This is a genomic window from Streptomyces sp. NPDC029014 (genome assembly GCF_055564695.1).
This window is the reverse complement of sequence record NZ_JBVHVT010000001.1, coordinates 109,529-162,031: the sequence shown is the minus strand read 5'-3', so window position 1 is coordinate 162,031 and position 52,503 is coordinate 109,529. Positions and strand designations below refer to the sequence as shown.

65 protein-coding genes, 1 other RNA gene and 1 pseudogene (2 of these 67 only partly in view) are annotated in these 52,503 nt (G+C 72.1%); 15 read left to right on the top strand and 52 right to left on the bottom strand.

What is annotated here, in order from left to right; all coding sequences use genetic code 11:
- From ACZ4VL_RS00915 to ACZ4VL_RS00900, 4 genes are all read right to left on the bottom strand, one after another.
- Positions 1-1,224, bottom strand: partial view of a cytochrome P450 gene (locus ACZ4VL_RS00915; protein ID WP_468193942.1) — the 5' portion only. 129 nt of this gene lie to the left of the window's left edge; 1,224 of the gene's 1,353 nt are visible here — the first part of the coding sequence; the start codon lies at positions 1,222-1,224; its stop codon lies beyond the left edge, outside the window.
- Positions 1,225-1,470: 246 nt separating this feature from the next.
- Positions 1,471-2,514, bottom strand: coding sequence for a hypothetical protein (locus ACZ4VL_RS00910; protein WP_468193939.1), 1,044 nt, complete (start codon positions 2,512-2,514; stop codon positions 1,471-1,473).
- A gap of 447 nt (positions 2,515-2,961) precedes the next feature.
- Positions 2,962-3,501, bottom strand: coding sequence for an NACHT domain-containing protein (locus ACZ4VL_RS00905; RefSeq protein ID WP_468193937.1), 540 nt, complete (start codon positions 3,499-3,501; stop codon positions 2,962-2,964).
- Between the two features lie 231 nt (positions 3,502-3,732).
- Positions 3,733-5,097, bottom strand: a complete 1,365-nt coding sequence (locus tag ACZ4VL_RS00900; RefSeq protein WP_468194222.1) for an MFS transporter — start codon at positions 5,095-5,097, stop codon at positions 3,733-3,735.
- Positions 5,098-5,333: 236 nt separating this feature from the next.
- On the opposite strand from ACZ4VL_RS00900, the gene ACZ4VL_RS00895 reads away from it, so the two are divergent.
- Positions 5,334-6,266: a helix-turn-helix transcriptional regulator gene (locus ACZ4VL_RS00895; RefSeq protein ID WP_468193935.1), complete on the top strand. Its 933-nt coding sequence runs from the start codon at positions 5,334-5,336 to the stop codon at positions 6,264-6,266.
- Between the two features lie 27 nt (positions 6,267-6,293).
- Here ACZ4VL_RS00895 and ACZ4VL_RS00890 read toward each other — a convergent pair whose 3' ends face one another.
- The gene (locus ACZ4VL_RS00890; protein WP_468193932.1) at positions 6,294-8,579 is read right to left on the bottom strand and encodes a HelD family protein; all 2,286 of its coding nucleotides are present in this window, start codon (positions 8,577-8,579) and stop codon (positions 6,294-6,296) included.
- A 245-nt stretch (positions 8,580-8,824) separates the two neighbouring features.
- On the opposite strand from ACZ4VL_RS00890, the gene ACZ4VL_RS00885 reads away from it, so the two are divergent.
- The 4 genes from ACZ4VL_RS00885 (at position 8,825) to ACZ4VL_RS00870 (ending at position 10,906) form a co-directional block, all read left to right on the top strand.
- Entirely contained in the window at positions 8,825-9,016 is a 192-nt protein-coding gene (locus ACZ4VL_RS00885) for a hypothetical protein (protein ID WP_404232618.1), read from the top strand.
- Positions 9,017-9,114: 98 nt separating this feature from the next.
- Entirely contained in the window at positions 9,115-9,288 is a 174-nt protein-coding gene (locus tag ACZ4VL_RS00880) for a CsbD family protein (protein WP_468193929.1), read from the top strand.
- Positions 9,278-9,805, top strand: a complete 528-nt coding sequence (locus ACZ4VL_RS00875; protein ID WP_468193925.1) for a DUF6328 family protein — start codon at positions 9,278-9,280, stop codon at positions 9,803-9,805. The genes ACZ4VL_RS00880 and ACZ4VL_RS00875 overlap by 11 nt, the downstream gene beginning before the upstream one ends.
- A gap of 204 nt (positions 9,806-10,009) precedes the next feature.
- Complete coding sequence (locus ACZ4VL_RS00870) at positions 10,010-10,906, top strand: ATP-grasp domain-containing protein (protein WP_468193923.1); 897 nt, start codon at positions 10,010-10,012, stop codon at positions 10,904-10,906.
- Here ACZ4VL_RS00870 and ACZ4VL_RS00865 read toward each other — a convergent pair.
- Both ACZ4VL_RS00865 and ACZ4VL_RS00860 read right to left on the bottom strand, forming a co-directional pair.
- Entirely contained in the window at positions 10,896-11,849 is a 954-nt protein-coding gene (locus ACZ4VL_RS00865; protein ID WP_468193920.1) for an endonuclease/exonuclease/phosphatase family protein, read from the bottom strand. The two genes, ACZ4VL_RS00870 and ACZ4VL_RS00865, sit on opposite strands and share 11 nt — an antisense overlap.
- 111 nt (positions 11,850-11,960) lie before the next feature.
- Positions 11,961-14,066: a SpoIIE family protein phosphatase gene (locus ACZ4VL_RS00860; protein WP_468193917.1), complete on the bottom strand. Its 2,106-nt coding sequence runs from the start codon at positions 14,064-14,066 to the stop codon at positions 11,961-11,963.
- A 356-nt stretch (positions 14,067-14,422) separates the two neighbouring features.
- Between ACZ4VL_RS00860 and ACZ4VL_RS00855 the strand changes: the two genes are divergently transcribed.
- From ACZ4VL_RS00855 to ACZ4VL_RS00845, 3 genes are all read left to right on the top strand, one after another.
- Positions 14,423-18,493, top strand: a complete 4,071-nt coding sequence (locus ACZ4VL_RS00855; protein WP_468193915.1) for an nSTAND1 domain-containing NTPase — start codon at positions 14,423-14,425, stop codon at positions 18,491-18,493.
- 151 nt (positions 18,494-18,644) lie between these two features.
- Positions 18,645-19,490, top strand: a complete 846-nt coding sequence (locus ACZ4VL_RS00850) for a C40 family peptidase (RefSeq protein ID WP_468193912.1) — start codon at positions 18,645-18,647, stop codon at positions 19,488-19,490.
- 135 nt (positions 19,491-19,625) lie between these two features.
- Entirely contained in the window at positions 19,626-20,915 is a 1,290-nt protein-coding gene (locus ACZ4VL_RS00845; protein WP_468193910.1) for a serine hydrolase domain-containing protein, read from the top strand.
- A 54-nt stretch (positions 20,916-20,969) separates the two neighbouring features.
- Here the strand turns inward: ACZ4VL_RS00845 and ACZ4VL_RS00840 are convergent, their stop codons facing one another.
- From ACZ4VL_RS00840 to ACZ4VL_RS00805, 8 genes are all read right to left on the bottom strand, one after another.
- Positions 20,970-21,920 carry a transporter gene (locus ACZ4VL_RS00840; RefSeq protein WP_468193908.1) on the bottom strand — a complete coding sequence of 317 codons (951 nt, stop codon included), beginning with the start codon at positions 21,918-21,920 and terminating at the stop codon, positions 20,970-20,972.
- Entirely contained in the window at positions 21,917-22,876 is a 960-nt protein-coding gene (locus ACZ4VL_RS00835) for an ABC transporter ATP-binding protein (protein ID WP_468193905.1), read from the bottom strand. Before ACZ4VL_RS00835 ends, ACZ4VL_RS00840 begins: the two co-directional genes overlap by 4 nt.
- A gap of 14 nt (positions 22,877-22,890) precedes the next feature.
- On the bottom strand, positions 22,891-23,307 hold the full coding sequence (locus ACZ4VL_RS00830; RefSeq protein ID WP_361086328.1) for a GntR family transcriptional regulator: 417 nt from the start codon (positions 23,305-23,307) through the stop codon (positions 22,891-22,893).
- A 65-nt stretch (positions 23,308-23,372) separates the two neighbouring features.
- Positions 23,373-24,092, bottom strand: a complete 720-nt coding sequence (locus tag ACZ4VL_RS00825) for a hypothetical protein (protein ID WP_468193903.1) — start codon at positions 24,090-24,092, stop codon at positions 23,373-23,375.
- Positions 24,076-25,008, bottom strand: coding sequence for a sigma factor-like helix-turn-helix DNA-binding protein (locus ACZ4VL_RS00820; RefSeq protein ID WP_468193900.1), 933 nt, complete (start codon positions 25,006-25,008; stop codon positions 24,076-24,078). Before ACZ4VL_RS00820 ends, ACZ4VL_RS00825 begins: the two co-directional genes overlap by 17 nt.
- Positions 25,005-25,232: a hypothetical protein gene (locus ACZ4VL_RS00815; RefSeq protein WP_468193898.1), complete on the bottom strand. Its 228-nt coding sequence runs from the start codon at positions 25,230-25,232 to the stop codon at positions 25,005-25,007. The genes ACZ4VL_RS00820 and ACZ4VL_RS00815 overlap by 4 nt, the downstream gene beginning before the upstream one ends.
- A 233-nt stretch (positions 25,233-25,465) precedes the next feature.
- Positions 25,466-26,845: a sensor histidine kinase gene (locus ACZ4VL_RS00810; RefSeq protein WP_468194220.1), complete on the bottom strand. Its 1,380-nt coding sequence runs from the start codon at positions 26,843-26,845 to the stop codon at positions 25,466-25,468.
- A 109-nt stretch (positions 26,846-26,954) separates the two neighbouring features.
- On the bottom strand, positions 26,955-27,632 hold the full coding sequence (locus ACZ4VL_RS00805; protein WP_468194218.1) for a response regulator transcription factor: 678 nt from the start codon (positions 27,630-27,632) through the stop codon (positions 26,955-26,957).
- A 133-nt stretch (positions 27,633-27,765) separates the two neighbouring features.
- On the opposite strand from ACZ4VL_RS00805, the gene ACZ4VL_RS00800 reads away from it, so the two are divergent.
- Positions 27,766-28,383, top strand: a complete 618-nt coding sequence (locus ACZ4VL_RS00800; RefSeq protein ID WP_468193895.1) for a hypothetical protein — start codon at positions 27,766-27,768, stop codon at positions 28,381-28,383.
- Between the two features lie 63 nt (positions 28,384-28,446).
- On the opposite strand, the gene ACZ4VL_RS00795 is transcribed toward ACZ4VL_RS00800, so the two are convergent.
- On the bottom strand, positions 28,447-29,175 hold the full coding sequence (locus tag ACZ4VL_RS00795; RefSeq protein ID WP_468193892.1) for a GntR family transcriptional regulator: 729 nt from the start codon (positions 29,173-29,175) through the stop codon (positions 28,447-28,449).
- Positions 29,176-29,334: 159 nt separating this feature from the next.
- On the opposite strand from ACZ4VL_RS00795, the gene ACZ4VL_RS00790 reads away from it, so the two are divergent.
- Positions 29,335-30,087 carry an SDR family NAD(P)-dependent oxidoreductase gene (locus tag ACZ4VL_RS00790; protein WP_468193890.1) on the top strand — a complete coding sequence of 251 codons (753 nt, stop codon included), beginning with the start codon at positions 29,335-29,337 and terminating at the stop codon, positions 30,085-30,087.
- A 26-nt stretch (positions 30,088-30,113) separates the two neighbouring features.
- Here ACZ4VL_RS00790 and ACZ4VL_RS00785 read toward each other — a convergent pair whose 3' ends face one another.
- Positions 30,114-30,692 carry a hemerythrin domain-containing protein gene (locus ACZ4VL_RS00785; protein ID WP_468193888.1) on the bottom strand — a complete coding sequence of 193 codons (579 nt, stop codon included), beginning with the start codon at positions 30,690-30,692 and terminating at the stop codon, positions 30,114-30,116.
- Positions 30,693-30,813: 121 nt separating this feature from the next.
- Between ACZ4VL_RS00785 and ACZ4VL_RS00780 the strand changes: the two genes are divergently transcribed.
- Positions 30,814-31,626: an IclR family transcriptional regulator gene (locus ACZ4VL_RS00780; protein ID WP_468193885.1), complete on the top strand. Its 813-nt coding sequence runs from the start codon at positions 30,814-30,816 to the stop codon at positions 31,624-31,626.
- A gap of 85 nt (positions 31,627-31,711) precedes the next feature.
- Positions 31,712-32,038: a putative quinol monooxygenase gene (locus tag ACZ4VL_RS00775; RefSeq protein WP_468193883.1), complete on the top strand. Its 327-nt coding sequence runs from the start codon at positions 31,712-31,714 to the stop codon at positions 32,036-32,038.
- Between the two features lie 41 nt (positions 32,039-32,079).
- Here the strand turns inward: ACZ4VL_RS00775 and ACZ4VL_RS00770 are convergent.
- The 3 genes and pseudogenes from ACZ4VL_RS00770 to ACZ4VL_RS00760 all read right to left on the bottom strand — a co-directional run.
- Positions 32,080-33,000: pseudogene (locus ACZ4VL_RS00770) on the bottom strand (AMP-binding protein); the annotation flags it as partial.
- 281 nt (positions 33,001-33,281) lie between these two features.
- Positions 33,282-33,491 carry a DUF397 domain-containing protein gene (locus tag ACZ4VL_RS00765; protein WP_468193881.1) on the bottom strand — a complete coding sequence of 70 codons (210 nt, stop codon included), beginning with the start codon at positions 33,489-33,491 and terminating at the stop codon, positions 33,282-33,284.
- Between the two features lie 143 nt (positions 33,492-33,634).
- Positions 33,635-33,823, bottom strand: a complete 189-nt coding sequence (locus ACZ4VL_RS00760) for a hypothetical protein (RefSeq protein ID WP_468193879.1) — start codon at positions 33,821-33,823, stop codon at positions 33,635-33,637.
- Between the two features lie 402 nt (positions 33,824-34,225).
- On the opposite strand from ACZ4VL_RS00760, the gene ACZ4VL_RS00755 reads away from it, so the two are divergent.
- From ACZ4VL_RS00755 to ACZ4VL_RS00745, 3 genes are all read left to right on the top strand, one after another.
- Positions 34,226-35,083, top strand: a complete 858-nt coding sequence (locus ACZ4VL_RS00755; RefSeq protein WP_468193876.1) for a helix-turn-helix domain-containing protein — start codon at positions 34,226-34,228, stop codon at positions 35,081-35,083.
- Positions 35,080-35,292 carry a DUF397 domain-containing protein gene (locus ACZ4VL_RS00750; RefSeq protein WP_468193873.1) on the top strand — a complete coding sequence of 71 codons (213 nt, stop codon included), beginning with the start codon at positions 35,080-35,082 and terminating at the stop codon, positions 35,290-35,292. Before ACZ4VL_RS00755 ends, ACZ4VL_RS00750 begins: the two co-directional genes overlap by 4 nt.
- Positions 35,293-35,447: 155 nt before the next feature.
- Complete coding sequence (locus ACZ4VL_RS00745; protein WP_468193871.1) at positions 35,448-36,002, top strand: hypothetical protein; 555 nt, start codon at positions 35,448-35,450, stop codon at positions 36,000-36,002.
- Positions 36,003-36,974: 972 nt separating this feature from the next.
- Here ACZ4VL_RS00745 and ACZ4VL_RS00740 read toward each other — a convergent pair.
- The 32 genes from ACZ4VL_RS00740 to ACZ4VL_RS00585 form a co-directional block, all read right to left on the bottom strand.
- Entirely contained in the window at positions 36,975-37,529 is a 555-nt protein-coding gene (locus tag ACZ4VL_RS00740) for a hypothetical protein (protein WP_468193869.1), read from the bottom strand.
- 5 nt (positions 37,530-37,534) lie between these two features.
- Positions 37,535-37,669 carry a hypothetical protein gene (locus ACZ4VL_RS00735; protein ID WP_468193866.1) on the bottom strand — a complete coding sequence of 45 codons (135 nt, stop codon included), beginning with the start codon at positions 37,667-37,669 and terminating at the stop codon, positions 37,535-37,537.
- An 8-nt stretch (positions 37,670-37,677) separates the two neighbouring features.
- Positions 37,678-38,364, bottom strand: coding sequence for a DUF2637 domain-containing protein (locus tag ACZ4VL_RS00730; protein ID WP_468193864.1), 687 nt, complete (start codon positions 38,362-38,364; stop codon positions 37,678-37,680).
- Positions 38,365-38,439: 75 nt separating this feature from the next.
- Positions 38,440-38,775, bottom strand: coding sequence for a hypothetical protein (locus tag ACZ4VL_RS00725; RefSeq protein ID WP_468193861.1), 336 nt, complete (start codon positions 38,773-38,775; stop codon positions 38,440-38,442).
- 93 nt (positions 38,776-38,868) lie between these two features.
- Entirely contained in the window at positions 38,869-39,045 is a 177-nt protein-coding gene (locus tag ACZ4VL_RS00720; RefSeq protein ID WP_468193859.1) for a hypothetical protein, read from the bottom strand.
- A gap of 4 nt (positions 39,046-39,049) precedes the next feature.
- Positions 39,050-39,238 carry a hypothetical protein gene (locus ACZ4VL_RS00715; protein ID WP_468193856.1) on the bottom strand — a complete coding sequence of 63 codons (189 nt, stop codon included), beginning with the start codon at positions 39,236-39,238 and terminating at the stop codon, positions 39,050-39,052.
- A gap of 76 nt (positions 39,239-39,314) precedes the next feature.
- Positions 39,315-39,740: a hypothetical protein gene (locus ACZ4VL_RS00710; RefSeq protein WP_468193853.1), complete on the bottom strand. Its 426-nt coding sequence runs from the start codon at positions 39,738-39,740 to the stop codon at positions 39,315-39,317.
- Positions 39,741-39,803: 63 nt separating this feature from the next.
- Positions 39,804-40,220, bottom strand: a complete 417-nt coding sequence (locus ACZ4VL_RS00705; RefSeq protein WP_468193850.1) for a hypothetical protein — start codon at positions 40,218-40,220, stop codon at positions 39,804-39,806.
- Positions 40,221-40,228: 8 nt separating this feature from the next.
- On the bottom strand, positions 40,229-40,420 hold the full coding sequence (locus ACZ4VL_RS00700; RefSeq protein ID WP_468193847.1) for a hypothetical protein: 192 nt from the start codon (positions 40,418-40,420) through the stop codon (positions 40,229-40,231).
- Positions 40,417-40,617, bottom strand: coding sequence for a hypothetical protein (locus tag ACZ4VL_RS00695; protein WP_468193844.1), 201 nt, complete (start codon positions 40,615-40,617; stop codon positions 40,417-40,419). The genes ACZ4VL_RS00700 and ACZ4VL_RS00695 overlap by 4 nt, the downstream gene beginning before the upstream one ends.
- 98 nt (positions 40,618-40,715) lie before the next feature.
- A complete protein-coding gene (locus ACZ4VL_RS00690) occupies positions 40,716-40,913 on the bottom strand; it encodes a hypothetical protein (protein ID WP_468193842.1) in 198 nt (65 codons plus the stop codon).
- 10 nt (positions 40,914-40,923) lie between these two features.
- Positions 40,924-41,172 (bottom strand): hypothetical protein, encoded by a 249-nt coding sequence (locus ACZ4VL_RS00685; RefSeq protein WP_468193838.1) that lies wholly within the window; start codon positions 41,170-41,172, stop codon positions 40,924-40,926.
- A gap of 271 nt (positions 41,173-41,443) precedes the next feature.
- Positions 41,444-41,507: hammerhead ribozyme type II (locus ACZ4VL_RS00680), an RNA gene on the bottom strand.
- A gap of 3 nt (positions 41,508-41,510) precedes the next feature.
- Positions 41,511-41,843 (bottom strand): hypothetical protein, encoded by a 333-nt coding sequence (locus ACZ4VL_RS00675; RefSeq protein WP_468193836.1) that lies wholly within the window; start codon positions 41,841-41,843, stop codon positions 41,511-41,513.
- Positions 41,843-42,040 (bottom strand): hypothetical protein, encoded by a 198-nt coding sequence (locus ACZ4VL_RS00670; RefSeq protein WP_468193835.1) that lies wholly within the window; start codon positions 42,038-42,040, stop codon positions 41,843-41,845. The genes ACZ4VL_RS00675 and ACZ4VL_RS00670 overlap by 1 nt, the downstream gene beginning before the upstream one ends.
- Before the next feature lie 404 nt (positions 42,041-42,444).
- Positions 42,445-42,579: a hypothetical protein gene (locus ACZ4VL_RS00665; protein WP_468193832.1), complete on the bottom strand. Its 135-nt coding sequence runs from the start codon at positions 42,577-42,579 to the stop codon at positions 42,445-42,447.
- Positions 42,580-42,608: 29 nt separating this feature from the next.
- The gene (locus tag ACZ4VL_RS00660) at positions 42,609-43,382 is read right to left on the bottom strand and encodes a sigma-70 family RNA polymerase sigma factor (RefSeq protein WP_468193828.1); all 774 of its coding nucleotides are present in this window, start codon (positions 43,380-43,382) and stop codon (positions 42,609-42,611) included.
- Between the two features lie 172 nt (positions 43,383-43,554).
- Positions 43,555-43,764 (bottom strand): hypothetical protein, encoded by a 210-nt coding sequence (locus ACZ4VL_RS00655; protein ID WP_468193825.1) that lies wholly within the window; start codon positions 43,762-43,764, stop codon positions 43,555-43,557.
- A 5-nt stretch (positions 43,765-43,769) separates the two neighbouring features.
- Positions 43,770-44,189 (bottom strand): DUF7169 domain-containing protein, encoded by a 420-nt coding sequence (locus ACZ4VL_RS00650; protein ID WP_468193822.1) that lies wholly within the window; start codon positions 44,187-44,189, stop codon positions 43,770-43,772.
- 198 nt (positions 44,190-44,387) lie between these two features.
- Positions 44,388-44,660, bottom strand: coding sequence for an HNH endonuclease (locus ACZ4VL_RS00645; protein WP_468194216.1), 273 nt, complete (start codon positions 44,658-44,660; stop codon positions 44,388-44,390).
- A gap of 95 nt (positions 44,661-44,755) precedes the next feature.
- On the bottom strand, positions 44,756-46,684 hold the full coding sequence (locus ACZ4VL_RS00640) for a DNA polymerase (RefSeq protein ID WP_468193819.1): 1,929 nt from the start codon (positions 46,682-46,684) through the stop codon (positions 44,756-44,758).
- Positions 46,681-49,155 (bottom strand): phage/plasmid primase, P4 family, encoded by a 2,475-nt coding sequence (locus ACZ4VL_RS00635; protein WP_468193817.1) that lies wholly within the window; start codon positions 49,153-49,155, stop codon positions 46,681-46,683. The genes ACZ4VL_RS00640 and ACZ4VL_RS00635 overlap by 4 nt, the downstream gene beginning before the upstream one ends.
- A 71-nt stretch (positions 49,156-49,226) precedes the next feature.
- Positions 49,227-49,712 (bottom strand): hypothetical protein, encoded by a 486-nt coding sequence (locus ACZ4VL_RS00630; protein WP_468193815.1) that lies wholly within the window; start codon positions 49,710-49,712, stop codon positions 49,227-49,229.
- On the bottom strand, positions 49,709-50,083 hold the full coding sequence (locus ACZ4VL_RS00625; protein ID WP_468193812.1) for a DUF6915 family protein: 375 nt from the start codon (positions 50,081-50,083) through the stop codon (positions 49,709-49,711). Before ACZ4VL_RS00625 ends, ACZ4VL_RS00630 begins: the two co-directional genes overlap by 4 nt.
- Positions 50,080-50,490: a hypothetical protein gene (locus tag ACZ4VL_RS00620; RefSeq protein WP_468193809.1), complete on the bottom strand. Its 411-nt coding sequence runs from the start codon at positions 50,488-50,490 to the stop codon at positions 50,080-50,082. The genes ACZ4VL_RS00625 and ACZ4VL_RS00620 overlap by 4 nt, the downstream gene beginning before the upstream one ends.
- Positions 50,483-50,719: a hypothetical protein gene (locus ACZ4VL_RS00615; protein ID WP_468193806.1), complete on the bottom strand. Its 237-nt coding sequence runs from the start codon at positions 50,717-50,719 to the stop codon at positions 50,483-50,485. The genes ACZ4VL_RS00620 and ACZ4VL_RS00615 overlap by 8 nt, the downstream gene beginning before the upstream one ends.
- Positions 50,712-50,969, bottom strand: a complete 258-nt coding sequence (locus ACZ4VL_RS00610; protein ID WP_468193804.1) for a hypothetical protein — start codon at positions 50,967-50,969, stop codon at positions 50,712-50,714. The genes ACZ4VL_RS00615 and ACZ4VL_RS00610 overlap by 8 nt, the downstream gene beginning before the upstream one ends.
- A gap of 14 nt (positions 50,970-50,983) precedes the next feature.
- The gene (locus tag ACZ4VL_RS00605) at positions 50,984-51,196 is read right to left on the bottom strand and encodes a hypothetical protein (protein WP_468193802.1); all 213 of its coding nucleotides are present in this window, start codon (positions 51,194-51,196) and stop codon (positions 50,984-50,986) included.
- Entirely contained in the window at positions 51,196-51,486 is a 291-nt protein-coding gene (locus ACZ4VL_RS00600; protein WP_468193800.1) for a hypothetical protein, read from the bottom strand. The genes ACZ4VL_RS00605 and ACZ4VL_RS00600 overlap by 1 nt, the downstream gene beginning before the upstream one ends.
- Complete coding sequence (locus tag ACZ4VL_RS00595) at positions 51,486-51,689, bottom strand: hypothetical protein (protein WP_468193798.1); 204 nt, start codon at positions 51,687-51,689, stop codon at positions 51,486-51,488. The genes ACZ4VL_RS00600 and ACZ4VL_RS00595 overlap by 1 nt, the downstream gene beginning before the upstream one ends.
- Positions 51,686-51,928: a hypothetical protein gene (locus ACZ4VL_RS00590; RefSeq protein ID WP_468193796.1), complete on the bottom strand. Its 243-nt coding sequence runs from the start codon at positions 51,926-51,928 to the stop codon at positions 51,686-51,688. Before ACZ4VL_RS00590 ends, ACZ4VL_RS00595 begins: the two co-directional genes overlap by 4 nt.
- A 79-nt stretch (positions 51,929-52,007) precedes the next feature.
- A protein-coding gene (locus tag ACZ4VL_RS00585) for a phiSA1p31-related protein (RefSeq protein WP_468193794.1) crosses the window boundary here: on the bottom strand, positions 52,008-52,503 show its 3' portion. It continues 218 nt past the right edge of the window; the window shows 496 of its 714 coding nt (coding positions 219-714); its start codon lies beyond the right edge, outside the window — the gene reads right to left on this strand; its stop codon occupies positions 52,008-52,010.

The window sequence follows — 52,503 nt, the reverse complement described above, 5'->3', positions numbered from 1 at the left end:
GGTGGACTCGCGCAGGGCGAACCGCAGGCCGAGGCAGGCGCGCGGGCCCAGCCCGAAGGGCAGGTAGCCGCCCGGGTCGGCCGGACGGCCCCGGGGCGCGGTGAACCTCCGGGGGTCGAAGCGCTCCGGGTCCGGCCACAGCTCCGGATCGCGGTGCGTCAGGTACGGGCACACCAGCAGGTCGGTGCCGGCGGCGACCGCATGCCCGACCAGAACGTCGTCCTCGGCCGCGTGGCGGGGCAGCATCCAGGCCGACGGGTACAACCGCAGCGTCTCGTGGACCAGCGCCTGGACCGCCTGCCGACGCTCCGCGGAGCCCGGGCCGCCGGCCGCGAGGGCCTGCCCGCGGGCCCCCGGGTTCCGGTCCAGCAGCAGGTACAACCAGGTCAGGGTGGTCGCAGTGGTCTCGTGCCCGGCGAAGAGCAGGGTGACGAGCTCGTCGCGGATCAGGCGGTCGGTGTACTCGGGCCGCTCGGCGGCCGCGTCGATCAGGACGTGCAGCAGCCCGGGCCCGTCGGGTCCTGCGGGACCGGTGCGGGCGGCGTCGATGGCGTACCGGGCGACGGCGTCGATCCGGGCGACGTCCGCGGCGACAGCGTCCCGGGCTCCGGCGTCGTCGGCGGGCAGGGTGGGCAGCGCCGCCGCCAGGTCCTCCACGGCGCCCAGCTCGCCCTCGGTCCGGACGTCGAGGGGGCGCCCGGTCAGGGAGCGCCAGATGGTGTCGAGGGCGAAGCGGCGCATCTCCCGTCCGACGTCGAGGGGCTCACCGGTGGCGGCGTACCGCGCCCAGCGCGCGGCGGCGGTGTCGGCGGCCCGCTCGATCCGCCGCTCGTAGCGGCGCATGCCGGTGCCGGTGAACTGCGACTGCAGCAGCCGGCGTTGCCGCTTCCAGGCCTCCCCGGTGGCGGCGAGGACCCCGTCGCCGATCAGCAGACGGGCCCGGTGGGAACGCTTGACGTACCGGTCGGGGTGGAGGGCGAGCACGTGCCGGACGGCCGCGGGGTCGGTGACGAGGACCGTGGGCGGGGTGCCCGCGTCCACCGGCCCGAGGTGCAACGCTGCGACACCGCCGAGCCGCTCCCGCGCGAGGGCGAGCAGATCGACGAGCTCGCCGCCCTCCGCGCGCCACCGCCGTACGTGGACGGGGTCCAGCTCGGGGACCGGACGGCCCGGTCGGGGGGACCGCGGGAGCGGGTCCCGGTCGACACCGGCTTCGGTGGCCACGGTTCTCCTCCTGCTTCCTGGCGCTGTCGCCTACCCGGCAGCGCTCCCTGACGGAGCGTCGGCACCACATCACGGACTGTACGGGAGGTGGGGCGCCCGGTGACACCCCCGCCGCGGCCGGTGGCGCGTGCGCCGCGATCACATCTGCCCGCCGGACGACCTGTCGGGCCCCGAGGCCGTGGGGCCCGGCTCGTCGCGCCGGTCGGGGCATGGGGCCTCGTAAGATCGTCAGGGTCTCCTGCAGTCTCAGTCGCCTGCCGCCAGCCGACGCTGCAGTTCAGCATGACGAAACTGGTAGACCGCTCCCACTTGGCGCAGAACCCCTCGTTGTTCGTGAGCGTCGGCCAGGAAGCTCATGAGCCGCCATGGCAGTTTGCCCCGCAGGGCCAGCCAGCAGCGCACGATGCCGAAGGCACCCCAGGCGGCCTGGGCAAGTCCGAGCGCGAGGCCGGAAACGAGCCCCATCCAAACGCCGGGAACGATTCCGGCCGTGAGCAACACAGCTGAACTCGTGGCCAGTTGCCGTTCCGTGGTGACCGCAAGTCCGGTCACCAACTCGACGACGATTCCGACAGCAAGGGCTGTTGCCAGGGCAATGACTGCGAAAGTGCGAAAGTCCCGGATCAGTACGGCGTTCGGATCACCTGCTGCAGTCAGGTTCGTCGGTGCCCCTGCCAGCCCGGCGATCAGTGTGCCGACGACTCCGGTGACGAGGCCGACGGTGATCCCGGCAGCGAGCCCGGCAACGAGCGCGGCTGCCAGTCCGAGCGCCAGCCCGACCGCGAGGCCGCCGGCGATGCCGACCGGGGACCAGTGCAGCCTCTGCGCCGGTTCGTTCCTCCCTGTGAGCACAGCCGTCAGTCCAGCCGCCAGCCCGATTCCGATGCCGTTGACGATGCCCGAAGTAACTCCCGTACCGAGTCCGGACATCAGGCCGGCTGCAGCTCCTCCGACGAAACCGCCGACCAGGCCTCCTCTCGGACCGCTTGCGGGCCCGACTGCGAGCCCGACGCCGAGGCCGGCCGCGCTTCCTCCGGCAGGCCCGACGGCGAGTCCGACGCCGATCTGGCTCGCCAGCCCGGCCACCAGACCGCCGCCGAGCCCACCGGCCAAGCCGCCTGCCAGCCCGCTCAGGGGGCCTCGGCCGGTCTGGCTCACCCGCCGGATCGGCAGTCCGACGCCGAAGCCCAGGAGGATGCCCGTGCCCAAACCTGAGCCGAACCCGATGCCGATGCCAGCTCCGAGTCCGGCCACGAGCCCGCCTGCCACGCCGCTCGCGAGACCGACCACGATGCCGACGAGGGGCAGCGGGGCGGCGTGCCGCAGTTGCCACCAGGCCGCGGCGCAGATGGGCGACCACAGGGTCCCAGCGTGCCGCTGCCGCGGTCGCCTCGCCGCCGGAGTCTCGCCTGAGATAGTCGGCGGCCACTTCGGTCTCGACCGGCTGCAGTTCGACCCCCGCCGCCCCGGCGAGCTTCGAGGGGATGGAGGAAGCAGGAGAAAGCGCCTGTCGGTATTCCTGAACCCTGCTCGACAGAACCACGCCTTGACCCAGGGGCAATGCCGCGTTGATCTGGTCCAACGCGGCTGGACGCACAGATGGGGGTATCTCGTCGAAGCCGTCCAGAACAGGGAGGACCAGTCGGTGTGCCAGCAGCGCCTGGGCGCAGTTCATCCGTTCCAAAGAGCCCGGAGCCGGCTCCCGCAGCCCTTCGTAGTCCTGGACGAGTTGCTCGCTCAACCAGGCATCCAACTCCTGCTCGACCGGATTCCACGACGACAGGGAGAACAGCACCGGGACGGCGACAGGGAGAACAGCACCGGGACGGCGCTGCCGGAAGAACGTTGCTCGGCCAGCGTCAGCAGCAGACGGACCAGCAGCATGGTCTTGCCCGAGCCCGGGGCACCGAGGACCACCAGCCGGCCGGTAGGGACTCTCTGCAGCAGCACTTCGGCGATCTGCCCGGCAGTCCCGGCGAGTTCTGCGGGGCCGGTGGACCATCCGCCCCGGTCGGGCTGCGACTGGCCGGGCCAGCTCACGGCAATGGATTCCAGCCGTGCCCAATCCTCCACCAGGCCCGCGTCCACCGGCACCCAAGAGACCGGCAAGGGATAGGGGTCATTGAGCCGCCGTACGCGTGCTTCCGCCTCCCACTGACGGCGCACGGCGAGGGCCAGGTGGTCGGCGATCTGCCCCAGTCCGCCCTCCGCAGCGGCCTCGGAACGATCAGATCGGAACGCCGCCCAGGCGAGATACGACGAAGCGATCGTCGGCAACAGGGGCGCCGCTATTGCCGCTACCCCCAGTCCACGCTCGTGAGCGATCCACAGGGATCCGATCGGCCCCGCCAGTGCAAGTAACAGGTAGACCAGGCCAGCACGCCGGGTTCGCAACCTGAGACCCCAATCGCCCGCAGGAGCAACGCATTTGCCGCCCACCCCGTCGAAGTCTGCCAGCAGCGCGGCGGCGCCGTCTGCCTGGCGAGGAAAAATGGCGACCGGGGCCGCTCATTGCATGGTGCGGGGGAGGCGGAGGCTGAGGGCGGTCGTGAGGGCGATCAGGGCCAGCTGGACCAGCAGGGCCGTGGTGAGCGCCGTCCGCATGCCGTGCGCGGCGGTCAGGGCGAGGAACAGGCTGCCGAGGGTGGCGACGCCGAGGGCGAGCGCGGACTGCTGGGTGGTGGTCACGACGCCGCCGCCCACCCCGGCCCGCTCGGCCGGCACGTCCGCGAGCATCAGCCGGATCAGCACAGGGAGTTGGAAGCCCTGGCCGAGGCCGGCGACGGCCACGCCCGGGGCCAGCTCGACGACGCCGGGCTGCGGCCCGCCGTACCGGAGCGTGAGCAGCACCACGGTGATGCCGACGGCCTGGAGGACCGCGCCCGCGGTGACGACGCGGCTGCCGAACCGGCCGGTCAGCCGCGGCCCGGCCAGCGAGGCCCCGAAGAAGGCGACGGCCATGGGCGCGAGGGCGAGCCCGGCGGCCACCGGCCCCTTGTGCAGGCCTTCTTGCAGGACCACGGCCATCACGAACATGAAGCCGCTGAACCCGATCGAGAACGGCACCAGCAGGACCAGCCCCCGTCGCAGCGACGGCAGCCGCAGCAGGCTCGGCGGCACCAGCGGGGTCCGCCCCAGCCGGTCGGCGCGGCGCTCCACGGCGACGAAGCCGACGGCCGCAACGGGGAACGTGCCCAGCAGCAGCCAGGTCCACAGCGGCCAACCGGTGGCCCGCCCTTCGGTCAGCGGCAGCAGCAGCGAGACCAGCGACAGGGCCAGCAGCAGCGTTCCCGGTACGTCGACCGAAGCGGGCCGGTCCGAGCGGGTCTGCGGCACGGTCCGGGCGGCGAGCACCAGCCCGACGAGGGCCGCCGGCACGTTCACCAGGAACACCGAGCGCCAGCCGAGGCCCGCCACGTCGGCGGCCACCAGGACGCCGCCCAGGACCTGCCCGGCCACCATGGACAGCCCGCCCGTGGCCCCGTACAGGCTCATCGCCCGGGCCCTACGCGGGCCCTGGGTGGTGGCCTGGATGGTGGCGAGCACCTGCGGCAGCATCAGCGCGGCCGCGGCGCCCTGGGCCACCCGGGCCGCGACGAGGGTCCACGCGGTGGGGGCGAGGCCGCAGGCGAGGGAGGTGAGGCCGAAGGCGGCCATGCCGGCGAGGAAGAGCCGGCGCCGCCCGGCGGTGTCACCGAGGCGGCCGCCGAGGACGAGGAGCACGGCGTAGGCGACGCCGTAGCCGCCGACGATCAGTTCGAGCACGGCGGGGCCGGCGGCGAGGTCGTGGTCGATGGCGGGCAGTGCCACGTTGACGATGAAGAAGTCGACCATCGGCAGGGCGGCGCCGAGCAGCACGGTGAAGAGCCCCATCGGGCTCAGCGCGGCCGGGGCGGGGGCGGGAGGGGGTGCAGGGGCGGTGGCGCGGGCCGCGGCGGGCGCCACGCGCGCGGCGGCGGCCGCGTCCGGGGCGGCGGCAGCGATGGTTCGTACGGTCGTCTCACTCACACCACCGACGATCGCGCCCCGCCCAGCCTGGTACCAGAGTCTCCTTATCCTGGTACCCGCAGTACCTGGCAACCGGATCTGCGGTGCGGCACCCTGGTGGCATGACCACTGTGGCACCCCGGAGCGACGTGCGCCGGCACGAGCTGGCCGAGTTCCTGCGCAGCCGCCGCGAGCGCATCACCCCCGAACAGGTCGGACTGCCGCGCGGGCGCCGGCGGCGCACGCCGGGGCTGCGCCGGGAGGAGGTCGCCCAGCTCTCCGCGGTCGGCGTCACCTGGTACACCTGGCTGGAGCAGGCCCGCGAGATCCAGGTGTCCGCGCAGGTCCTCGATGCCGTGGCGCGCGCCCTGCTGCTCGACGCGAGCGAGCGCACGCACCTGTTCGCCCTGGCCGGCACGGCCGACCCGGCGCCGAACACGCCGTGCCCGAGCGTGACCCCGGCGCTGCGGGAGATGCTGGACCAGCTGGCGCCGCTGCCGGCCTGCGTGCAGAACAGCCGGTACGACATCCTCGCGTACAACAGCACGTACGGGCGGCTGCTGTGCGATCTGGACGCACTGCCGGCGGAGGACCGCAACTGCCTGTGGCTGGCCTTCACCGACCCCGACTGGCGGGAGGCCGTCGTCGACCACGCGGAGATGCTGCGGATCCTCGCGGCCAAGTTCCGCGCGTCGATGGCCGAGCACCTGGCCGAGCCCGCCTGGAAGGCGCTGGTGGCCCGGCTGGATGCGCACTCCCCGGAGTTCCGCGAGGTGTGGGCCCGGCGCGAGGTGGTCGACCAGGGCGCCAGGACGAAGAACATCCTCAACCGGCACGTCGGGCTGCTGCACCTGGAGCACACCAGCCTGTGGCTCGGCCCGGCGCCGGGACCGCGTCTCGTCACGTACGCGCCCCGGGACGAGGAGACCCGCGCGCGCCTGGAGCAGCTCCGGGCACTCGCGGAGACGGAGACCCGGGACGGAGAACAGAGCCCGGCCCGCGACTCGGCCGGCGACTCGGACCGCGGCCCGGGCCGGACCCCGGTCGCGGCCTGACGACCCGGCAGCGGGTCCGGTCCGCCGCTACACCGCCACCGCCTCCGCCAACCCCTCGGGCAGGCGGCCGGTGTGGACCACGCCGAGGCTCTGGGTGGCCCGGGTCAGGGCCACGTACAGGTCGCTCGGGGCGAAGTCCGCGGGCTCGACGACGATCACCGAGTCGAACTCCAGGCCCTTGGCCTGCCGCGGCTCCAGCAGCACCACGGTCCGGGTGAGATCGGGCTCCGCACCGGCGTGCGCGCCGGGCAGCACCCGGACCAGCAGCTCGTGCACCGCCCGCGGCGCGATCACCGCGAGCCGGCCCTCCGCGGGCGTGCCCCGGCGCACGGCGTCGGCCACCGCCGCGGCCAGGTCGTCCTCGGCCCGCACCCAGGGCCGCCGGCCGGTCGAGCGCACCGACCGCGGCGGCTCGAAGCCGGGGTGGCGGGCCCGCAGCACGGCGGCGGCGACGTCCATGATCTCGGCGGGCGTGCGGTAGTTGACGCCGAGGCGGACGAGCTCCCAGCGGTCGCCGACGTACGGGTCCAGGACCTGGCCCCAGGAACCGCAGCCGGCCTCGTCGGCCGTCTGGGCCGGGTCGCCGACCAGCGTCATGGAACGGGTCGGGCAGCGCCGCATCAGCAGCCGCCAGGCCATCGCGGACAGCTCCTGCGCCTCGTCGACGATGACGTGTCCGAAGGCCCAGGTACGGTCGGCGGCGGCCCGCTCGGCCGTACTGCGGTGGTCGTCCTCCTCGTGGCGCTCGGCCATCCGCTCGGCGTCGATGATGTCGTGCGCGGCGAGGAACTCGTTCTCCATGTCCTCGAACTCGTACGACTCCGACCCGGCGGACAGGTCGAGCACGCCCTGCGCGTACGCGATGCGCTCCTGCCGGGCGCGTTCCTCGGCGGCCCGCTGGGCGCTGTCGTCGATGCCGAGGAGCTCGGCGGCCTCGTCGAGCAGCGGGACGTCGGCCGGCGTCCAGTCGCCGGGCGCGGACGTCGCCCGGCGGATCAGCTCGGCCTCGCCGTCCGGCAGGTGGGTGGGGTCGGCGAGGAAGTCCGCGACCAGCCGGCGCGGGGTGAGCGGCGGCCACAGCACGTCGATCGCGGCGTGCACCGCGCTGCTCGTCGCGATCTCCTTGCCGAGCTGTGCGATGTCGTCCGGGCCCAGCAGGTTGGGGCCGCCGAACGGGTCCGCGCCGAGCCGGTCGGCGAGCTGCTCGGTGAGCGCGTCGATCACGGAGAACGCGAAGTAGGGGCGGGCCAGGTTGTGCGGCAGTCCGGTGCCGCGCGCCCGGTCCCGGGCCTCGTACGCCATGGTCCGGTCCAGCAGCAGCGTGCCGTACTCGTCGTGGTCGATCTCCAGGGCCGGCTCGGGGACGACGGCGCTGTCCTCGCCGCTGCCGGCGGGCACGGTCTCCGGCAGGGTCTGCCGGTCCTGCACGACGCGGGCCAGGACCCCGGCCATCCTGGCGTGGCCCTTGACCGCGGCCGCGCCGGGCCGGTCGGTGCCCGTCGCGCGGACGCCGGGGAAGAGCTCGCCCATCGTGGCGAGCAGGACGCCCGTCTCGCCGAGTGCCGGGAGCACCTCGCCGATGTAGCCGAGGAACGCCGGGTTCGGGCCGACGATCAGCACGCCGCGCTTGGCGAGCAGTTCGCGGTACGCGTACAGCAGGTAGGCGGCCCGGTGCAGGGCGACCGCCGTCTTGCCGGTGCCCGGGCCGCCCTCGACGACCAGCACCCCGCGGTGCGGGGAGCGGATGATCCGGTCCTGCTCGGCCTGGATGGTCTCGACGATGTCGTGCATGCGGCCGGTGCGGGCGGCGTCGAGCGCGGCGAGCAGCACGGCGTCCGCGTCGGCGCCCTCGTGTCCGGTGCGCTCGGTGTCGGTGAGGTCGAGGATCTCGTCGTGCAGGGCGGTGACGCGGCGGCCCTGGGTGGTGAGGTGGCGGCGCCGGCGCAGGCCCATGGGGTGGTGGCCGGTGGCGAGGTAGAACGGGCGGGCGACCTCGGCCCGCCAGTCGAGGACGAGGGGGGTGCGCTCGGCGTCGTCGCGGCGGATTCCGATCCTGCCGATGTGGTGGTCGCGCCCGTCGGAGAACTCCAGACGGCCGAAGCAGAGTCCGCTCTCGCCCGAGTTCAGCGCGGAAAGCAGCCCGGATTGTTCGGCGACCAGGATGTCGCGTTCCAGGCGCGCCTGTCCGCTGTTTCCCGCGCCGGCCGCCAACGCGCCGTGCACGGCGCGTTCGGCCTGATCGCGCAGGTCATCGAGGCGCGCGTAGAGCGCGTCGATGAATTGCTGCTCTTTACGGAATTCCTCGGTTGACAATTCCACTCCCGACCCGATACAGTGTCCTCGTAAAGCTTCTTCACGCCTACCTTCACCGGGGGGCGTGAACTCTCCAATATACGCGGATGAAAACCCTGGACGCCAATTCGGTCCAGGGTTTTTTCGTATCCCCGGACGTGCCCGCGCGGCGCCCCGGCGTCACCCGGACGGCCCACTCGTCGGGCCGTCCGGGCCGGGCCCTGGTGTGGTGGATGCACGAGCTGTCGAGCACACGGGGAAGTCTCATGTACGAAATGCACCTCGGCGAGGCGGCCACCGGGCAGGACCCGGTCTGGCACGTCGTCGCCCGCGACCGCTCCGCCACCCTGTGCGGCCGCCCCCTCCTCCCGTCCGGATACACCGAGACCGATGCGCATTGCGTGCCCTGCATGGCCGCCTTCCGCGACGTCATGGGCGGGGAGACCTCGAAGCCCTGACGGGCCCCGCCCGGCCCGGGACTTCCGGTCGGGCGCGTTTGCGGCCCGTACCACGGGTCAGACGCATGCGTGTTCACCGTTCCCAGGAGGGAGTCACCATGTCAGGCCAGGAGAAGGCCAAGGCCAAGGCCGCGCAGCTCAAGGGCAAGGCCAAGGAAGCCACCGGCCGCATCGTGGACGACGAGCGCATGACCACCGAAGGCCGCGCGGAACGGATCAAGGGCGACATCCGCGAGGCCGAGGAGAAGACGAAGGACACCCTTGAAACCTGACGCCGATCGCGCCGCACGCGGCCGGGACGAAACCGAGGAGGAGCGGGCCGACCGGCAGTGGCAGGAACTCGTCCAGGAAATCCGGGTCGCCCAGACGGGCGTCCAGATCCTGTTCGGGTTCCTGCTGACCGTGGCGTTCACTCAGCACTTCCAACAACTGTCCCAGACGGACCGGGCGATCTACACCGTCACGGTCGTCCTCGGTTCCCTGGCCACCGGCGCGCTGATCGGGCCCGTCTCCCTGCACCGCATCGTCGCGGGGCGGCGGGTCAAACCCCAGGCGGTGGTGTGGGCCTCCCGGCTCACGATGGTCGGCATCGTGCTGCTGCTGGCCACGCTCGTCGCCGCCCTGTTCCTGATCCTGCGCGTGGCCACGGACGCCGCCGCGGTGCCGTGGATCGTGGCCGGGGTGCTGCTCTGGTACCTGGTGTGCTGGTACGCGCTGCCCCTGTGGGTGCGCGTCCGGCACACCGCCGGGTCCGCGGCCCGGGGCGCATCCCGCCCCGGTAGCCGCTGACCTGCCGCCTTCCTCCGGCCGCCGCCCGCCTCCTCCCTCCGCCCCCTCGGGCGGGCCCCGGGCCGCGCACCTCCCTCCCCTCCCCCGCAGCGGTCCGCGGGTGCGCGAGAAAAGGCCGTCGCGCGCCCGCCCGCAGGCACCTAGCCTGATGCGGCCGCGCCGGGGCGCACTCCGGCGCACGAGCTTGCTGCGAAGGAGATGCGGATGACCGTCACCACCCGGGTGGCCCTGGCCACCTCGACCCCGGGCCTGGACGAGGACTCGGACATGCCGGCCCTGCTGGAGGCCCTGCGGGCGCGGGGCGTCGACGCCGTGGCCGTGGCCTGGGACGACGCCGACTTCGACTGGTCGGCGTGCGACACGGTGGTGATCAGGTCCACCTGGGACTACCCGCTGCGCCGCAGCGAGTTCCTGGCCTGGGCCGATGCCGTCCAGGCCGTGTCACGGCTGGACAATCCGGCCGGGGTCGTGCGGTGGAACACCGACAAGGTCTACCTGCAGGACCTCGCCCGGCTCGGTGTGCCCGTGGTCCCGACCCGGTTCATCGCGCCCGGCGAGGAGGTGGTCCTGCCGGACGGCGGTCAGTTCGTGGTGAAGCCCTCCGTGTCGGCGGGCGCGTACGGCACCGCCCGCTACACGCAGGCGCAGCACGACCTGGCGGCCGGGCACGTGGCCGAACTGCACGGCGCCGGGGCCACGGTGATGGTGCAGCCGTACCTGTCCCGGATCGACGAGGGCGAGCGGGCGCTGGTCTTCCTCGGCGGCGCGTTCAGCCATGCGATACGCAAGGACCCGTTGCTCACCGAGACCGGCGTCGTCGACAACGAGCGGGTCCCCCACCCGAACCTGCGGCCGCACCGGCCGTCGGCCGCCGAACTCGCGCTGGCCGGGGCGGCGCTGGCCGCCGTACCGGGACGGCAGGACGCACTGCTGTACGCGCGGGTGGACATCGCCGAAGCCGACGACGGGTCGCCGGTGGTGATGGAGCTGGAGCTGGTGGAGCCGAACCTGTTCATGGACCACGAGGCGGAAGGGCCCGCCCGGTTCGCGGACCTCGTGCTCGCGCGGGCGGCCGCGGCGCGGGCCGGCGTCAGAACCTGATGTCGGCCGCGACCGGGAGGTGGTCGCTCCCGGTCGCGGGCAGGTTCCGGATCCGTACCACGGTCGCCGAGCGGGTGAGGACCTGGTCGATCCGGGCCACGGGCAGGGCGGCGGGCCAGCTGAAGGCGAAGTCCCGGCCGGGCCGGGTCGTGCGTGCGGTGACGGGGGCGAGCCCGCGGTCGTCGACGGTGCCGTTGAGGTCGCCGAGCAGGATCACCCGGTGCAGCGGCTCGGCGGCGAGCGCCCGGCCGAGCAGCACCGCACTCTCGTCCCGGCGGGCGGATCCGAAGCCGTGGGCCCCGAGGCGGAGCGAGGGCAGGTGCGCCACGTACACGGCCGCCTCCCCGCGCGGTGTCCGGGCGGTGGCCCGCAGCCCGCGGTTCCAGTCCTCCCCCAGGCCCGCCGGCCGGATGTCCACGGGCCGGGCGTCGGCGAGGGGATGCCGCGACCACAACCCGACGGTGCCGACGGCCGCGTGGTACGGGTACTGCGGGGCCAGGGCGGCCGCGTAGGCCGGCAGCGCGGCGGGGGTCAGCTCCTCCAGGGCGATCAGGTCGGCGCCGGTGGCGGCCAGCGCCCGTGCGGTGCCGGCGGGGTCGGGGTTGTCGTCGCCGACGTTGTGCTGGACGGCGACGATGCCGGCGGCGTCCGGCGCCCCGTCCGCGCCGTCCGGGCCGGGGAGCAGGAAGCCGCCGAAGAGCCAGAGCCAGGCGGCCGCGGGCAGCGCGGCAGCGTACGCGGCCGGGGCCGACCGGCGCAGCAGGGCCCCGCCGAGGAGGGCCGGGACGATCAGGCCGAGCCAGGGCAGGAAGGTCTCCAGCAGCCCGGCGGGCCGGCCGGGCAGGTCCGGCAGCGCACGGTGGAACGCGAGCAGACCGCCGGCCAGCGCTCCCCACCCGAGGACGGCCGCCCCGCGCGGCAGCCCGTACTTCCCCTGCGCCATGTTCCGACCCGGCCCCCTCGCACGTCCCGGAACGAAGACGGGAGGGGCGGGGATCCGGTTCCGCCCGGGCCCGGCTGCGCGACCGGGTCGGAGCGGGCCGGTAGGCGGGGGTCATCGTGGCGCGGCGCCGGGGGGCGGGGGCGGGCGGCGGACGCGGGCCAGGATGAGGACCGTGTCGTCCGTGGCGCCCGCGTCGGGCAGGAGTTCGGCGAGGATCCGGTCCGCGGCCTCCTCCAGGGAGTCGACGGGCCCGGCGAGACGGCTGCGGAGGGCGTCGACACCGGTGTCGATGTCGTGGCCGCGGGCCTCGACGAGGCCGTCGGTGTACAGGGCGAGGACGGCGCCCTCGGGGACGTCGACCGTGATCGCGCGGTACGCCACGCCGCCCACTCCCAGCGGGACGCCGAGGCTCTCGCCGAGGTTCTCGCCGAGGGTGCGCACGGTGCCGTCCGGGGTGCGCAGCAGCGGCGGCGGGTGGCCGGCGTTGGCGATGCGGGCGCTGCCCGTGTTCGGGTCGTAGTCGAGGAACAGGCAGGTCGCCCATTCGATGCCCGCCTCCTGGGCGCACTCGTCGAGTTCGGCGAGCAGGGCCGCCGGGTCGTCGGAGGTGTGCCGGGCCAGGGTCTTGGCGGTGATCCGCAGGCGGCCCATGGACGCGGCGGCGAGGACCCCGTGCCCCATGACGTCGCCGACGACGAGGGCCACCCGGCCGCCGGGCAGGGCGATGGAGTCGTACCAGTCGCCGCCGACCTCGGTGACGCGGCTGCCCGGCAGGTAGCGGTGGGCGATGTCGACGTACGGGCCGGCGTCCGGGGCGCTGGGCAGCAGCGCCCGCTGGAGGGTGAGCGCGATGTCCTGGATCCGGCCGTACAGGCGGGCGTTGTCCAGGCAGAGGGCGGCGCGGGAGGCGAGTTCGCCGGCGAGGCTGAGGTCCTCCGGGGCGAAGGCGGGCCGGCGGGCGGACCGGCCGAACATGGTGATGCCCTGTACGGTGCCGCGGGCGATGAGCGGGGCGATGAGAATGTCGGCGAAGCCGCTCTCCAGCAGCAGCCGGGCGCGTTGCGCGTGGGCGACGTTCCGGGCCAGGAACTCCGCGTCGACCGGGAAGGACAGCGGGCGGCCCGTGCTGAGCATCTCGTGGATGTGGGAGCCGGGCGGGTAGACGACCCGCTCGGCTCCGCGGACGAGTTCGCCGGCGGGCGCGTCGAGGACGGTGCCCCAGGCGATCCGCCGGGTGAGGAGCGGCAGCTGCGGGTCGAAGTCCTCGGTCTCGTCCATCCATTCCACGAGTTCCACGACGCAGCCGTCCGCGAAGTCGGGCACGGCCGCCCGGACCAGTTCGTCCGCGGTGACGTCGAGGTCGAGGGTGGTGCCGATGCGGGCGGCGGCCCGGTCGAGCAGGGCGAGGCGCTGGCGGGCGGCGCTGGCTTCGAGGATGGCCCGTTCCCGGTCGGTGACGTCGACGATCAGGCCGCCGACGCCGCGCCGGGTGTCGCCGGCTCCGCTCAGCGGGAAGAAGCTGACGGAGCGGACCTGGTCGCGGTCCGGGCGGCCCGGGGTGCGCAGTCCGACGAGGGCGCCGACGACGGTCCGGCCGCCACGGGCCACGGTCTGCAGCATCCGCTGGTACTCGCCGCCGTCCGAGGTGATCATGATGTCGCCGACGGGCCGCCCGAGGTGGTCGGCGAGGGGGATGCCGTCCATGTCGGCCAGGGCCTGGTTGAGGTGGACGTAACGCAGTTCCTCGTCGAGCATGACCAGGCCGATCGGGCAGGTCTTGAAGAGCGCGTCGAGGAAGACGAGGTTGCTCTTGACCCGGTTGAGCTCGTCGCCCCGGGCCGCCAGCGCCAGGACGACGGAGGAGCCCGTGGGGCCGGCCAGCGGGAAGCCCCGGAACCCGCAGTCGATGACGGCGCCGTCCCGGTTCAGGGCGGGCATCCGCACCCGCCAGTAGCCGAGGGTGCGGGCCCGTTCGACGAGGCGTGCGGCGCCGCCCGGCTCCCCGGGGTCCGGCGGCGGGAAGAGGTCCGCGGCGGGCCGACCCAGCGCGGCTTCGGCCGGGTGGCCGAAGAGGCTCTGCGCGCCGGGGCCCCAGTAGCAGACCCGCTCCTGCGCGTCGATGCCGAAGACGGCGACGGCCACGTCCTCCAGCAGAGCCCCCGGTTCGGAGCGGAGCGGGCTGGGCTCGTGCTCGCCCCCCGGCCGGGCCGCTGGCATACCGTGCCCCCTTCCGCGCACGGCCCGCCCGGTGCGCGCAGGCCCGCGCGGGTGGCTGTCCGGGCCCGCACGGCAGGTCGCGGGCCGCCTCCTCAATTCTGCGCGCCCTGTGGTCCGGGGACACCACCGGCGGCGGACCGTGGCCGCCGCACGACGGAGGGTGACCGCCGGGGACGGGCATGACCGGGCACGTGTTCGGGCGGTGGTGCCGATCCGACGCCCGCGGCCCCGCAGGACCGCCCCCGTCGTACGGTTTTCCGCCACGCCGGAAGCGGTGCGCGCCGGACCGCCCGGCCCCCGCTGTAGCCTGGGGCCGCCATCTCACGACCTGGGCGCGCACTGCCATGGGGGACGCCGTGGGGGATCCGGACCCGGACCGCGGACGGAACACCACCGACCGCCCCGACCCGTCCGCAGCAGAGCAGACGCCCGTGCCGGCGGCCGACCGCGGCGGCGGTGCGGCAGCGGAGTTCCCGGCGCAACTGCGCCGGCTGCGGGTGGAACGGGGGCTGTCGCTGGCGGGTCTGGCCCGTCAGACGCACTACAGCAAGGGCTACCTGAGCAAGATCGAGACCGGCGCCAAGCGGGTCACCGTGGACGTGGCCCTGCGCTGCGACCGGGTGCTCCAGGCCGACGGCACGCTGCTGCGGCTGGCCCGGGAGGCGGAGGCGGCCGCGGCCCGTGCGGCCGCCCCCACCCGTACGCCCGTCCCGGTGCCGGGCCCCGTCCCGGTCCCGGGCGCCGCCACGGTCGGGGCGGCGGCCGTCCCGCAGTCGGACGGGGAGTGCCCGTACCGGGGCCTGGCGGCCTTCACCGACCGGGACGCGGACCGGTTCTTCGGCCGGGAGCGGGCGACGGCCGCGCTCGTCGAGCGGGTCTTCGAGCGGATGGACCGCGGCCCGCTGCTGCTCGTGGGCCGGTCGGGCGCGGGCAAGTCGTCGCTGCTGAGCGCCGGTCTGGTGGCTGCGCTGCGGCGCCGCGGCGGCTTCCCGGCCGCAGGCGCCGAGTCGTGGCCGGTCGTCCGGTTCACCCCGACCCCGCATCCCCTCCAGGAGCTGCTGGACTGCACCGCGAAGGTGCTCGGCGGCGACCTGGGCGTCACCCCGCAGCAGCTGGCCGAGCGGCCCGGGCGACTGCTGGAGGCGGTGGGGCGGCGGGGGTGGCGGGGGCGCACGGTGCGGCCGGTACTGCTCGTCGACCAGTTCGAGGAGGTTTTCACCCTCTGCGGTGACGAGGAGGAACGGCAGGCCTTCGTCCGCGTGCTGTGCGCCGTGGCCACGGCCCGCCCGGACCCGACGCCGCCACCGGACCCGGGCGCGGAGCCGGAGCCGGGCGCGGAGCCGGAGCCGGGCGCGGAGCCGGAGCCGGGCGCCGGGGAGCAGGTGGCCGCCGTCGTGGTCCTCGGCCTGCGGGCCGACTTCTCCGGCAACTGCCTGGACCTCCCCGAACTCGCCGCGGTCTTCACCGACGGCCTGTTCGTCCTGCCGCCCATGTCCGTGGCCGAGCTGAAGGAGGCCGTCACCCGCCCGGCCGAGCACGCCGGGCTGGCCCTCGAACCCGGCCTGGTGCCGCTGCTGCTGCGGGACGCCGGCGTACGCGACGGCCTCGCCGACGCGGAGGGGGCCGGGCGGGCGGCGGCGCCCTCCGGTGCGCTGCCGCTGGTGTCGCACGCGCTGCTGGCGACGTGGCAGCGGCGCGAGGGAGCGGTGCTGACCGTCGCGGGGTACGAGCACACCGGCGGCATCCAGGGGGCGGTCGCGCAGACGGCCGAGAGCGTGTTCGCCCGGCTGTACCCGGCGGAGCAGCGGATGGTGCGCCGGATCCTGCCGGCCCTCGTCCACGTCGCCGAGGACGTCGGTGCGACCCGCCGCAGAACGGGCCGGGACGCGCTGCTCGGGCAGTTCGCGGACGGGGCGGCGCCGGCCGCGCGGGTGCTGGACGCGTTCGTACGGGCCCGGCTCGTCACGGCGGACCGGGACACGGTGGAGATCACCCACGAGGCCCTGCTGCACGCCTGGCCACGGCTGCACGGCTGGATCCACGCCGACCGGGACGGGCTGCTGGTCCACCGCCAGCTCGCCGCGGCCGCCGCCGAATGGGAGCGCGAGGGCCGCGACCCGTCCGTCCTGCACCGCGGGACCCGGCTGGAGACCGCCCGGGCCTGGGCCGAGGAGCTCGACGGCGGCAGCCGGCTCACCCCGCTGGAGGCGGAGTTCCTGCGCGCGAGCACGGCCGCCGAGGACGCCCGGCGCACGCAGGCCCGGCGCCACGTCCGGCGCCGCCAGCGGACGCTGGCGCTGCTGCTGGTCCTGCTGGTGCTGGCGGTGACCGCGGGAGGGGTCGCGTACCGGCAGCGGGCGCAGGCCCTCGTCCAGGAACGCGCCGCCCGGTCGCACGCGCTCGCCGCGGAGTCGGCCTCGCTGGCGGCGGGACGGCCCGAGGCCTCGATGCGGCTCGCCGAGGAGGCGTACCTCACGGAGGCGACCGCGCAGGCGCGCGGGGCGCTGCTGAGCACCCAGTCGCAGCCCTTCCTCGGCCGGCTCACCGGGCACAGCGGCCCGGTCAACGCGGCGGCCTTCGCGCCGGGCAACCGGCTGCTGGCGACGGCCGGTTCCGACGGGAAGGTGCTGCTGCGCCGGGTCTCCGACCGGCGGACGGCCGCGACGCTGACCATGCCCGGGCGGGTCCGCTCGATCGCTTTCAGCCCGGACGGTCGGACCCTCGCCGCGACCTCGACCGACGGCCCCGTACGACTGTGGGACACCGCCGGGCACGTCACGGCGGAACTGCCGGCGGAGACGGCGGGCGCCCGGGCCGTGGCGTTCTCCCCGGGCGGGCGCACCCTCGCCGTGGCGGGCGCCGACGGCACGGTGCAGCTGCGGGATCCGGCGGCCGGGGCGGGCCCGGCGCGGATCCTGACCGGGCACACGGGGAGGGTCGAGGCGCTGGCGTACGCGCCGGACGGCCGGACCCTGGCCTCGGCCGGCGCCGACCGGACGGTGCGGCTGTGGGACACGTCCGGCGACCCGTCCGGGGACCGCCCGGCGGCCGTGCTGACCGGGCACACCGGCGGGGTGCTGGGCGTGGCGTTCTCCCCGGACGGGCGGAGCCTGGCCAGCGGCGGCAGCGACCGCACGGTGCGGCTGTGGGACGTCGTCGAGCGGCGGGCGACCGGGACGCTGACCGGGCACAGCGACGACGTGAACGCCGTCGCCTACCTCCCGGACGGCACGACGGTCCTCAGCGCCGGCGGCGACGGGGCGACCCGGCTGTGGGACGTGCGCAGCGGCCGGACGACGGCCACCCTGGCCGGGCACACCGACTACGTGCTCGCACTCGCCGTGGACCCGGCGGGGGCGACGCTGGCCACGGCCTCGTTCGACCAGTCCGTGGTGCTGTGGGACCTGCGCGGCCCGGTGCTGGCGTCCCGGCCGTTCGCCGAGGTCTGGCACGCCGCGTACAGCCCGGACGGGACGCTGCTGGCGACCGCCGACGGGGACCGCACGGTGCGCGTGTGGGACGTGCCCCGGCGGCGGGTGGCCGCGGTGTTCGAGGGGCACGCCGAGGCGGTGTACGGGGTGGCGTTCTCCCCGGACGGGCGGACCCTGGCCTCGGCCGGCGCCGACGGCACGGTCCGGCTGTGGGACGTCGCCGCACGCACCCCGACGGCCACGCTGAGCGGCCACGGCGGCATCGTGTACGCGGTGGCGTTCGCCCCGGACGGGCTGACGCTCGCCTCGGCGTCGGCCGACCGCACCGTACGCCTGTGGGACGTGCCGGGACGGGCGCCGCTGGCCACCCTCACGGGGCACACCGACTTCGCCAACGACGTCGCGTTCAGCCCCGACGGGCGCACCCTCGCCAGCGCGGGCGACGACCTGACGGTCCGGCTGTGGGACGTGGCCGGCCGGGCGCCACTGGCCACCCTCACCGGGCACGCGGGCGCGGTGCGGGCCGTCGCCTTCGCCCCGGACGGGCGGTCCCTGGCGAGCAGCGGCAACGACGGCACCGTACGTCTGTGGGACGTGCGGCGGCACGCGGTCACGGCGGTGCTGGCCGGACACGTCGGCGCCGCCCGGGGCATCGCCTTCTCCCCCGACGGCCGCACCCTGGCCAGCAGCGGCAACGACCGCACGGTCCGGCTGTGGGACGTGCCGGGAAAGCGGCTGTGGGCCGCCCTGACGGGTCATGGGAACGCGGTGTGGGGCGTGGTGTTCTCGCCCGACGGCAGGACGCTGGCCAGCAGCAGCACCGACGGCACGGTCCGGCTGTGGAACCCGGACCCGGCGGCCCGGCTGGAAGCCGTCTGCCGGCTCGGCGCGGCCCACGGCCCGTCCGGCGGCCCGTCCGACGTCGTGTCAGGCGGCCGGGCCGACGACCCGGCGGACCCGCCGCCGACCGCGCCGCGCTGCTCCGGGCGGCCCTGAACCGAACCCCCGGAGCCCTGAACGGCAGGGGTTTCCCGGGGGTTTCCCGTTGCCCGTACGGGTGGGGTGACGCCCGGACCTCGACGCCGCGGGCGCGCTGCCACCAGGCTCGTTGCCGTACGCGCCGCAGCAACAGAAAACGGGGTCCCGCATGCTCCGCCGGTCCGGTCCCATCGGTACGCTCCTCGCCCTCCTGACCCTCCTCCTGTGGGCGCCCGGCCCCGCCCCGGCCGCCGCCGACACCGCGTGCCGGGTCCTGGCCCCCGGCGCCTCCCCCGAGGCCGAACGGGCCGTGGCCGCCGCCTGCGAGCAGGTCGCGGCCGGCACCTGGTACGCCTGGGGCGGTGGTCACGGCCCGGAACCGGGTGCCACGTACGGCCGGGTGGACCCCGGCGACCCGGCCAGCGAGCACGATCCCGAACGGCTCGGCTTCGACTGTTCGGGCCTGGTCCGGTACGCCTATGCGCGGGCGGCCGGCTCGGACGTCCTGGACGGCACGGCGTCCTCCCAGTACTACACGCACCGCGCGGCCGAGCGCTTCACGGCCGGCCAGGGCCTCGCGCCGCTCCTCCCCGGCGACCTGCTGGTGTGGGGGACCTCCCGGGACCTGCACCACATCGCCGTCTACCTGGGGGCGGGCAGGATGGCGGAGGCCCGCCAGTCGGGCACCAAGCTGATGGTCAGTGACGTCCGGCTGTCCGGCGACTACTACGGGGCGGTGCGCGTCGACCCCGGTCCCGTCACGGGGTCCCTCTTCCGGACGTGGGGCACGGGTGTCTGGACCAAGGCCCTCCCGTCCGTCCCGGCCGCCCGCGTGTACGCCTTCCCGGGGCCGACGACGATCCGCGTGCAGTGCCAGAAGCACGCCGAGGAGGTGACCTCGGACGGCTACACCAACGACGTCTGGTCCTACCTGCCCGACTACCGGGCGTGGATGACCAACATCTACATCCAGGGACCCGCATGGCTGGAAGCGGTGCCCACCTGCACCTTCTGACGCGTTGCGGTGCCCGGCCCGCCCACCGGCAGGCCGTACGATCCCCCTCCCCCTCCCCCTCCCCGCTCTCCCCCGCTTCTCCCGCGTCCCCCGCTGCCCGCTCTCCTTCCCTCTCCGCACCCGCCGAGGAGCACCGTGCGCCTGCCCGCCCACCGCCGTCTGACCGTCGGCGCCGCCCTGCTGGCCGCAGTGGCCGCCGTGGCACCGGCCGCCACCGCCCACGCCGCCGCCGTGATCCGGCCGGCCGCCACACCCGTCACACCCGCCACCGCGGACTCCGGGGGCTCCGCCGCACCGACGCCCCGGCCCGATCTCGACGCCCTCGTACGGGCGTTGCGCAGCACGACGGCGGCCGGCGCGCCCGGGGCCATGGCCCGCTTCACCGGACCGGGCCGGCCCGTGGCCAAGGCCGTCGGGGTGCGGGACCGTACCAGCGGCGCGGCGATGGACCCCCGGGCCCGCTTCCGGATCGGCAGCGTCACCAAGACGTTCTCCGCGGTCGTGCTGCTGCAACTGGCGGCCGAGGGGCGGCTGGGACTGGACGACCCGGTCGAGCGGCACCTGCCGGGGCTGCTGCCCGACGGCGACCGGATCACGGTGCGCCACCTGCTGTCGCACCGCAGCGGGCTGGCCGACTACACGGACGCGATGTTCGAGCGCACGGTGCCCGGCTTCGAGGCCGTCCGGAACAAGGTGTTCAGCCCGCGGGACCTCGTCGCCCTCTCGGTGCGCGAGCCCCGCACCACACAGCCGGGCGCGGCGTACGCGTACTCGAACACCAACTTCCTGATCGTCGGCATGCTCATCGAGAAGGCCTCCGGGCACGGGCTGGCGCAGGAGTACGAGCGGCGCATCATCAGGCCGCTCGGGCTGGACCGGACGGCGTACGTGCACCCGGCCACGGCCGTCGCGGGGCTGCACGTCCGCGGCTACCTCCACCCCGACGAGGCCGGGGCTCCGCTGGTGGACTCCACCGAGCAGACGGCCTCCTGGGCGCAGGCCGCCGGGGCGATGATCTCCAGCCCGGCCGACCTGAACACCTTCGTGTCCGCGCTGCTCGGGGGCCGGCTGCTGCCGCCGCGCATGCTCGACGCGATGCTCGTGATGAGCCCGACCGACGCCGCGCACACCCGGTTCTACGGGCTCGGGCTGCGGCGCTACGACCTGACCTGCGGGGTGCGGGTCTACGGCCACACGGGAACGGTGCAGGGCTACTACACGTACGCCTTCGCCACCCGCGACGGGCGGCGCGCCCTGGCCGCCATGGCCAACACCTCGAACCGGGGCGGGGCCAACACCGCGCTCGGCGGCACGCTGGAGGCGGTCTTCTGCGGCGGGAAGTCCGCCGCCGGGCCCGCGGCCCGCAACTCGGCGACGGCGCCGAGGCCCGCCCCGGCGGAGGCGGACCTGCCGGAGCGCGGCTGACGCGACCGCGCCCCGGCCGGCGCTCCCACGGGGGTGGGGCGCCGGCCGGGGTGCTCAGACGAGGCGGTGGCGGCGGCGCAGGAGTACGGCCGTCAGCGCGACGAAGGCGAGGGCGAGGACCAGGTAGACGGCCGAGTCGAGGGCCTGGAAGGTCCAGAAGTCGGAGCTCGGGTAGACCTTGTGGACCCGGCCCACGAAGTTGTGCTCCGCCATGCAGGCGCGCAGCTCGTCACCGGAGAACGCGCAGTTCTCCAGGGGGTGCTGGGCGCCGTCCGGGGTCAGGTAGCGGTAGCCCGCGGACCAGGCGCTGCCGATGAGCTGCTTGGGGGTCATACCCGGAGTGATCCGGTCCACCGGGGTGATGAGGTCCCGCCGGAAGAACGTCAGGGCGGCGGCCAGGCCCAGTACGACGCCACCGGTGATGACCATGGCCGGGATGGTACGGCGTACCAGCAGACCGATCGCGGTGCCGGCGGCCAGCGCGCACAGGGCGCCGGCGACGGCGGAGGGGCCGGAGGCGTTCAGGACGTACGGGTCGTACCAGTAGACGCCGGCCAGGATGTTCGCGATCGGCTCCCACCACCAGGCGATCAGCGCGGCGAGGGCGGCGGAGACGGCGACGGTGCCGAGCGCGGCGAGACCGAACCGGGCGGCGAACCAGGTGCGGGCGCCGACGCCCTGGGTGAGGGCGACCGTGAGGGTGCCGCGCTCGATCTCCCGGCCGATCAGGGGGGCTCCCCAGAACATGCCGATGGCGGCGGGGACGAGCAGTCCGATCGTGCCGAGCACCCGGATCTCCGGGCTCTGCTCGAACACGGCCAGTTGGACCTCGGGCCGGCACTCGCCGTTCCAGCCCTTGCACTCGGTCAGGTCGTAGCCGGCGACGGCGTCGATCAGGTCCGCGCGCCGCAGGGCCGCCCAGACGGTGCAGGCGGCGACGAGCAGGAGCCCGGCGAGCACGAGGAGGCGCTGCTGGCGCCAGGCGAGCCACAGGGAGCCGGTCATGCGGCGGCCTCCGTTTCCGTTTCTCCGGCGGCCGCGGACCGCGGGGCCGGTGCGGCCGCCCGCGGGGCGGAGCGCAGGTGGGCGAGGAGCAGTTCCTCGAGGGACGGGGTCGCGGTGATCCAGCGCTCGTCGGCGCCGGCCGGGAGGGCGGCGCCGGGGGCGTTGCGGACGACGGCGCTCAGGTGCCGGCCGGTGGTCGTGGCATGGACGACGGCGTCACGGTCGGCCTCCCGGGGCAGCCCGTCGGCGGTGCCGGGGTCGGCGAGGCCGGTGAGCCGGGTGTAGGCCTCGCGGAGGTCCTGGGTGTCGCCCGCGAGCCGGATCCGGCCCTGCTGGAGGAGGAGGACGTGGTCGCAGACGTTCTCCAGCTCGGGGAGTACGTGCGAGGAGATCACGACGGTCAGGCCGCGGTCGGCGACCTCGGCCATGAGCAGGCCCATCGCCTCGTGGCGGACCAGCGGGTCGAGATCGGCGAGCGGTTCGTCCAGCAGCAGGAGGTCGGCCTGCTTGCCCAGCGTCAGGGCCAGGGCGACGCGGGTGCGCTGGCCGCCGGAGAGGCCGCCGACGCGGGTGCCGAAGGGGATGTCCCCGGCGCGCACGATGCGTTCGGCCTTCGCCAGGTCGAAGCGGCGGTTCAGCCAGCGGCCCAGGGCCAGCGTGTCGGCGACCGTGAACTGCGGGTGCAGCGGCTTGTCCTGGGAGAGGTACGCCGTGCGGACGCGGGCCTCACGGCTGCCGGGAGCGGCACCGAAGACGCGTATGGAGCCCGCGTCGGGGCGCAGCAGCCCGGTCATCAGGTGGAACAGGGTGCTCTTGCCGGCCCCGTTGGGGCCGACCAGTGCGGCGATGCGGCCCGGCGGGAGTTCGAACTCGCAGCCGTCCAGGGCCTTCTTCCCCCGGAAGGCGTGGTGGATCGCCGTTGCCCGGAGCGCCGCGGGGGCGGTCGGGTCGTTCACGTGGTGTCCTCTCGTCACGGTGCGTCCGGGCCGGGTCGGGGCTCGGGCGCGGGGGCCGTCGTCTCGGTGAGTGCCGCCTCGACGAGGGCGACGATGTCGGCGCGCCCCAGCCCTGCCGCCCGTGCCCTCGCCGTCCAGGCGAGGAGGTCGGCGCGCAGCGGTGAGTCCGCCGCCGCTTCCGGGCGCGACAGGGAGCGGGTGACGAACGTGCCCCGTCCGGGGCGGGGTTCGACGAGCCCTTCGCGCTCCAGTTCGCGGTAGGCCTTCAGCACGGTGTTGGGGTTGATCGCGGTGGCCTCGACGACGGCCCTGGCGGTCGGCAGCCGGTCCCCCGGTTCCAGGACGCCCAGCCTGAGCGCCTGTTTGACCTGGTTGACGAGCTGGAGGTAGGTCGCGACACCGCTGTGCCGGTCCACCTGGAACTCGATCATCTCTCTGCTTCACCACCATTCCACTAATGTGTTAGTGGAATGGTGCAGCGAAAGATCGGGGAACGTCAAGCCGGGGGGCCGCCGGCCGCCGTGATGGCCCGGATCCGCGCACTGAAGTCCGGTACGGGCAGGGGGAGTTCGAGATCGTCATCGACGTAGCGGACCGCGGCGGAGACGTACTCCATGACGGCGTCGACCGTCGCCGCCCTGTCGTGGCCGGGGCCGGGGCCGGGGCCATGGCAGTGGTCCCGCCCCGGCCGTTGCGCTGCGCGCAGGGCGGCGGGCAGGCCGGCGTCGCCGACGGGGGCCGTCTGGCGGCGCCACCAGACCGCCTGCCGGTTCTCGCCCAGGGCCAGGTGGTGGAGGTACAGGCAGTAGGTGGCGACCGGGTCGCCGGCGCCGGCCGCGTACTGCCACCAGAAGCGCGCGGAGTCCTCGGCGTCGGTGAGCAGCAGGATGCAGCCGAGGACCCGCGCGCCGGAGGGCTGCGGCAGCGCCTGGGTGAGGAAGCCGCCGCCCAGCGCACGAACGGCGGCGCTGGTGACGGCGGTCTCGCAGAGCGCCTGGAGGTCGTCCGCGGCGCCCCGCATGGCCCGCTGCCGGTCGGCGGCGGGCGCCGGGAGGGCCGGCGGGTGCGGGTCCGCGGGGAAGGCCCCGCCGGCGGCGCCGGGCCCCGGGGGCTCCACGGGCCCCGTGGGGCGGGCGCGGTCGGTGATGTCGGCGGGCGGGTGCGCGGCCTCGTGGAGGCGGGCGCGGGCGAGCAGTTCGTCAATGGTCGAGGCCACGGGGGTGTCCCTCCTCGGTGGTGCCCGTCGGGAGCAGGACCGCGTCCAGGTTGCGCCGGGCGTGCCGCGCGGTGGAGCGGACGGACGCGAGGGAGACCCCCAGTTCGTCCGCCACCTGGGTGTCCTCCAGACCGCACAGGTGCAGCAGTACGACGACGTCCCGCTGTACGGGCGCCAGCTCGGCCACGGCCCGGAACAGGGCCATGGTCTCCTCGACCTGGCCGACCGGGTCGGGGGCCGCGGCCAGGGCGACGGTGTCGAAGGCGGCCAGCGCGAGCGAGGGGCGGCCGTTCTCCTTCGGGGCGTGTTCGAGCACGGTCTGGCGCAGCAGCGGCCAGGCGAACCGTTCGGGGTTCTCGCTGGCCAGGGCGTCGTGCCAGAGCAGCAGCAGGAGGGTGAAGACGTCGCCGACGGCCTTCTCGACGAGGGCCGGCCGGCGCAGGAACGCGGCGGCGTAGCGGGTGTAGTGGGGACGGTGCATCTCCTGGAAGGCCAGGTAGTCCAGAGGTGCCGGGCCGGCGGCGGCGACGGCGCGGCTCCCGGCCCCGCCGGCCTCGTGGAGGCAGTGCTTGATCCACGAGGTCCGCTTGCCGGCGTCGCGCGCCGCCAGCACCCAGCGCAGCCGCATGGCCTCGTACGACACCCGGGGCCTGAGCACCATGAGGACGGTGCGGACGAAGGCCCAGCGCGGGTAGCGCTCGACCGCGCGCAGCAGTTCGGAGATGTGTGACTTGGGCCAGCCGGTGCGGGCCTGCAGCTCGTCGAGGGTGAGGCCGCTGCCGTGGAAGGCGGCGCGCAGCGGCTCCAGCCAGGCCCGGTGCGCCGCGCCGGCGCCGTCGGCGATGGGCCCGAGCCGCCGCCCGCGCTTGCCCCGCCGGTCCTGGGGCACGTCCCGGGGTGCCGAGGGGACGGTCATCCCTGCGCCTCCTCGTCCCGCTCGGGCTGCGCGGAGGGGCGCCGCTCCTGCCGGCCCTCGGCGGCTCCCGTACCGGCCTGCACGATCTGCTGCACGCCGAGGGCCGCCGACGGGATCAGCGCGGTGATCGCCGCGACGGGCTGGCCCGCCACCACCATCACCACGCTGAAGGCGAAGATCGCTAAGAGCGCCACCACCGTGACGATCATCCGGTTGTTCTTCATCGCGCCGTCCTCCGGCTGCTTGTGCCATGGGCGAATTCCGTTCGGGACACGGCCCTTGGCGGTGTCTCACGCCCCCCCCTTCAAGAGCCGAGGCAAGCATGGAGTGAACAGAGATGGACAGGCGCGAAAAAAGCAGAACGGGGAACAATCAGATTCGCCCGGAAGGGCTTCGGCCCGGGTGGCGGGACGGGAGCCGGTGCGGGGGACGGGCCCGGCGGGCCGGGGCCCGCAGGTCAGCCGCGGTCCGGCCGCCGGGCGCCCGGGTGCGCCGGGTCCAGGGGGAGGGTGGCCACCAGGCGGGCGCCGACCGGGGAATCCAGGGCGGCGAGGGTGCCGCCGAGCCGGGTGGCGATGTCCCGCGCGATGGCCAGGCCCAGGCCGGTGCCCCCCTCGTCGCGGCTGCGGGCGTCGTCGAGGCGGGTGAACCGCTCGAAGACCCGCTCGCGGTCCGCCGCCGGGATGCCCGGCCCGTCGTCCCGTACCTCCACGACGGCCGTGCCGCGGCCGCGGTCGACCCGCAGCGACAGCAGGACCTGCCGCTCGGCGTGGCGCTGCGCGTTGTCCAGCAGGTTGGTGACCAGACGGGACAGCAAGAGCGTGCTGCCGCGCACGGTGACCTCGCCCGCGACTTCCAGATCGACGGGGATCCGGTCGCCGCGGCGGGCGCGGGCCGCCTCCCGGGCCACCCCGGCGAGGTCGACCGGGGAGTCCGGTGCCGGTTCCGCGGTGTCGAGGCGGGCCAGCAGCAACAGGTCGGAGGCGAGGTCCTGGAGCCGTACGGTGTCCTCCAGGGCGCCGCCGACGAGCTCGCCCCACAGCGCCGGGTCGGGGTGGGCCTGGGCGACCTCCAGCTGGGTGCGCAGGACGGTGATGGGGCTGCGCAGTTCGTGCGAGGCGTCGGCGATGAACCGGCGCTGGCGGATCCCGGCGGCCTCCAGGCGGTCCAGGGTGGCGTTCATCGTGACGGCGAGCCGGGCCACCTCGTCCTGGCTGCGCGGTACGGGCACCCTGCGGTGCAGGTCCCGTTCGCTGATCTCGGCGACCTCGGCGCGGATCGCCTCGACGGGGCGCAGCGCCCAGCCCGTCACCCGCCAGGTGACCAGGGCCACGGTGAGGACGAGCAGCGGCACGACCACGGCCAGGACGGCGGTGATGGTCTCGTCCGCGGCATCGGCCTGCCGCAGGGAGGTCCCCGCGTAGACGGTGACGAGCCCTTCCCCGGTGACGGTGGTGACCTGGACGACGCGGAGGCGGTGCTCTCCGCGCGCCGGGGCGGGCTTCCAGGTGTTGCGGACGGTGCCCGGCTTGCCGGGCCGGGTCGGGGTCAGCGCGGGGCGGCCGGCGAGTTCGGGGCTGGCGGCGAGGACGCGGCCCTCGGCGTCGACGACCTGGAGGAAGTCGGTGCCGAGGCCCGGGGTCAACACGCTGTCGAGCCGGCCGCGTGCCGCCAGGGCCGCGGTGGCCAGCGCCTGCCGCTCGGCGTCCGCCTGCGCACCGCGCACGAGCCTGCCGTCCAGGATGCCGAGCAGGGCGAAGGAGGCCGCGCCGAGGGCCAGGGCCACCACGGCGGTGGCGCCGAGGGTGGCCCGGGCCCGTACCGAGCGGGGGCCCAGCCGGCGCACCGCCGCCCGAAGCCGGGCGGCGGTGCCGCGGGGGTCGGGGTCGGGGTCGCAGGCGTGGCCGGGGTCGGTCGCCGGTCCGCGAGCCGGTCCGGGTGCGGGTTCAGCCACCGTCGGCCGCCAGCCGGTAGCCCGCACCGCGGACCGTCTCCACCGCGGACCGGCCGAAGGGGGCGTCGATCTTCCGGCGCAGGGCGCTCACGTGCACCTCGACGACGTTCAGGTCGCCCTCGTACGCGGCATCCCAGACGTTCTCCAATATGTCCCGTTTGGGGACCACTTCCCCGGCCCGTCGGGCCAGGTACTCCAGGACCGCGAACTCCCGCGACGTCAGCCGGGCCTCGGTGCCGCCGCGGGTGCAACGCTGCCGGGCCGGGTCGACGACCAGGTCGCCGAACTCCATCACCTGGGGGCTGCGGCGGCCGGTGCGCCGGACCAGGGCGCGCAGCCGGGCGACGAGGACGACGTACGAGAACGGCTTGGAGAGGAAGTCGTCCGCACCGGTGTCGAGGGCCTCGGCCTCGTCGTACTCGCCGTCCTTGGCGGTCAGCATGAGGATCCCGGACTCGCAGCCGCTCGCCCGCAGCCGGGCGCAGACCCGGTAGCCGTTGAGGCCGGGCAGCATGATGTCGAGCACGATGGCGTCGTAGTCGTGCTCGCAGGCCAGCCAGAGCCCTTCGAGGCCGTCGTGGGCGACGTCCACCGAGAAGCCCTCGGCCTGCAGGCCCCGCTGCAGGGCAGCGGCGAGCCGCCGTTCGTCCTCGACCACCAGTACGCGCATGGGGACAAGGTTCTCAGGTCGCCGCAGCGGATAGCTGAAGAGGTCTTCAGCCGGCTTCAGCGGGGCTTCAGCATCGACCGGGCAGGATCCGGCGAGCCGGGCACGGTGCCCGGAGAACGCGAGGAGCAGTCCCATGACTCAGTCCAGCCCCCAGCCCGCCGAGTCCCCGACGGGAGCGGACGAGACCAAGGCCGGTGCGGCGGCGGCGAACCGCGGCCGGGTGGCCCGGCTGGTCCGCGAGGGGCGCACCCGATGGGTGGCGCTCGGCGTGGTCGCGGCGGTCGGCGGCGGTGCGGCGGCCGTGGCCGTGGCCGCCGGGCACGACCACCACCGGGAGCACGCGCGGGCGAAGTTCGCCGCGGAGGCCCGCGCGCACCACGGCCGCGGGGAGGGGCCGGTGGACGGCCCGTTCGGGCAGAAGCGGTTCAAGGGCGGCGAGCCGCCCATGGTCGACGGGGAGCGCGGCTGGCCGGTACCGGGCCTGAAGCCGGGCCGGGGCGAGGGCGGCGGCAGCGCCAAGGCCCCGGTGCCGCTGCCCGCGCTGTCGGCCGCGCAGGCGGTGGAGAAGGCGGCGGCCGCCGTGGAGGGCGGCAAGGTCGAGGCGCTGCGGGCGGTGCCGCAGGAGGGCGGCAAGAGCGCCTGGCTCGCGGTGGTCCTCGGCCCCGACGGCGTCCGCCACGCGGTGACCCTGAACGGCGAGGACGGCACGGTCACGGGCAACACGGTCCGGGGCAACTCTCCCCGCCCCTGACCGAGGCCCCGCCGCCCCGCCCCCCGGCCGACGGGGCGGCGGGCCGCGGCGGAGCCCGTGGCGTCAGGAGGTCGGGGGCGTCGCGGGCGTGAGGTGGCGGGCGAGCTCCCGGCAGGCGGAGAGGACGTGGTGCTCCGCGGCCTCGCGGGCCGCCCGCCCCTCCCCCGCGCGCAGCAGCCGTACCAACTCGCGGTGTTCTTCGACGACAGCCGCCCGGTAGTCGTCGTGGCCGAGCCGGACCCGGGTCAGCTGGTAGAGGTGGACCTGCGAGCGGATGCCCGCCCAGCCGTCGTACAGTCGGCGGTTGCCCGCGATCCGGTGGATCCGGTCGTGGAAGTCCAGGTCGAGGGCGAGGAGCCGGGGGCCCTGCGCACCCCGGGCGAGTTCCTCCGCCATCGTGTCGACCCGGGCGTCCAGTTCGGTGAAGTGGGGTTCGGCGGCCCGTTCGGTGGCGAGGCGGGCGGCGAGCCCTTCCAGCGCCGCCCGGACCGCGTACAGGTCCTCCGCCCCGTCCGCCGTGACGTCGATGACCTTCGTGCCCCGGTGCCATTCGCTGCGGACGAGCCCTTCGTGCGCGAGCACGGACAGGCCCTCGCGCACCGACCCCCTGCTGATGTCCAGCGACCGGGCGAGCTCGACCTCGCGCAGCGCCGCGCCCGGCGGGAACCCCCCGGCGAGGATCGCCGCGCGGATGCGATCGGCGGCCTCGTCGGCCAGACCCCGGCGCCGGGCCGGGCCGACCTCCCCCGAGAGGGCGTGGCCCGTACGTGATGCGGTCTCCCTCGTGTCCATACGCCGAATGTTGACATTCGGACAACGGGCGGGTCAAAGTCGGGGCGCAGCCCACCGGAAGGAGACCTCGATGGACCGACCCGGATTCCATCCCACCCTGTCCGCCGATGACTTGGCGCGGGCCCGGACGTTCCCGGACGAGGCGAGGGTGGCCGCCCGATGAGCCGCGGGGTGCTGGTCACCGGGGCGTCGCGGGGCATCGGCCGGGCGGTGGCCGCCGCGTTCGCCCGGCAGGGCGACCGGGTGGCCGTGCACTGCTCCAGCCGGCGGGCCGACGCCCTGGACACGCTGGCCGCGCTGCCCGGGGACGGGCACGTCCTGGTCGAGGGCGACCTCACCGACCCGGCCCGCGTCGAGGCGCTGGTCGCCGAGGCCGCCGGTGCACTGGGCGGCGTGGACGTACTGGTGAACAACGCGGCGGTGATGGTCGCGCACCCGTTGCCCACGACCTCGTACGCGGACTGGCAGGAGGCCTGGCAGCGCACGGCGGCGGTGAACCTCTTCGGCACCGTCAACACCAGCTACTGCGTCGCCCGCCGCATGGTCGACGAGGGCCGGGCGGGGCACATCGTGAACGTCGGCTCGCGCGGCGCGTTCCGCGGCGAACCGGACCATCCCGCGTACGGGGCCACGAAGGCGGCGCTGCACGCGTTCGGCCAGTCCCTGGCCGTGTCGCTCGCGCCGCACCGCATCACGGTCGCCTCGGTGGCACCGGGCTTCGTCGCCACCGAGCGGGTCGCCGGTCGCCTGGCCTCCCCCGAGGGGGAGCGGATCGCCGAGCAGAGCCCGTTCGGTCGGGTCGCCGCGCCCGAGGAGGTGGCCTCCGCCGTCCTGTACCTGGCCTCGCCCGAGGCGGTGTGGTCCTCGGGGGCGGTCCTGGACGTGAACGGGGCTTCGTACCTGCGCACCTGAGGCGCCGGCGGCCGGGCGGGCCGCCGTCAGCCCGCGAAGACGGCCTGCGCCCCGTCGGCGTACGCGCGCAGCAGCGGCCGTACTGCGGCGGCGTACGCGGCCCCGGGCACCCGGCCGGCGATCAGCGGGAAGAGGTGCTCCTCCTCGGCGGCGACGTGCCGGGCGAGGAGGTCCCGCTGCCGGGCGAGGAGGCGGGCCAGTTCCCGTACGTGGCGCTCCGGGTCGGCGGCGAAGCCGTCCGCGGCGGTGTCGCAGGCGGCCTGGACGGCGTCGAGCGCCGCGTGGTCGTCGGCGAAGCGGACCAGGCCGGCGACGGTGTCGGCGGCGTCGGGCACGGCGTCGAGGACCACCGGCCACAGGATGCGGTCCTCGCCGCGGCGGTGGCCGCGGGCGGCGGCGTGGTAGCGGTGCACGTACCCGGCGATGGCGGCGGCCCGCCCGGCGGGCACCGGCCGCCCGGCCGCGGCGAGTCCGGCCAGCAGTCCGGCGAGGCGGTCGATGTCGGCGAGCATCGCCCGGTTGGCGAGCCGGATGCCGGTGAGATCGGGAGCCGTGCCGGTGCCGTGCGGCGCCGCCGTGGTGTCGCAGGTGTGTTCGCTGTCCATGCCACGACTCTGCCCGGCACTCCTCTGCATCCGGTCAACGTTCGATGAACGCCGCGGGGCGCCGTAGGCTCGTACGTCCGTCCCGTACGCCCGTCGCGCCGTCCACCTTGGGGAACCCGCCATGCCGTACACCGGTCCCGGTACCGGTCCACAGTCCGTCGACCGAGCACTGGCGATCCTCGACGCCGTCGCCGACACGGGCGGCGGGCCGGTGAGCGCGAAGGCCCTGGCGCGCCGGCTGGAGTGCTCGCTGTCCACGGCCTACCACCTGCTGGCCCCGCTCACCGAGCGCGGCTACCTGGTGCGCACCGCGCAGGGGTACGTACTGGGCCCCCGGATCCCGGGGCTGCACCGGAGCCTGCTGCGGCAGCTGGAGCCGGCCCCGCGCATGGCGGACGTGCTGGCCCGGCTGCGCCGCGCCACCGGAGCCGAGGCGTACTACACCGCGTACCGGGGCGGTCTGATCACGGTGGTCGACACGACGGCGCCGGTCACGGACACCGCCAACCCCTTCGCCCCGGGCCGGGAGACCCGCGCCCACGCCACCGCGCACGGCAAGGCGCTGCTGGCCGAGCTGCCACGGCCGGCGTTGCGTCGCTACCTGGCCGAACACGGGATGGCCCGGCTGACGGGGGCCACCATCACCCGCGCCGACGTACTGGAGGCCGAGCTGTCGCGGGTGCGGGGGCAGGGCTTCGCCGTGTCGGTCGGGGAGGCCGACCCGGCGTACACCTGCGCGGCCGTGGCCCTGTCCCGCGACGCGGGCGGTGGCGACGGCCGGGGCGGCGGTCGCGGCGGCGGTGGCGGTGCCGGCGATGCGGTGCACGCGCTGTCGGTGTCGCTGCCGACCGCGGAGTTCCGGCGGCGGACCGAGGAGATCCGCGCCGTCCTCGTCCGGACGGCCGCCGAGGTGCTCGCCACCGGCCCCCGGTGACGCCGCCCCGCGCGGAGTTTCCGACGGTGCCGGAAAACGGCCCGTCCCGCGTGCGCCGCCCGGCGCCGCCTGTCAGGCTGGCCTCATGATCTTCATCGCCGTCAGGTTCGACGTCCGTCCCGAGTTCAGCGACGAGTGGCTCACCATCGTCGACGACTTCACCCAGGCCACCCGCAACGAGGCGGGCAACCTCTTCTACGACTGGTCGCGCAGCGTCGACGACCCCACCAAGTACACGCTCCTGGAGGGCTTCGCCGACGCCGACGCCGGCGCCGTGCACGTCGCCTCGGACCACTTCAAGGCCGGCATGGAGGCGATGGCCGGCGCCATCGCCACCCGGCCGGAGATCATCCACGTCGAGGTGCCCGGCGACGGCTGGAACGCCATGGCCGAGCTGACGCCGCGCGACTGACCCGCCGTTCCCCCACGGGCCCCGCGGGGCCCGTGGACACGTCACACGGGGAGGTCCAGCAGGCCGACTGCCATCTCGCGCATCTCGACCTTGCGGATCTTCCCGGTGACGGTCATCGGGAACTCCTCCACCACGTGGACGTACCGCGGGATCTTGAAGCGGGCGAGCCGTCCGTCGCAGTACCCGCGGACGGCCTCCGCGGTCAGCGGCGCGGCGCCGTCGCGCATCCGCACCCAGGCCATCAACTCCTCCCCGTACTTGGCGTCGGGCACGCCGATGACCTGGACGTCCAGGACGTCCGGGTGGGCGTGGAGGAACTCCTCGATCTCCCGCGGGTACACGTTCTCCCCGCCGCGGATCACCATGTCCTTGATCCGGCCGGTGATGCTCAGGTAGCCGTCGTCGTCCATGACCGCCAGGTCGCCGGTGTGCATCCAGCGCGCCGCGTCGACCGCCTCGGCGGTGCGCTCCGGTTCGCCCCAGTAGCCGAGCATCACCGAGTAGCCGCGGGTGCACAGCTCGCCCGGCTCCCCGCGCGGCACGGTCCGGCCGGTCTGCGGGTCGACGACCTTGACCTCCAGGTGCGGGCCGACCCGGCCCACGGTGGAGACCCGGCGTTCGAGGGAGTCGTCGGCGCGGGTCTGCGTCGACACCGGGGAGGTCTCCGTCATCCCGTAGCAGATGGACACCTCGGCCATGCCCATGCGGTCGATGACCTCCTTCATCACCTCGACCGGGCAGGGCGAGCCGGCCATGATGCCGGTCCGCAGGCTGGACAGGTCGTACCGGGCGAAGCCCGGGGCCGCCAGCTCGGCGATGAACATCGTGGGGACGCCGTACAGCGAGGTGCACCGCTCGGCCTCGACCGCGGCCAGGGTGGCCGCCGGGTCGAAGGAAGGCGCGGGGATGACCATCGCCGCGCCGTGGCTCGTGCAGGCGAGATTGCCCATGACCATGCCGAAGAGTAGCTAGACACCTGTGCAACGTCAACCCCACCTGCGGACATGACGAAGCCCCAACCTCCCCAGGACGGTTGGGGCTTCAGCTTGCGGGCCTGAGACTCAGTGCTCACGCGGCCTTGCCGGCGCGCGGGTGGCAGCGCCGCGCCACCACCACAGTCCCCGGCACGAGGGCGTCGAGAGACCGAAGTGACTCCCGCACCGCGCGCACCACGGCAACCCGCTCTCTGGGTCCGTGGGGCACTCGTCGGCACAGCGTGGGCACTGGCTCACAGGGGGCTACCTCAGACGCTCAAGTCGTACTCTCCGCCCTTAATGGCGGCCGTCAGGTCGGCCCACTCGGCCGACGTGTACGTGACGACGATGCCCGGCCGGCTGCTGTCACGCAAGGCGACGACGCCGGGAACATTGGTCGCCACCTCCGGGCAGTTGCCCACCTGGGCGTCACGGCACGCAGCCGTCTTGACGAAGGCGAATTCAGGGTTACGCGTCATGGTCTATCCCTTCCGCGATGCGAACGGGGAATCGGTCCCCGTGCCGGTCGTGCGCCCGTCCCGCGGGACGGGGGATTTTGGTTGGAGCGGACGGGGCTGCGGGCCGACCTCAGCGGGGCAGCCCCGCCGCTCCCGCACGCCGATTACTCGACGGCGGTTCGAGGGGGACGCTGGTCCGAAAATGAGTGGTCCGCCGCCAACTGGGATTCCACGACGTCGACCACACGATCCGCGGTCAGCCACCACGCCATTTCGGCGGCCCGGTGCTCCAGCGTTGCCCGGAGTTCGGCGACGCACTCGGCCGTCATTCGGTAGCCTCGCTCGTCACCCACGCGAGTGACTCCCGGTGCGTCGGTGACAGTCGATCTCCATTGCCGAGTTGTTGGCCCAATCGCGGTGATACCCCATCGACTGCGGGTCCGACTGCTTCAGCCACTGATCGAAAAGCACACGGCATTTCGAGCACCCGGGCACCGGCTCCGGGCCTCTGTTCGGGAAATACGCGCTGACCTCCAGGTCCGCGCTCGTGCCACAGTCAGCAGCCATCAGCCACCCCTACGCATTCACTCAGTTACGCCCCGTGGTTGCAAAATGAGAGTGGCAGCGCCAGCCGCGCTTTGCAAGCACCCGGACGAGATTTACAAACTTGCATATTCACGGGGCGCGCTCCTCCGCCCATGTGCCAACATGCCTGTGCACAGAGACCACTGACCGAGGATCAGGAAGGGGGCAGCATGGGCGCACCATCGGTACGTCGGCGTCGACTTGGGGCCGAGCTTCGCAGGCTTCGGGAGGACAAAAGCCTGAAGCTCGATGACGTCGCAAAGATCCTTCCTGGCGGCTGGGACGGCCCGCGGCTGTCACGTGTCGAGCGGGCGCAGCTGGGCGCGAAGCCGGACATCGTCGAGACGCTCCTCGACGTCTACGGCGTCGACGACACCGCCCGCCGTGACGTCTTCCTCGCCCTGGCACGCGACGGCGCACGCCGCGGGTGGTGGCAGACGTATCGAGACATCGTCTCGCCGGCGCTGCTGGAGTTGATCGCACTGGAGGCCGATGCCCAGAGTATGCGGTCCTACCAGATTCTGTTGGTGCCAGGGCTCTTCCAGACGGCCGCGTACGCTCGCGCCTCAATCTCGACGATCAACGTCGGCTCCTCCCCGGAGGACGTCAACGCGCTCGTTGAAGTACGGATGGCGCGTCAGTCCGCGCTCACCCGACCTCAGCCCCTGGAAGTGTGGGCAATCATCCACGAGGCTGCGCTCCACGCCAGCACCGTGGAGCCTCGGGTGATGTCCGAGCAGCTTCAGCGCCTGCTCGACGTCAGCGAACTTCCCAACGTCTCGATACAGGTCGTCCCCTTGGGCGCCACGTCGCACCCTGGTATGCCAGGTCCGTTCACCGTGATTGGCTTTCCGGAGTCGGCTGATCTCGACGTCGTACACGTGGAGAGCCTCGCATCGGCGCTGTACGTTGAAGACTCCGCGGACGTGGCGGTTTACAGGGCGGCGTACGAGCACCTTCGGGCTCACGCGCTGCCACTCGCCCCGTCGGTCGACCTCATCGCACGCTTGAAGAAGGACAGATCATGACCTTGATCCCTAACGCGGCCGCATCTGGGCTCACCTGGACGAAGAGCAGCTATACCGCTGACGCCGGTCAGTGCGTCGAAACGGCCGCCGGACAGCTTGCCGGCGTCACCCCCGTACGCGACTCGAAGGCCCCGTCCGGCCCCGCCGTCGTCTTCGGTGACTCCATTTGGGGCGCCTTCGTCGACGCCGTCAAGGCTGGCGAACTCTAACTCGCAACACCACACCACAGCGCCCGCTCCTGACGCGTTCGGGGGCGGGCGTTGCTGTGCCCGGAGGCGGATCACCAGAGTTGACACCTTGCCTCACGTGAGGCAAGGTTTCCTGTGTCAGGCAGCACCGAGGACGACTCCAGGAGGCATGCGCCATGCCCACGACCATCTCCAGTTTCAACCCCGGCCGAGCCATCTACCCGTACGAGCTTCTGGACGACATCCAGAAGAACCACATCCCCAACCGATCCGACGCCCACGCAGCAATCCACGCGATGCTGGACCAGGTCATCGAGCTGGACGGGGCGGACTCGGTCATCCTTGAGCGACGTTGGGTTGACCCGAAGCTTGTCGCGTACAACCCGAATGACCTCGACCTGTACCAGTGGTTGACGATCAGCGACGCCGCCGAGGAGGCGATCCGGGAGGCCATTGCCGCCGCGAACCCGCGGCCTCCGCACACTCTGGTGACCGTCGCCGACGTCCGCGGGTTGATCTCCGCAGACGCAGGTAACCCGGTGCTGTACGTGCAGCGGGACGGTGATGCCGTGTGCGTCCTCGTCGGGTCTTCGTCCCGCGTGAACGATCGCACTGTCGTGACCCACCGAGACGAAGTGGTTGACGACCTGGGAGCCGAACCGTCCGACCGTGACGTCCAGGACTACCTGCCGTTTCTCCAATCCACGGTCGATGAGATCCTGGGGTCGTGAGTAGCGAGACTAGAGAACTGTGGACGATCGCCCGTGTGGCCGAGTATCTCGGGTATGCGGGCCCGTCCGCGGCTGGTACCGCCCGACGCGCTCTGTCCAGAATGAATGTGCGCCGGGTCGAGACAGGTGAGAGTGCGGCCGGCAGGATCCAGGCACTCTACGACGCTGAGACGGTCCGGGCTGCTGCTGCGGCTCGTCCGGGGCCAGGCGCCAGAACTGATCTGAAATAAGAAGGGCCCCTCAGTGAGGGGCCCTCTTCTCATCCCCGCGAGTGCGGGGAACCGCCGTAAGCTCAGAGCTAAGACGGATCACGGTTCATCCCCGCGGATGCGGGGAGCAAGCGTCTGCTGTCTCAACGGAGTCAGCATGCGCAAGGGTCATCCCCGCTAGATGCGGGGAGCAGCCGACAGAGTCAGCATGCGCAAGGGTCATCCCCGACCAGGCGGGGAGCAATCCTCTTCAGAGCCCGATTTCAGCTCGTCAACAGGGTCATCCCCGCGATGCGGGGAAAATGCACAGCTGTGCTCGTAACGCGGTCCATCCCCGCTGGATGCGGGGAGCAAGTTCCCGGGGGAACGACTTCATCATGGCACAAAGCCGCGGGAGTTCGCAGTCACTCGTCCGAGGTACTCCACGGCTGGGCCACACGAGTCCGGCGTGCGCCGTCCTCCCTGGGCTCCTGCCGGAACGCGTGCTCCGCGAGAGGGCCGTATCGCTCGCGCAGCTGCTCGTCTGTCAGGTCGGCTTCGGAGTCTGGCACGTAGGTACGGACGACGGTGCCGTCCGCCATAGTGAACGTTCTGGTGTGATACTCGGCCATGCAGGCCTCCAGCGATCGTGCGGCTGAGGCGATCACGATCCGCCCGGGTGAGCGCCCACGTCAACCCCTGCGTAGCGGGACGTTCCTGAGGGGCGGCCCAGAAACGCAGAAAGCCCCCGCCGGTGATCCGACGGGGGCACTGACGCCGGCGCCTAGTGCACGGCGTAGCTCCGGGCGATGGCCATGGCGTCCTCGTACGGCGCGCGGCAGACGACCTTCCGCATGATGGCCTCGAAGTCGGCGCGGGCGGCTTCCACCGCCGGAACCTCCTCGTCGGCCCACGAGTGAGCCCCACGGGCGGCGAAGTGGTAGTTGCCGACCGCCACGTGGAGCGCCTTTAGCGCCGCTTCCGCCTCGTCGAGGACGGAGCGGCCGACGAACGGGGCGTACACGATCACGGCGGACCTCAAGCTCGCCATGCGGCGCATGTACGCGTCCGCGGCCTCGTCGACTTCCCGGTACCGACCGCGGATGCGCGGGTCGAGCAGGGGCTCCAAGTGCTCCGGCGACGACCACCGGACCCAGTCGGTCAGGTTGAGGAGCCGGAAGCGCACCGTCTCCAGCGCCTTACCGATACGGTACGCGCGGTCGGGATCCGGCTCCTGCGGCAGGGCCGCAAGCGCGGCGTGCAGTGCGGCTAAGGCCTCTTCGGTCGGCTGCGACTTCAGGGTGGTGGCCGCAGCTTCCAGGGTGTCGTGCACGGTCATGTCGATCAGTCCTCTTCAATCGTGTGGTCGTCGATCGTCGTCAGCACGGCCGCCAAGCCCTCCCACGTGATGGCTTGGGTGAGTTCGATGTCCTCCCCCTCGTCGCTCACGTAGGTCAGCGTCAGCTCTACTGCGTCCATGCCTCTCCTCACACATTCACGGGCCGGCGGATGCTGTGTCGGGCGGTGCACTCGCCGAGGTCGACGAGGACGTCACGGGGGCCCGCGCCCCGGTACTTCCGGATGTGCCCCTGGCTCGCCCATCCGCGGATCGTCACCTCGGACAGCCCGAGGTGGTCAGCGACTTGAGCGTACGTCCTGAGAATCGGCTTCTGCGGCTCTTTCAGCGGATCCGTGGGGGAATCGTCCACCGGCTCCACTTCAGGCTCTCCAGCGGGCAACTGGGGCGTCTGAACGCCCGGTTCGGGCTCGACGTCGACGGCCGCCCGCTTCCGCTGATGGATGAGCAGTGACCCGCCGAAGAACGCCAGCACAGGCCATCCGGCCACGCACACCCGCAGCCACACGGGGAGCGCCTGCATGTCCAGCACTCCGGCGGTGGCGACATTGGCCCCCAGGGAGGCTGCCAGGCTGAGGACGAACCACAGCCACGGCCCTGGCGCAGCTTCCCGCGCCCTCCGCGCCGCGCGGATCCGGCGCCACGCCATGACGAGCAGCAAATCCACGCTGACCGGGTAGGCCCAAGCCTTCCAGCCGGTCTGACCGGCCGCTTCCGCTACGTCGTGGATGTGGCTGAAGGAAATGGCGGCCGCGATGACGGCTTGGATCAGGATGGGGTCGACGTCGCGCAGGCGGCGCAGGTGATGTCTCTTCATGACGCCCTTCGTGTGTGTGTCTCGTACATGGGTGGAGCCCCTGCGTCCGCAATTCGCAGGGGCTCCTGGGGTGGCTCAGTTCCAGCGACGCTCGCCGACCCGCGCCCACGCCTCGTCGAGCGAGAGGCGCCCGCGCTCGTCGAGCCTCTTCCCGGTCACGTCGTACGAGACGTCGGGGCAGTGGTTGAAAAGTCGGCCGTTGATGTTCTGGGCCGTCGCGGCGTCGCACTCCTGGCAGAGACGCGACGGCTGACGGCCGGACCGGGGCGTCGTGGTCAGAACGGCCGGGCGGGTGCAGTAGTCCAGGCCCTTGACCGGGTAACTGTCACCGAAGCCCATGTTCGACGGCTTGGCGGCGTAGTCGTAAATGATGCGGGCGTTCTCACACAGCGTCCCGCGGTAGGTCTTCATCTCTGGCTCCTTCGTGAGTTCCTTGCGTGACTTCAGAATGCCACAGTTATGGCGTACGCCACAACCCCCTACCCCGAACTTCCGTGAGTGCACTTACGGACCCTCGCGCAGCACGGCGACCAGGGCGCCAGACGGGAGGGTCAGGACGTGGCCCCGACGGACCGGCGTCGCCTCCCAGCCTCGCTCGCAAGCGTCCCGCAGCAGGCGCCAGTACGCCTCGACGTCGATGAACCCCGTCACGCCGCTTTCGAAGCTGACTCGGTAGACCATGCGGTCACGACCGCGCGGCCGTGGCGATGACGACCGTCATGCGCCGGCTCAATTCCACGCGGGAGGCGGCCGGGAGGGACTTCAGCGCGTCGTCGAACGCGCGGAGGGCGCTCTCCACGTCGGCGAACTCCTCGGCCATGTCGTCGGTGGTCGCGTCGGTGCGACGCAGGATGTAGCGCTCCTCGTACTGCATGAGACCTCCATGAGTGAGTTACGAAACGAGTGGAGCCCCTGCGTCCGCAATTCGCAGGGGCTCCAGGCGGGCGGACCTACGCCGCCTCGACCTTGGCCGCTTCCGCCGCCTGGTGGGCCCGCAGGGCGCGAATCGCGGGGTCGGACGTGCGCACGGTCGACATGCCGGCGCGCTTGGCCGCTTCGATCAGGTCCGGCGTCCCGTAGTGCTCCATGTACCAGTTCGCCAGGAACTCCCGCTCCGCGGCCCGCTCCGCCTCACGCTCCAGCCGTTCCAGCTCGCGCTTCTCGTCCGCCGCCACCTTCACGCGGCGGGTGACCTCCCGCTGCGTCCAGCCGGCCGCCTTAGCGGCGCAGGACGAGCCGAAGTAGGAGTAGGCGCCCTCCCCGTTCCCATCGGCGTCCAGCGACTCCAGGACCACCGTGCCCTTCAGCTCGTCACGACCGCACAGGTCACAGGTGGTGCAGTCATTGGTGGTGCCGACGATCTTGTAAGCCTTCATTTCGAGCCTCCGTGTGTTCCTTGCGTGGCTCCATGATGACACAGTTATGGCGTACGCCACAACTCACCCGCCGAAGAAATCCACTCGCGGGCCCACCCGGTCCGTGTGCGACGCCCGTTCCTCCGGCGGCAGGTACGGCGCCACGATCTCCGCCGGCCCGTACTCCACCACCCACGGCGCCGGCTGCATCGGTTCCGTGCGCGTCTCGTACCGGCCGTAGCCGACGATGGCGGCAACGCTGACGGCGACGAGGGCCGCGCACACGACGAGCGGGCGGTACGGGAGGTCGGGGTACTGGATCCGGGAGCGGCGCACCGTCGACGCCCAGACGGCGTGTCCGCGGCCGTCGCTGACGTGGTACGGCTCCAAAATGTCGGCCTGGACGTCGACGGCGACGAGCCGGCCGCGGGAGCCGAGGTGGTCGCCGTTCGGAGTCGAGGTGACCGTCACGCGGTCTCCGAGTTGGAGGGGTCTAGGCATGATGCTTCCTAACTCTCGGGCCAACGGTGGTCGGCGGCGCACATGATGTGCGCGAACAGGACGTGTCCCTTGAGCCGGCCGACGACGCGCATGGAGCCGTCACCGTCCCCGGGGCAGTAGACGCAGTCGGAACCGGACCACTGATCGGGGGTCAGCTCTTCGGTCGGCGGGAGGTCGTAGGGGTAGACGTGGGTGGTCACGCCGCCTCCAGCTCGTGCACCTCGTAGGACGCCGGCATCTGGTCCGGGTCGTCGTCCAGAAGCACGGCGTAGCACGCGAATCGGCCGCGCGTGTGCTTGATGGTGCCGAGGCTACCGGCCGGGATGCAGGTGCCTTCCTCCCACATCGACGGGGTGTCGACGGTGGTGCGGACGCGCTGACCGATGATGAATTCCATGGGTCCTCCGGAGTGTTGGTGCTTCGAGTACCCCGCCGCGGATTCGAACCGCGCGCCCTCCGGGGAGGTGGAGGGCTGACCTATGCGGGGCGGTTGTCTCACTCGTAGACGTGAATGCTGTGGACCTCCAGGCCGCCACGCTCGCCGTCGAGGAGGTACCGGCCGACCTGCGAGAGGTGCCGGTCACACGCCGCCCGGAAGGCTCCGCCCTCCCCGGCCAGACGAACGATCCAGCGGCCAGCGCCGGGACAGTTCCGTGTGCCCTGGTGCGTCGTGCCGTCGCAGATGCTTGCCACCGTCGCCGCCCTACTTGAACTCGACGCCGCGACCGGTCATCTCCCACCACAGCTGACCGGCGTACCGGCCCAGCAGAGCGAGCGACGTGGTGTTGTTCGTGCGGGTCATGCTGTCCATGACGGTCGCGAAGGTGACCACGAGGTCAGCCACCCCGGCGCGGGTGATGTCGCTGTCGTCAGGGAGGACGCTTCCCACCCTGCTGTGGCAGCCCGCCCCGGTGAACCGGTCGGCCGGCTTGCCCGTCGGAAATCCGTTCATCTCTACTCCCACGCTGCTGACAGTGCTTCGAGTGCCCCGCCGCGGACTCGAACCGCGCGCCCTCCGGGGAGGTGGAGGACCGGCCGTCGCGGGGCGGGTCAAGCTAGTTATCGGCACCGTCGCGGCACTCCTGCGAGCAGAAGTGGGGGCCGGCGTAGTCGTGATCACGCAGCCGGCCCATGGAGTCCGTAGCTGCCTTGGGGAACCACGCCGCCCCGCAGATGTGCGCTCCGCATGCTGCGCACTGGAAGACCTGCGCCATCTCTCCTCCTACGGCCTGCCTCATCAGCGCGGGGAGGCCACCCTCCGCGGACGCCCCGGAGGGCGTTTCGGCTCGGTCAGCGACGGACACCAGGCATAAGGCTCTGGATGATCCGGCTTGCCGTCGCGTAGTCGTCGAGGCTCGGACCAGAGTCCTCCTCCGACGTATCAACCTTCGCCGCACTGATGCCGCCCAACGCCGCCGTGCGGATGTCGTGGGGCTTGGTGCCCTCCACGTACGGGGATGCGCCGCTTCCCTTGCAGGCGTCCGCGTGCATGTCCTGTGGGAGGCTGCCCGTACTACCGACCTTGCCGGCATCGACCGGGGGACGGTGGCGCCGCATAGTGCCGTTCTTGCGGAGCTTGCCGTTCCACCCGCAGTAATCGCACGCGCCATAGCCGTCGTTCATCAGATCTCCTCCACCGTGACGCGGTAGCTGCGACCGCCCGAGACGGGGCGGTGCCCGATCGGGGCGTAGGGGTCCGACGTGGTGATTTCGAGTTGTACGGGCTTGCCCGGCATCGGGCTGACGAGGGTCACGGACAGCACCTCGTCCGATCCCGTCAGGGCCTTGTGAAGGACGTAGCGCAGTTCGAGCGGGTTCATGATCGCTCCCGTAGAGAGGATGTGCTTCGCGTGCCCCGGGCCGGATTCGATCCGGCACCGTCGCGGCTTGGCCGGGGCGGGTGGTGCTAGCGAATGCGGTACGGGGCTTCCGGGGTTCCGTCTCCCGCGCCGGCGATGAACCTGTCCCAGCCGACGTCTACGCAGCGGATGGGACTTCGGGGAACGTCGAGCCGGATCCGGGCGTATGCAGGCAGTTCCTGACACACGCGCCCCTCTCGCCCGTCGGCGAGACGTACGCGCTTCCTCATGATGGATTCCACAGTGGTCCCCTTCCCCGCCGGGCCCTCCGTGAGCCCCTTGCGTGACTTCATAGTGACACAGTTATGGCGTACGCCACAACCCCCCCTTTTTTCGCGACCTCCGTAAGTGCACTTACGGAGGCGTCAGACGTCGTCGAGGTCGACGGGGAGGTCAGTCAGCTCGTCGAGCGCGTAGGTGACGTCGTCGCCCCAGAGGGCGGCCTCGTCGGGGCGCACACCTTGGACGTCGTAGGCGTCGAGAGAGGGGAGTCGGGACATGGTGAAGCTCCGATCATTGAGGGAGTGATTTACGCGGCGATGTCGTGAGCAGCGGCCACGCTCCGGGCGCGCTGTACACCCTGGTGTCGCAGCTGCCGGAGGGTGTTGGGCTTAATCTCCATGTCGGCGCAGACGTCGGCGTCCTGCCGGCGCTCCATGCCGATGCCGTAGTACGCCCGGAGCGCCAGTGCTTGACGTGGTGACACCTGCGTCACCAGCCACCGGGCCAGGTCACGGCGCTCTATGGCGCCGGTGACTTCCGCGGATGTGTCGGGGATGACGTCGGCGAGGGTCACGTCCGCGTCATCCCCGCCGGCAAGCGCGGGGGCGTCGAGGGACTCCATAGCGCCGAGTGCGTCGAGGACCGCCAGGAAAGTGGCACGGGCCATGCACTTGCGCGGCTCCGGGTGCGTGCTGACGATCGTCCAGGCGCCCTCGACGTCGCCGTCCGTGCTCCAGAGGGCCTGGCGTACCCGGAGAGCGGCCGACGGGTCCACCGTCAGGCCGACCGTGGCGCGCACCCATTCCTCGGCGACGGCCCGGCGCACGGCACGGTACGCGTAGGTGTGGAGCTGCGCCGACGACGTGGACGTGTCGTAGTCCCGCACGTGCTGAATGAGCGCGGCCCGCGCTTCCTGGAGCAGGTCCTCCGCGGCCGTCTTGTCCGCCCTGGGCGCCACCGAGCGGATGATGCCGACGAGGACGGATTCGTACGCGGTGACGATCTGCCACATGACGTCTGCGTCGCCCCCCTGCGCGGCCTGAATCATCTCGTCCGTGACCGTAACTGCCGACCGGGCCATGTCGTTCCCCTCGTGAGTGGTTGTCGTGATGGGGTTATGGGGTGGAGTCGAAGCGATGTTCAGGGATGTTCGTGTGACGTGAGTCACGTATCTGCGGGGGTGTGCGGAAAGCACAAAGCCCCCGTCCCTCGTGGGAACGGGGGCCAGCTACGTAAGTGCACTTACGGACGTGCTACGGCAGGTCGATGATCCGGATGCTCAGAGCCTGTGCCATCGCCACGTCGGCCAGCGCCAGGGGACAGTGCTCCCACCCGCGGGTGCGATAGAGGGCCGTTACAGCCGCCCACTGCACAGGATGTACGGCCACGAGGAGCGCACCGACGAGGCCGGCGCGCTCCGCCAAATCCCCGATCTCGTCGTCGGTGCCCTGCGGCCCCGTCATGACAATCACTCGACCCCCCGAGGTGCTTGAGCCGCGTCCTCTCCCTCCCAGCGAGCGAGCGCACGATCCATGGATGCAGTGACGCCGAGCACGTACGCGATGGCGAAAGGGAGGTACTCGGCGCCCGTTTGAAGTTCTCTCGTCAGCGCCTGACGCGCTGTATCCAATGCGATGTCTTCCGTGGGACGAGAGGGGCCGCGCGTGGCGGAGCGTCCAGTCTCGTCATGACCCTGGGCGTGGCGTCCCCGGGCCTGTAGCGCGTCCTCGTACGCGGCGGACACCTGGCACAGCTCGTCGACCGCTTCACATAGGCGGCTGATCAGATGTGTCAGGTGATGACCACCAGCATGTTCAGGACTGTATGTGACGCTCCGCTTCCGGGCAATTGCCAGGCGACTGGAAGTCGACGTCCGGTCTGTCCGCATTTAATACCTTTCATGGCGATGTCGAAAAACCGGCCAGCGGGTATGACTTGTGGCGTACGCCACGCCTCACCTGCGGATATGGCGTACGCCACAGCTCAAGATTCAACTTTTCCCGTTATGAAATCGTGACCCGGTGAAGGAGGTGTGAACGATCGTCAACTGCGACACGCGTCGCGGACATCGGGGAAGATCGGGCCGTCACGCCCCTTGACCTGCGAGAACTGACAGCCATTCAGTTACGTCACGGTCCGACTTGGAGCGGTTGCACTCCGCGCATGCCGGCTGCAAATTGCTCCACTCGTGAAGACCGCCGACCGCAAGTGGAACGATGTGATCCACCTCCGCCACCACGCCAGACCCGAAGTCGGCGCCGCAGTAGGTGCACGACCACCATTCCAGCTCCTCCCATCGCTGGACCACGTCGGCGCGGGAGAGGCCGTGAGCAGGGCCAATGGGCCGCAATGGGGGCATGATGCGCACGCGACGGATCTGACGCAGCCTGGCCACGGGACGATTTCCGGCCACCGGCCGTCCCACGCCAACTACCGTGCGTGCCCTTAGCGCCGTCACGCGCGGGCCAGCTCCGCGGCGGCTGCCTCCTCCGGGTGCGCCGCGTACCACGGGTCGTGTTCGGTCATGGTTGCCGCCTTCTTCATGTAGAGGGATCCCCACGACGAGCCGCCCACATCCGAATCCGTACCCAAGGGGATGCCGCGGAGAGACATCGTCATCGCCTCCCCGATCTCCTTCGCCACTGTCTGGGCCTCGTTGTCAGGGGCGTCTGCCACGATCTCGTCATGCACCGGGAGCAAGACATGAGGCGTGAGCCCGCGAGCGTGGATCTCCAACAGCCCCTGCGCGAAGATGTCTCGCGCCGTACTTTGGATTTCTCCGTTGAAGCTCGCATACGCCGCGTCGCGGTCGAAGACGAGTCGCCGGCCGGACGGAGTCCGGAGGGTATATCCGTCGCGGATGACCTGCCCCTGAAGCTGCCGGATGTAGCGCGCGAGGCGTGGGTACGTCCGCTTGTAGCCGCGCACCGCGTCCTGCGCCGCAGCCATCGACAGCCCGGTCTGTGCAGCAATCGTCTTCGCTCCTCCTCCATAGGCCACCCCAAGCTGGACCACCTTGGCAACCTTGCGCTGCCCCGGCGTAAAGTCGGATCCGTAGACCGACGCGGCCGTCAGGTTGTGCAGGTCGTCACCGCGGAGGATGGCGGCAGTCATCCGCTCGTCGCCCGACAGAGCCGCCATGACGCGGGGCTCCACCGACGAATAGTCGACGGTGATCATCCGACACCCCTCGTCGGCCCTAACCGAGTGGCGGACGAGCCACGAGCCGGACGGCAGCTGTTGGAACGGCGGATCACTAATGGACATGCGTGCCGTCCTGGCCGCGAGTGCCCCGATCTTGGGATGCACCCGGTCGTTCTCGTCTGCGGTGCGGAGCATTGCCTCCGAGTAGGACGTGCGCCACTTGGACGCCCGCTTACTGCGAAGGACCGCCATGGCGAGCGGGTTGGGGGTGCGGGACCCGATTGGCTCCCACTCCTTGTCCACGTCGGCCAGGCGCATCAAGACCGTCTTGTCGACCTTGACAGCACCGGAGTCGGTGCGCTCCGGGATCTTCTCTCCCATCCCTATCAGCGCGGCAGAGAGCTGACGGGTGGAGTTCACGTTGGCTACGCCGTACTGTGCCGCCCTCGCTGCCCACTCGGCTGCCTGCTCTGCCAGTTGCGCAGAAAGGCCTGTGGTGTACTCGCGACTAATTCGCATCCCCCGCCGCTCGATGAGCGCGCAGACAAATCCCACCTCGTGCTCGAACGGGACGAGGGATGGGTTAACGCCCAGCTCCCGCACACGCGCTTCCACCTTGGGCAGGAGACGCGACGTGAGAATGACGTCCCCGCCGGCGTAGCTGAGGTACAGCGGGTTGTCGATATCGATGTGTTCCCAGCCGGTATCCTTCGTGTGGCCGATCTTGTGAAACTCGCCGTACAGGCCGGCGGCAGTGTCGGGGGCCGACGGGTCCACGTAGTGCGCCGCAGCGTCTTTCAGGCCGTTGCCCACGCCTCCCTGGTCGCGTCGACGCGGGTCTGAGAGATGGCTGTAGATGTAGGTGTCGAGCGTTTTCGAAGCGAGCATCTCCAACGACGCCCCCGGCAGGTGCCGATCAGTGGCGAGCATGTCGAAGTTGCGGTTCTGCATGGACAGAGCGGGGGCGGTGCGAAGTGCCCACGCGGCCAGTCTCTGAAGATCTTCCCCCTTCTCCACCTGGAGGACCCATGCCTCGTTCGGCGTGCCGAACTGCGCTGTACGGATGCGAAAGCCGCGGGTGAACGTCCCAAGGCCGGTCGTTTCCGTGTCGTACGCCAGGCGCTCCCCACGGTTTGCCACGTCGATGATGTATCGCTGAAAGGCTCGGAAATCGTCGACGGTCTGGGGGACGCGCACAGGTATCTGTCGCCCCAACACGGGAAAGGAATGCTCGATCACGTCGTACCCTCCAAACTCTGTCCGAAGATGTCCACCGGTCCGGTCGGACCATCAGAGGTGATCTCTTCCGCGGCTCGACCGGCCGTCTCCCGCTCGGTGTCGGAGGCGAGACGGATCCCGTCAAAGCCCCACCTGTCGCCCCTCTTGGCTTTCTTGAAGCCGCGACTTTCCAGCTCGACGCCGAGCGCCCAGCCGGACAGGACTTCCTTCCGGCTCAACCCCGCGTCCTCCGCCCATTCCGCGTAGGCGCGGCGGACTGCCATCGGGGCGACCCGCGCGCCGGGTTCCTGGACGAGGCGAGCAGCGATGAACTCCGCCAACCGGTCCTCGCTCTCTCGGTAGTCCTGCGTGGCGGTGGCGACGGATCCTGGCTCCTGGAGGCCGTTCTCGTACCACTCCTGCGCGCCGCGGACCGCCCACGCGAGGATGCCCTCAGCCTCCGCCCGGAGCTTGGACGGGAGGTCGGTGTCCGCCGTCGATCCGCGCTTGAAGGTGGCCTCGAAGGGGATCAACTTCACCCGGCGCCAGACGCCCAAGTCCTGCGACAAGATCGCCGGCTTGTAGTTCCCGGCCACGAGCAAGAGGAAGCTAGGGATATACGTGAACGGGTTGCCGTACAGCCGGCGCGCGGTGACCGGGTCCCCGCCGGTCAGCTGCTTGACGAGGGCTTCCGCGAGACGGCTGTACTTCTCCGTCTCCGACGCCGTCACCAACCTTGCACCACGCAGCTCTGCAAGCTCCGGTGAGGCCTGGCCCACGGCCGTGCGCTGCTCGAAGGTGCTGAACTCCGTCGACTTGGTCACTCCGCGGAAGGTGTAGATCAGAGCGTCAAGGAACGCCGACTTCCCGTTCGACCCCTGGCCGTGGAGGAAGCAGAAACACTGCTCAGCCGTTGACCCCGTGACGCCGTACCCGACGAGGCGCCGCATGTAAGCGGGCATCTCCGGGTGGTGCGGGAACACCTCCGTCAGGAAGGACAGCCACCGAACCGCGGGCGCGTCCGGGTGGTACGCCACGTCGAGGCGGCGCGTAATCATGTCCTCCGGACGGTGCGGGTGCAAGGTCCCCGTCCGCAGGTTCACAGTCCCATTGGCGACTGACAGCAGCTCCTGACGAGCATCGAAGTCGGCCGCGTCCGCCGGCACGCCGGGGACAGACGGAAGCTCCTTGAGCGCTGCATCGATGGACTTATTTGTCAGTGCCTTGAGCGCGAGCTTTCGACTCGCCTCCTCCCCGGTGGCAATCAGTTCCGCGCCCATCAGATGAAGCTGCCGACGCACCTCCGCTTCACCCGGCGCCCACACGGTGCCGTCCCAGACGAGAAAGCCGAGCCCACGGGCGTAGCGCACACCCCCGCCCGATCGGGCCATGAAGTCCCGCAGGCGGACGGCAATGCCGACGTCGGTCCCGTCGAACATGTCCCGCGCGGACTGCGGCATCGACTCAAGGGCGGCATCCGTGGCGGGAACGGCCGGCGTGACGGACGTTGCGGGCGGCTGCTCCAGCTCGACGACGGCCGCCGCGCGCACGGCGCGGTGCAGCTCCGTGGGGAAGGCATCCAGGTCACGCTCACGCCAGTCCGTCAGGTCGTCCCCTTCACGGGGGATCTCCAGGCGGCGCACCATGACGCCCGCGCGGACGAGGGCGACGGCAAGGGAGTCCGTAAATCCAGCGCCCGCACGGTCCCTGTCGCCGGCAATGACGACGTCCAGGTCCCGCAAGCCGGCGGCAAGCTCAGCAACAAGCGCAGCATTCCGGGCCAGGCCTGCGCCGCGGATTGCCACCGAGTCATAGCCAGCACCGACGGCCGTCAGGGCATCGCCCGGACCCTCGCAGATCAGGACCGTGTCGAAGCCGGCGCCGGAGCGCATGACGCCGTACTTCGACCACGTCTTGCCCGCCACGTTCGTCAGCCCAACCCACCGCGCCGGGCAGGTACCCGACAGGTCCCGACCCTGGAGACCGCGGACGATACCGTCGAAGCCAGTGAGCGGAACTGTGAGCCGCGGGTACCGGGTGAAGCTGCGGCTCAGCCACGGACGCGCCGCAGCCTGCCCCTCGTCCATGAAGCCAACGCCGAGATCCTGCGCCGTCTCCGGAGAGACTCCGAAGCGCGCCATTAGGTAATCCGTCGCCCGGGGCGATTCGACAAGGGCCGCCGACGTCTCGTCGACGAAGAGGCGCAGTGCGGCCGTCTCCGCAATGCCGACCGACTCCACCGGCGCAGACGACACAGTCCGGGCGCCGTCGGCCTGTACGTCGAAAAGGTCGGACGGCGCCAGGTCCAGCGCACGGCGAATGTTGGCACCGTCGCAGCCGGCGCGGCAGACGAGCAGAAGCTTCCCGTCGTCTTTCAGCGTCAGCTTGAGCGAGGGCGTCCGCTGGTCCCGGTGCGCCGGACAGAGCGCAAGATGTCCGTCGTGGTCCTCCGTCACGCCGTCGAGCCGCGCCAGGATGTCGGTCAGTCGCAAGGTCTCTCCTCTCGCGGGTATGCAGAAGGGGCGCCCCGGAGGACGCCCCTTGTTGCGGTGTTCGGTTGTGGTCAGTCGTGCGAGTAGTGCTCTACCTCGATGCCGTCCCGACGGACGATCACCTGTGCGTGGTCACCGAAGGCTTCCATCAGGACGTTCTCGAATGCGCCGCCCTCGATTGCGCCACGGAGCGCCTGAACGTGCTCGTAGCGCGCCTCGTCCGGGCCCTCGTACGGCAGATGCTCCCTGGTCTCCCACTGATAGGGCCGGCGTCCGAGGGAGGGATGCGAGCTGTCGGCCTCCAGCTCGTAGAGGTCTTCAATCTCCCCGTCCGTGTCAGTGCGCACCCACAGCCCATATGCGGAAAACTCGCACGGCTCACCGTCGTTGAAGTAGGGCGTGTACTGCTTCCAGCCGAACTCGACGATCGTCGGGTCATCGAGAACCGCTTGAACAACGGGCTGAAGATCTTCGATCGGTCGCTGAGCTACACGGGCGCTCGCTTCGGAGTAGTCCCCTTCGACGGGGATATTGAGGAAGTTTCGGGCGCTGGTCACGTCATGACTCCTTCTGGCGTGCTGAGCAGAAGATGAGAGAGCGGCACTGTCTTACGGCGAGCACCAGACATCCATGGCGCAATGGCCATGCCCGCGATGTAGTCCGCTGGAGAGGGAAGCCAACCAAGATCCTCCAAGATGTGTCGCTCCGCAATCAAGCGGACGGGGATTCGCTTCCGTCCCACCGTCAGGGTGTCGCCGAATATGCGCTGACAGAGGTAGACGCCGGCCGTGTGGTGGTACATCGACCGGTGCCGAACGTCGCCGATGATCTGCTTGGAGCTATCGATGAACTCCTGTATCGGGAGGTAGTCCTCCGGCGTACCGCCCCACTTGCGGGCGGCCGACTGCGCGTGGTGCCAAGAATTCACGCCGCCCCCCGGTGGTGCTCGTCAAAGATGCGCCATATGGGGTCCGGGGCGTGGTACTGAAGAAGCGCCTCCGCGGCCTTCAGCCGATTCATCAGCCGCACGTCCGTCGCCAGGTCCCGCACGACGTACGCGTCCGCGGCTCCCCGCATCCGGCGCTTAACGACTGCGCACCCAAACGGCTGACCAGCGTGGACCGCCTCGCGGTTGGCCTGCGCAATGTAGTCGGCGAGGGTGATCGACTTCTCCGCCTTTGCTTCGACGGCGTGGAGGTAGTAGCCGGAGATGTCACCGATGTCACGGCTCCCCATCTGCACGTTGCGGTGCGCGGCAGGATTGTGATGCGCCTGGAGGTAGCCGACGAGGGCGGACTCCCACGCGGTTCCGCGGGCCTTTGCGGGGTTAGCCATCGGCACCCCCCGGCCAGCACTGAACGGCGTCAAGGATCTCGTACGCCAGGTTCTCCGCGGCTTTCCAATCGCCGATCACGAGCTGCGTCCCGCCGCTCTGCTGCTCGCTTCCGTGCCGGCCCCGGATGACGAGTACGGGCGGCTGACCGTCGAGGTAGCGGCTGCGGACGAGGGTGGCCTCCACGTTGTCGGACGGCGTGCTGACACCTTCGATGGGGAGGTCAGACATCGGCGTCCGCCTTCCACGGCAGCTCGTCGGCCGGCGTACCCGACTCGACTCGGTACAGCAGCGCCCATCCGTCGGACGTCCGCTCGTAGATCTCTCCTCCGCGGGCGCCGCCCCAGTTGGCGTAGCCCACGGCCAACTTCGCGCGCCCAAGCCCAGCGTGATACTTCACCTCGGGGCGGCGGCTCGGAATGATCGAGGCGAACGCGTCGTACTTCAGCGCGTCGCGGTAGCGGGCGCACTGAGCTTCCATGTTCGGCTGCGTTGTCACTCGTCCTCCAAATCGCCAAAGCCGAGATCGGTGGTCGACACCACGTAGCTCAGACGGTCCACCCTCGCCGCGGAGGGAGCAATCCCGTGCTTCTCCAGCCCTGCGAAGTAGCCGCGGGGGTTGTCGGTGTAGACCGTCACAACGCCCATGTCCGGGTCGTCGTCGAAGCGGGACCGCACGCGGTAGATCATTCCGTCGAAGACGCCCATCAGTTCACGTCCTCCCACGTCGTGTGTGCCTTTTGGATCCGGCCGCCAAGAACGCCCGGCGCAGGCTCTCCGCGCCAATCGAGCGTGTGATGCGTAACCTGCCCGCGAGCGGCCCCGATGGAGTTGTACGGCCCATAGCTCGTCTCAGCCGGCTCGCCCTCGTAGACGAACCTGGGCTCGGCTCCTGGACCGATCACTCCCCGCTGCCACTTCGGATTGTCGACGCGCGGCAGTCGGGTGATGATCACGCGATACATTTCCTGGCCGTCCCCGACCATGCGGCGGGCCATCAGACCAGCCCCTCTCCTCGGTTCATGATGTGCACGAAGGCCCCGCGCTTCAGCGCCACGCCAGCCGCCTCCCAGTAGCGGGGCCAGTCCTTCCGCGTCGAGGCGGACGCGCGGATGTAGATGCAGTCATCCGGGCCGGCGCTGCGGACGTCGCCCAGGGCGGGCGCGTCGGCGTCGTCGATCAGGTACAGGGCGCCGCTCACCGCTCCAGTGCTCCGCAGTTGCAGCGTCCCCACCGCTCCATCCGCGACGCACAGCCGGCCTCGTGCTGGAGCGTGTCCATGGTCTCTTCCACGACGCGACACATGACGTGCGCGGCGGCGTCATCCATGCGGTCCGTCTCGTACCCGGGGAAGTCGCGGGCGGCTTCTGCCAGGATTCGCAGTGCTGCCCGCACCTCCCTGTGGACGATTCGGATGACGTCTTCCTCCGTCAGCGCCATCTCTGCTCCTTCGATTTGGTCTCCCAACGCCGCAGCCCCCGGGCCACGTGGGCGCCGGGGGCTGAAGGGAGGAAGAAGCCTAGATCTTGGTCAGGGGGCCGTACTCCCTGACGACGTACTCAAGCGAGTCACTGTCGCCGTGAATCACTCCGCCCCAGCACGTACCGCGAACCGTGCCGTCGTGCGTGCGCTTGAAGCGCCAGGTGTCGCCGTCCTTGTCGCGGTACTCCGCCGTCAGGTCGTACGTCACGCCGTCGTGCGTGTAAGTGTCCGCCACAGTCTCGTCGACCCGTTCGACGTCGTCCGGGTCCAGGTACCAACGGTGGTCGCGGCCGTCGCCATCGACCTGGATCTCATGCGTCTTTACGGCGCGCACCTCGTAAACCTCACCGGCCTTGACCAGTGCGCCCCGAGAGCCGCTGTTGACGATGCGCACCCGATCACCGATGTTGATCTCGCGGGCGGTGGCCACCTTCGTGAGCCCGTTCTCCCGCGGAGTCGAGTGACGGCCGTCCGGCTGCTCTACGATCCAGTACCGCTCGCCGTCGCCGCAGGCGAGGTAGGGACCGGCGACG

What these genes read in the sequence shown, in the direction of transcription:
- ACZ4VL_RS00840 (WP_468193908.1), bottom strand. Translation starts at nt 21,920, where the DNA reads ATGACCGGCTCCCTGTGGCTCGCCTGGCGCCAGCAGCGCCTCCTCGTG.
- ACZ4VL_RS00900 (WP_468194222.1), bottom strand. Translation starts at nt 5,097, where the DNA reads ATGGGGCTCTTCACCGTGCTGCTCGGCGCCGCCCTGCCGATGGTCGAC.
- ACZ4VL_RS00790 (WP_468193890.1), top strand. Translation starts at nt 29,335, where the DNA reads ATGAGCCGCGGGGTGCTGGTCACCGGGGCGTCGCGGGGCATCGGCCGG.
- ACZ4VL_RS00620 (WP_468193809.1), bottom strand. Translation starts at nt 50,490, where the DNA reads ATGGCTAACCCCGCAAAGGCCCGCGGAACCGCGTGGGAGTCCGCCCTC.
- ACZ4VL_RS00670 (WP_468193835.1), bottom strand. Translation starts at nt 42,040, where the DNA reads ATGAACCCGCTCGAACTGCGCTACGTCCTTCACAAGGCCCTGACGGGA.
- ACZ4VL_RS00865 (WP_468193920.1), bottom strand. Translation starts at nt 11,849, where the DNA reads ATGGCGCAGGGGAAGTACGGGCTGCCGCGCGGGGCGGCCGTCCTCGGG.
- ACZ4VL_RS00775 (WP_468193883.1), top strand. Translation starts at nt 31,712, where the DNA reads ATGATCTTCATCGCCGTCAGGTTCGACGTCCGTCCCGAGTTCAGCGAC.
- ACZ4VL_RS00725 (WP_468193861.1), bottom strand. Translation starts at nt 38,775, where the DNA reads ATGAAGACCTACCGCGGGACGCTGTGTGAGAACGCCCGCATCATTTAC.
- ACZ4VL_RS00815 (WP_468193898.1), bottom strand. Translation starts at nt 25,232, where the DNA reads ATGAAGAACAACCGGATGATCGTCACGGTGGTGGCGCTCTTAGCGATC.
- ACZ4VL_RS00710 (WP_468193853.1), bottom strand. Translation starts at nt 39,740, where the DNA reads ATGAAGGCTTACAAGATCGTCGGCACCACCAATGACTGCACCACCTGT.
- ACZ4VL_RS00750 (WP_468193873.1), top strand. Translation starts at nt 35,080, where the DNA reads ATGACCTTGATCCCTAACGCGGCCGCATCTGGGCTCACCTGGACGAAG.
- ACZ4VL_RS00610 (WP_468193804.1), bottom strand. Translation starts at nt 50,969, where the DNA reads ATGGAAGCTCAGTGCGCCCGCTACCGCGACGCGCTGAAGTACGACGCG.
- ACZ4VL_RS00685 (WP_468193838.1), bottom strand. Translation starts at nt 41,172, where the DNA reads ATGAACGGATTTCCGACGGGCAAGCCGGCCGACCGGTTCACCGGGGCG.
- ACZ4VL_RS00605 (WP_468193802.1), bottom strand. Translation starts at nt 51,196, where the DNA reads ATGGGCGTCTTCGACGGAATGATCTACCGCGTGCGGTCCCGCTTCGAC.
- ACZ4VL_RS00785 (WP_468193888.1), bottom strand. Translation starts at nt 30,692, where the DNA reads ATGGACAGCGAACACACCTGCGACACCACGGCGGCGCCGCACGGCACC.
- ACZ4VL_RS00780 (WP_468193885.1), top strand. Translation starts at nt 30,814, where the DNA reads ATGCCGTACACCGGTCCCGGTACCGGTCCACAGTCCGTCGACCGAGCA.
- ACZ4VL_RS00800 (WP_468193895.1), top strand. Translation starts at nt 27,766, where the DNA reads ATGACTCAGTCCAGCCCCCAGCCCGCCGAGTCCCCGACGGGAGCGGAC.
- ACZ4VL_RS00765 (WP_468193881.1), bottom strand. Translation starts at nt 33,491, where the DNA reads ATGACGCGTAACCCTGAATTCGCCTTCGTCAAGACGGCTGCGTGCCGT.
- ACZ4VL_RS00805 (WP_468194218.1), bottom strand. Translation starts at nt 27,632, where the DNA reads ATGCGCGTACTGGTGGTCGAGGACGAACGGCGGCTCGCCGCTGCCCTG.
- ACZ4VL_RS00745 (WP_468193871.1), top strand. Translation starts at nt 35,448, where the DNA reads ATGCCCACGACCATCTCCAGTTTCAACCCCGGCCGAGCCATCTACCCG.
- ACZ4VL_RS00650 (WP_468193822.1), bottom strand. Translation starts at nt 44,189, where the DNA reads ATGCGGACAGACCGGACGTCGACTTCCAGTCGCCTGGCAATTGCCCGG.
- ACZ4VL_RS00600 (WP_468193800.1), bottom strand. Translation starts at nt 51,486, where the DNA reads ATGGCCCGCCGCATGGTCGGGGACGGCCAGGAAATGTATCGCGTGATC.
- ACZ4VL_RS00695 (WP_468193844.1), bottom strand. Translation starts at nt 40,617, where the DNA reads ATGGAATTCATCATCGGTCAGCGCGTCCGCACCACCGTCGACACCCCG.
- ACZ4VL_RS00740 (WP_468193869.1), bottom strand. Translation starts at nt 37,529, where the DNA reads ATGACCGTGCACGACACCCTGGAAGCTGCGGCCACCACCCTGAAGTCG.
- ACZ4VL_RS00590 (WP_468193796.1), bottom strand. Translation starts at nt 51,928, where the DNA reads ATGGCGCTGACGGAGGAAGACGTCATCCGAATCGTCCACAGGGAGGTG.
- ACZ4VL_RS00715 (WP_468193856.1), bottom strand. Translation starts at nt 39,238, where the DNA reads ATGCAGTACGAGGAGCGCTACATCCTGCGTCGCACCGACGCGACCACC.
- ACZ4VL_RS00885 (WP_404232618.1), top strand. Translation starts at nt 8,825, where the DNA reads ATGTACGAAATGCACCTCGGCGAGGCGGCCACCGGGCAGGACCCGGTC.
- ACZ4VL_RS00895 (WP_468193935.1), top strand. Translation starts at nt 5,334, where the DNA reads ATGACCACTGTGGCACCCCGGAGCGACGTGCGCCGGCACGAGCTGGCC.
- ACZ4VL_RS00655 (WP_468193825.1), bottom strand. Translation starts at nt 43,764, where the DNA reads ATGACGGGGCCGCAGGGCACCGACGACGAGATCGGGGATTTGGCGGAG.
- ACZ4VL_RS00675 (WP_468193836.1), bottom strand. Translation starts at nt 41,843, where the DNA reads ATGAACGACGGCTATGGCGCGTGCGATTACTGCGGGTGGAACGGCAAG.
- ACZ4VL_RS00615 (WP_468193806.1), bottom strand. Translation starts at nt 50,719, where the DNA reads ATGTCTGACCTCCCCATCGAAGGTGTCAGCACGCCGTCCGACAACGTG.
- ACZ4VL_RS00880 (WP_468193929.1), top strand. Translation starts at nt 9,115, where the DNA reads ATGTCAGGCCAGGAGAAGGCCAAGGCCAAGGCCGCGCAGCTCAAGGGC.
- ACZ4VL_RS00660 (WP_468193828.1), bottom strand. Translation starts at nt 43,382, where the DNA reads ATGGCCCGGTCGGCAGTTACGGTCACGGACGAGATGATTCAGGCCGCG.
- ACZ4VL_RS00720 (WP_468193859.1), bottom strand. Translation starts at nt 39,045, where the DNA reads ATGGTCTACCGAGTCAGCTTCGAAAGCGGCGTGACGGGGTTCATCGAC.
- ACZ4VL_RS00860 (WP_468193917.1), bottom strand. Translation starts at nt 14,066, where the DNA reads ATGCCAGCGGCCCGGCCGGGGGGCGAGCACGAGCCCAGCCCGCTCCGC.
- ACZ4VL_RS00830 (WP_361086328.1), bottom strand. Translation starts at nt 23,307, where the DNA reads ATGATCGAGTTCCAGGTGGACCGGCACAGCGGTGTCGCGACCTACCTC.
- ACZ4VL_RS00735 (WP_468193866.1), bottom strand. Translation starts at nt 37,669, where the DNA reads ATGGACGCAGTAGAGCTGACGCTGACCTACGTGAGCGACGAGGGGGAG.
- ACZ4VL_RS00795 (WP_468193892.1), bottom strand. Translation starts at nt 29,175, where the DNA reads ATGGACACGAGGGAGACCGCATCACGTACGGGCCACGCCCTCTCGGGG.
- ACZ4VL_RS00850 (WP_468193912.1), top strand. Translation starts at nt 18,645, where the DNA reads ATGCTCCGCCGGTCCGGTCCCATCGGTACGCTCCTCGCCCTCCTGACC.
- ACZ4VL_RS00820 (WP_468193900.1), bottom strand. Translation starts at nt 25,008, where the DNA reads ATGACCGTCCCCTCGGCACCCCGGGACGTGCCCCAGGACCGGCGGGGC.
- ACZ4VL_RS00645 (WP_468194216.1), bottom strand. Translation starts at nt 44,660, where the DNA reads ATGCCCCCATTGCGGCCCATTGGCCCTGCTCACGGCCTCTCCCGCGCC.
- ACZ4VL_RS00705 (WP_468193850.1), bottom strand. Translation starts at nt 40,220, where the DNA reads ATGCCTAGACCCCTCCAACTCGGAGACCGCGTGACGGTCACCTCGACT.
- ACZ4VL_RS00730 (WP_468193864.1), bottom strand. Translation starts at nt 38,364, where the DNA reads ATGAAGAGACATCACCTGCGCCGCCTGCGCGACGTCGACCCCATCCTG.
- ACZ4VL_RS00755 (WP_468193876.1), top strand. Translation starts at nt 34,226, where the DNA reads ATGGGCGCACCATCGGTACGTCGGCGTCGACTTGGGGCCGAGCTTCGC.
- ACZ4VL_RS00665 (WP_468193832.1), bottom strand. Translation starts at nt 42,579, where the DNA reads ATGTCCCGACTCCCCTCTCTCGACGCCTACGACGTCCAAGGTGTGCGC.
- ACZ4VL_RS00870 (WP_468193923.1), top strand. Translation starts at nt 10,010, where the DNA reads ATGACCGTCACCACCCGGGTGGCCCTGGCCACCTCGACCCCGGGCCTG.